This window comes from Aeromonas sobria (assembly GCF_006243315.1).
In the GTDB taxonomy this organism is placed as follows: Bacteria; Pseudomonadota; Gammaproteobacteria; order Enterobacterales; family Aeromonadaceae; genus Aeromonas; species Aeromonas sobria_A.
Map to the genome: position 1 here is coordinate 1 of NZ_NKWE01000032.1, position 42184 is coordinate 42184.

The 42184-nt window shown below is 59.0% G+C and carries 42 protein-coding genes and 1 pseudogene; 24 read left to right on the forward strand and 19 right to left on the reverse strand.

What is annotated here, in order from left to right; all coding sequences use genetic code 11:
- The coding region (locus tag CF137_RS10895; protein WP_139719007.1) for an IS1595 family transposase at window positions 1–540 on the reverse strand (540 nt) is incomplete at its 3' end.
- A 171-nt stretch (window positions 541–711) separates the two neighbouring features.
- Here CF137_RS10895 and CF137_RS10900 point away from each other — a divergent pair.
- Window positions 712–1206: a hypothetical protein gene (locus CF137_RS10900; RefSeq protein WP_139719008.1), complete on the forward strand. Its 495-nt coding sequence runs from the start codon at window positions 712–714 to the stop codon at window positions 1204–1206.
- Here CF137_RS10900 and CF137_RS10905 read toward each other — a convergent pair.
- On the reverse strand, window positions 1169–2809 hold the full coding sequence (locus CF137_RS10905; protein WP_139719009.1) for an EAL domain-containing protein: 1641 nt from the start codon (window positions 2807–2809) through the stop codon (window positions 1169–1171). The genes CF137_RS10900 and CF137_RS10905 overlap by 38 nt on opposite strands.
- 189 nt (window positions 2810–2998) lie before the next feature.
- Here CF137_RS10905 and glgC point away from each other — a divergent pair, with 189 nt between their 5' ends.
- Window positions 2999–4273, forward strand: a complete 1275-nt coding sequence (gene glgC, locus CF137_RS10910; protein WP_042023956.1) for a glucose-1-phosphate adenylyltransferase — start codon at window positions 2999–3001, stop codon at window positions 4271–4273.
- Window positions 4274–4357: 84 nt separating this feature from the next.
- Here glgC and CF137_RS10915 read toward each other — a convergent pair whose 3' ends face one another.
- Together CF137_RS10915 and CF137_RS10920 are read right to left on the reverse strand one after the other, a co-directional pair.
- Window positions 4358–6355: a hypothetical protein gene (locus tag CF137_RS10915; protein ID WP_139719010.1), complete on the reverse strand. Its 1998-nt coding sequence runs from the start codon at window positions 6353–6355 to the stop codon at window positions 4358–4360.
- 195 nt (window positions 6356–6550) lie between these two features.
- Window positions 6551–7102, reverse strand: coding sequence for a lipoprotein (locus CF137_RS10920; RefSeq protein WP_139719011.1), 552 nt, complete (start codon window positions 7100–7102; stop codon window positions 6551–6553).
- A 274-nt stretch (window positions 7103–7376) separates the two neighbouring features.
- On the opposite strand from CF137_RS10920, the gene CF137_RS10925 reads away from it, so the two are divergent.
- On the forward strand, window positions 7377–8096 hold the full coding sequence (locus CF137_RS10925) for a hypothetical protein (protein WP_414731101.1): 720 nt from the start codon (window positions 7377–7379) through the stop codon (window positions 8094–8096).
- A 13-nt stretch (window positions 8097–8109) separates the two neighbouring features.
- Here CF137_RS10925 and CF137_RS10930 read toward each other — a convergent pair whose 3' ends face one another.
- The 5 genes from CF137_RS10930 to CF137_RS10950 all read right to left on the reverse strand — a co-directional run bounded on the left by CF137_RS10930 (window position 8110) and on the right by CF137_RS10950 (window position 11836).
- On the reverse strand, window positions 8110–8571 hold the full coding sequence (locus CF137_RS10930; RefSeq protein ID WP_139719013.1) for a DUF2919 domain-containing protein: 462 nt from the start codon (window positions 8569–8571) through the stop codon (window positions 8110–8112).
- Between the two features lie 148 nt (window positions 8572–8719).
- Window positions 8720–9667, reverse strand: a complete 948-nt coding sequence (gene corA / locus CF137_RS10935; RefSeq protein WP_042023944.1) for a magnesium/cobalt transporter CorA — start codon at window positions 9665–9667, stop codon at window positions 8720–8722.
- Window positions 9668–9958: 291 nt separating this feature from the next.
- Window positions 9959–10054 carry a 4Fe-4S dicluster domain-containing protein gene (locus tag CF137_RS22465; protein WP_101324662.1) on the reverse strand — a complete coding sequence of 32 codons (96 nt, stop codon included), beginning with the start codon at window positions 10052–10054 and terminating at the stop codon, window positions 9959–9961.
- 12 nt (window positions 10055–10066) lie between these two features.
- A complete protein-coding gene (locus CF137_RS22470; protein ID WP_139719030.1) occupies window positions 10067–10162 on the reverse strand; it encodes a 4Fe-4S dicluster domain-containing protein in 96 nt (31 codons plus the stop codon).
- A gap of 12 nt (window positions 10163–10174) precedes the next feature.
- A complete protein-coding gene (locus CF137_RS10950; RefSeq protein WP_139719014.1) occupies window positions 10175–11836 on the reverse strand; it encodes an electron transfer flavoprotein-ubiquinone oxidoreductase in 1662 nt (553 codons plus the stop codon).
- Between the two features lie 169 nt (window positions 11837–12005).
- Between CF137_RS10950 and CF137_RS10955 the strand changes: the two genes are divergently transcribed.
- The 6 genes from CF137_RS10955 (at window position 12006) to CF137_RS10980 (ending at window position 18465) form a co-directional block, all read left to right on the forward strand.
- A complete protein-coding gene (locus tag CF137_RS10955; RefSeq protein WP_139719015.1) occupies window positions 12006–12758 on the forward strand; it encodes an electron transfer flavoprotein subunit beta/FixA family protein in 753 nt (250 codons plus the stop codon).
- Window positions 12759–12867: 109 nt separating this feature from the next.
- Window positions 12868–13794: an electron transfer flavoprotein subunit alpha/FixB family protein gene (locus CF137_RS10960; protein WP_139719016.1), complete on the forward strand. Its 927-nt coding sequence runs from the start codon at window positions 12868–12870 to the stop codon at window positions 13792–13794.
- A gap of 225 nt (window positions 13795–14019) precedes the next feature.
- Window positions 14020–15108, forward strand: coding sequence for a 3-phosphoserine/phosphohydroxythreonine transaminase (serC, locus tag CF137_RS10965; protein ID WP_139719017.1), 1089 nt, complete (start codon window positions 14020–14022; stop codon window positions 15106–15108).
- A gap of 227 nt (window positions 15109–15335) precedes the next feature.
- Window positions 15336–16619: a 3-phosphoshikimate 1-carboxyvinyltransferase gene (gene aroA, locus CF137_RS10970; RefSeq protein ID WP_042023927.1), complete on the forward strand. Its 1284-nt coding sequence runs from the start codon at window positions 15336–15338 to the stop codon at window positions 16617–16619.
- Between the two features lie 220 nt (window positions 16620–16839).
- Window positions 16840–17895, forward strand: a complete 1056-nt coding sequence (aroG, locus tag CF137_RS10975) for a 3-deoxy-7-phosphoheptulonate synthase AroG (protein WP_139693587.1) — start codon at window positions 16840–16842, stop codon at window positions 17893–17895.
- A 96-nt stretch (window positions 17896–17991) separates the two neighbouring features.
- Entirely contained in the window at window positions 17992–18465 is a 474-nt protein-coding gene (locus CF137_RS10980; RefSeq protein WP_162515645.1) for a DUF4442 domain-containing protein, read from the forward strand.
- 34 nt (window positions 18466–18499) lie between these two features.
- Here the strand turns inward: CF137_RS10980 and ybcJ are convergent, their stop codons facing one another.
- Window positions 18500–18733, reverse strand: a complete 234-nt coding sequence (gene ybcJ / locus CF137_RS10985; RefSeq protein ID WP_139719018.1) for a ribosome-associated protein YbcJ — start codon at window positions 18731–18733, stop codon at window positions 18500–18502.
- A gap of 277 nt (window positions 18734–19010) precedes the next feature.
- Between ybcJ and CF137_RS10990 the strand changes: the two genes are divergently transcribed.
- The 3 genes from CF137_RS10990 to pdxY all read left to right on the forward strand — a co-directional run bounded on the left by CF137_RS10990 (window position 19011) and on the right by pdxY (window position 21467).
- A complete protein-coding gene (locus CF137_RS10990) occupies window positions 19011–19574 on the forward strand; it encodes a VC2662 family protein (protein ID WP_139719031.1) in 564 nt (187 codons plus the stop codon).
- A gap of 83 nt (window positions 19575–19657) precedes the next feature.
- Window positions 19658–20404, forward strand: a complete 747-nt coding sequence (locus CF137_RS10995) for a DUF429 domain-containing protein (RefSeq protein ID WP_139719019.1) — start codon at window positions 19658–19660, stop codon at window positions 20402–20404.
- 199 nt (window positions 20405–20603) lie between these two features.
- Entirely contained in the window at window positions 20604–21467 is an 864-nt protein-coding gene (gene pdxY / locus CF137_RS11000; protein ID WP_139719020.1) for a pyridoxal kinase PdxY, read from the forward strand.
- Window positions 21468–21575: 108 nt separating this feature from the next.
- Here the strand turns inward: pdxY and CF137_RS11005 are convergent, their stop codons facing one another.
- The 3 genes from CF137_RS11005 to CF137_RS11015 form a co-directional block, all read right to left on the reverse strand.
- A complete protein-coding gene (locus CF137_RS11005; protein ID WP_139719021.1) occupies window positions 21576–22694 on the reverse strand; it encodes a glycerol dehydrogenase in 1119 nt (372 codons plus the stop codon).
- 311 nt (window positions 22695–23005) lie between these two features.
- The gene (locus tag CF137_RS11010; RefSeq protein WP_139719022.1) at window positions 23006–23512 is read right to left on the reverse strand and encodes a GNAT family N-acetyltransferase; all 507 of its coding nucleotides are present in this window, start codon (window positions 23510–23512) and stop codon (window positions 23006–23008) included.
- 113 nt (window positions 23513–23625) lie between these two features.
- Window positions 23626–24018: an NUDIX hydrolase gene (locus CF137_RS11015; RefSeq protein ID WP_139719023.1), complete on the reverse strand. Its 393-nt coding sequence runs from the start codon at window positions 24016–24018 to the stop codon at window positions 23626–23628.
- 327 nt (window positions 24019–24345) lie between these two features.
- Between CF137_RS11015 and CF137_RS11020 the strand changes: the two genes are divergently transcribed.
- The 3 genes from CF137_RS11020 to CF137_RS11030 all read left to right on the forward strand — a co-directional run bounded on the left by CF137_RS11020 (window position 24346) and on the right by CF137_RS11030 (window position 26167).
- Window positions 24346–25191: a DUF5718 family protein gene (locus CF137_RS11020; protein ID WP_101316121.1), complete on the forward strand. Its 846-nt coding sequence runs from the start codon at window positions 24346–24348 to the stop codon at window positions 25189–25191.
- A gap of 150 nt (window positions 25192–25341) precedes the next feature.
- Window positions 25342–25674, forward strand: a complete 333-nt coding sequence (locus tag CF137_RS11025) for a YnfA family protein (RefSeq protein WP_101347059.1) — start codon at window positions 25342–25344, stop codon at window positions 25672–25674.
- A 52-nt stretch (window positions 25675–25726) separates the two neighbouring features.
- Window positions 25727–26167: an acetyltransferase gene (locus CF137_RS11030; RefSeq protein ID WP_139719024.1), complete on the forward strand. Its 441-nt coding sequence runs from the start codon at window positions 25727–25729 to the stop codon at window positions 26165–26167.
- Between the two features lie 77 nt (window positions 26168–26244).
- On the opposite strand, the gene CF137_RS11035 is transcribed toward CF137_RS11030, so the two are convergent.
- From CF137_RS11035 to CF137_RS11045, 3 genes are all read right to left on the reverse strand, one after another.
- A complete protein-coding gene (locus CF137_RS11035) occupies window positions 26245–26565 on the reverse strand; it encodes a DUF4377 domain-containing protein (protein ID WP_101347060.1) in 321 nt (106 codons plus the stop codon).
- A 95-nt stretch (window positions 26566–26660) separates the two neighbouring features.
- Complete coding sequence (locus CF137_RS11040) at window positions 26661–27947, reverse strand: citrate synthase (protein WP_068978418.1); 1287 nt, start codon at window positions 27945–27947, stop codon at window positions 26661–26663.
- A 177-nt stretch (window positions 27948–28124) separates the two neighbouring features.
- Complete coding sequence (locus tag CF137_RS11045) at window positions 28125–28325, reverse strand: hypothetical protein (RefSeq protein WP_139244989.1); 201 nt, start codon at window positions 28323–28325, stop codon at window positions 28125–28127.
- Window positions 28326–28389: 64 nt separating this feature from the next.
- On the opposite strand from CF137_RS11045, the gene sdhC reads away from it, so the two are divergent.
- The 8 genes from sdhC to sucD all read left to right on the forward strand — a co-directional run bounded on the left by sdhC (window position 28390) and on the right by sucD (window position 38012).
- A complete protein-coding gene (sdhC, locus tag CF137_RS11050; protein ID WP_021231296.1) occupies window positions 28390–28767 on the forward strand; it encodes a succinate dehydrogenase cytochrome b556 subunit in 378 nt (125 codons plus the stop codon).
- Entirely contained in the window at window positions 28761–29105 is a 345-nt protein-coding gene (gene sdhD, locus CF137_RS11055) for a succinate dehydrogenase, hydrophobic membrane anchor protein (RefSeq protein WP_005333558.1), read from the forward strand. The genes sdhC and sdhD overlap by 7 nt, the downstream gene beginning before the upstream one ends.
- Before the next feature lies 1 nt (window position 29106).
- Window positions 29107–30873 (forward strand): succinate dehydrogenase flavoprotein subunit, encoded by a 1767-nt coding sequence (gene sdhA, locus CF137_RS11060; protein ID WP_042023903.1) that lies wholly within the window; start codon window positions 29107–29109, stop codon window positions 30871–30873.
- Between the two features lie 130 nt (window positions 30874–31003).
- A complete protein-coding gene (locus CF137_RS11065; protein ID WP_042023901.1) occupies window positions 31004–31720 on the forward strand; it encodes a succinate dehydrogenase iron-sulfur subunit in 717 nt (238 codons plus the stop codon).
- 104 nt (window positions 31721–31824) lie between these two features.
- Window positions 31825–34632, forward strand: a complete 2808-nt coding sequence (sucA, locus tag CF137_RS11070) for a 2-oxoglutarate dehydrogenase E1 component (RefSeq protein ID WP_139719025.1) — start codon at window positions 31825–31827, stop codon at window positions 34630–34632.
- Between the two features lie 34 nt (window positions 34633–34666).
- A complete protein-coding gene (gene odhB / locus CF137_RS11075; protein WP_139719026.1) occupies window positions 34667–35857 on the forward strand; it encodes a 2-oxoglutarate dehydrogenase complex dihydrolipoyllysine-residue succinyltransferase in 1191 nt (396 codons plus the stop codon).
- A 116-nt stretch (window positions 35858–35973) separates the two neighbouring features.
- Window positions 35974–37140, forward strand: coding sequence for an ADP-forming succinate--CoA ligase subunit beta (gene sucC, locus CF137_RS11080; protein ID WP_068978415.1), 1167 nt, complete (start codon window positions 35974–35976; stop codon window positions 37138–37140).
- Window positions 37140–38012: a succinate--CoA ligase subunit alpha gene (gene sucD / locus CF137_RS11085; RefSeq protein ID WP_033116130.1), complete on the forward strand. Its 873-nt coding sequence runs from the start codon at window positions 37140–37142 to the stop codon at window positions 38010–38012. The genes sucC and sucD overlap by 1 nt, the downstream gene beginning before the upstream one ends.
- Before the next feature lie 69 nt (window positions 38013–38081).
- On the opposite strand, the gene CF137_RS11090 is transcribed toward sucD, so the two are convergent.
- Complete coding sequence (locus CF137_RS11090; RefSeq protein WP_139719027.1) at window positions 38082–38822, reverse strand: NYN domain-containing protein; 741 nt, start codon at window positions 38820–38822, stop codon at window positions 38082–38084.
- Window positions 38823–39126: 304 nt separating this feature from the next.
- Between CF137_RS11090 and CF137_RS11095 the strand changes: the two are divergent.
- Window positions 39127–39341: pseudogene (locus CF137_RS11095) on the forward strand (formate dehydrogenase accessory sulfurtransferase FdhD); the annotation flags it as partial.
- Window positions 39342–39461: 120 nt separating this feature from the next.
- On the opposite strand, the gene asd reads toward CF137_RS11095, so the two are convergent.
- Window positions 39462–40574, reverse strand: coding sequence for an aspartate-semialdehyde dehydrogenase (gene asd / locus CF137_RS11100; RefSeq protein WP_139719028.1), 1113 nt, complete (start codon window positions 40572–40574; stop codon window positions 39462–39464).
- Window positions 40575–40937: 363 nt separating this feature from the next.
- Window positions 40938–42184 (reverse strand): D-amino acid dehydrogenase (locus CF137_RS11105; protein WP_139719029.1); only part of this gene is annotated, 1247 nt, incomplete at its 5' end.

Here is a 42184-nt window from a genome sequence, read left to right on the forward strand (position 1 = left end):
CGGCCCGGTTCCCCGGGTTCGCCCTTTACCACCGCGATGCCGTGCCGGACGCGGCAGTCCCCGTTGCCCCTTGAACGACTCGAGGAAGAAGGTCTCATCGACCTCAACGATGCCCTCTTCCCGTGTGGCTTGATGGGCGGCCATGGCACGCAAGAAGCGGTGGCGCCAGAGGAAGGCAGTGTTCTTGCTGACCCCGCAACGCAGAGCTGCCCGGCGGACAGTCAGTCCTTCAATGAGGGCTTGCGCGTAGTCTTCCCAGCACTGAGCTTTACGTAATCTGGCCAAGGGGGTCCTGGTCAGCACGGTGCTGGTGCGCAGACACCGTTTGCAACGGTAGCGGCGTAGTCCCCGACTCCATCCCCAGGGAGCCAACTGATTGGCATCGGCCTGACAATGTGGGCAACCACTGCATGCAGGTAGCTGGGTATTGAGTGAGGTAATGGTGTGGGGAGCAGAGATCTCCTGCTGAGCAACACGGCGTTGGCGCAGGGTAAGCTGTGGAAAGAGAGACAACAGGTGTTGAAAGGCTGGGGTATCCATGATGGTAGACCTCAAGGTGATGGCCTACTTCAAGCTTAGCCTTTCAACACATAATTGGGACAGAGCCTTTTTTATGGTCGATTGGGCCCAATGATGCGTTAAACGACGATTTGCCTTTGCACCTGCCTGGGGGATGGTCCATCATCAACCTTTTGCCAAAGGGGGCGCGCCATGTTTGTATTCGACGTAACAGGAGTGGCGGGAGGACGAGCCGAGATCCGGCTGCAGGCGCTTGACTGGGCGCAAGCTGGGCCTGTGACCTTCCAGTGTGACGACGATGAATTGGCGGTGACACTCTTGAGCGGCTGCCGTTGCGATGCGGTGGGATTTTTCAGTCTGCTGGCGGGCTGCAAGCCGGTGTATCTTGAGCAGTGGCTGAGCTATTTGCAGGAGAGCGGTCGTATCGGCAAGTGGAGCCACCAGACCGAGAGCCCGGCCGATAGCCAATATCTGGCCCGAGCAGGTCTGGCGCATGATGAGCTCAATACCCTGTTGGGGCAGGTCTATCAGGTGGCGGGGTTCAACCGGTTGCAGATCAACCGTTACCTCAAAAATCGCCATAACCCCACCACGCTGGCGACCCGCTACGATCAGAAGGAGCTGGAACGTTACCGCCAGCTCAACGACATCATTCTGACCCTGTTGAAGTTGAAACATCCTCAGTAAACAGTCCGATCTGGCTGATATCCGGTCGCAACGGTTGCGGCCGGGCGATCAGATAGCCTTGCAAGCCATCCACATACATCCCCTGCAGCAGCTGTTTCTGGCCAAGCTGCTCTACTCCTTCTGCAATCACCTGGCATCCCATCCGGTGTGACACATCAACGATCATCCGCACGAACTGCTGATTGGTCTGATCCTGCTCCAGCCCGGTGATCAGGGCCGGATCCAGCTTGATATAGTCAGGTTTGAGTTCGCGAAACAGGGTGAAGGAGCCGATCCCCTTGCCGAAGTTGGCGATGGCCGAGCGACTGCCGTTGCGGCGCAGTAGCTCAAACACCCGCTTGGCGCCGGTCAGGTTGCGCTCAAGGTTTTCTTCATCCAGTTCGAATACCAGATTGGCACTGGTGTTGGGATCCTTGATCAACTGGCGGTCGAGCCAGATCAAAAAGGCACTGTTTTGCAGCAGGTTAGGGGAGAGGTTGATCCCCCAGCGGCTCTGATTCGCACCAAAAGCCCGGTATTGACGCATGATATGGGTAATGACCAGTTGTTCCAGTCGCATCACCAGATCGAGTCGCTGAGCCATGGCAAACAGGGTGTCAGTGGGCAGGGCAGTACCATCGTTGCCGCTGAAGCGGGTGTATATCTCGTTGTAGGCCAGCATGCTGCGATGCAGTGGCTGGATCGGCTGATAGGTAAAGCTGAGGCGCTCCTGTGCCAGCACCTCGGTCAGCACTTCGCGCCAGTGATGCTGTCCCTGCAGGTCAGAGACGTTGTCATCTTGTTGAATAGCCCAACCATTGATGGTTTCGGTCTGGGCGCGGGCCAGCGCCAAGTCTGCTCTGGCCAGTACCGCTTCGATTTTCTGGCCGCTGTTGAGTTTGGTCAGCCCCGAGTAGGCAGTGCTCTCCAGTTCATGTTGATCCTGATAGTGATCGAAGGCCATCTTCAAATCCTGCCCCAGCAAGTGGGGCGGGATATTGGCCACCGGTTGCACCAGTACTGCGAAATCGGCTCCCGAGATGCGATAGACCTGATTGCCCGGGAAGCGGCTCACGACTCGTTTGATCAGGGTTGCCATGTCCTTGATATAGGCATCACCGGACTGGAAGCCGCGCTGGGCATTGATCTTGCCAAGCTCGGTAGCACGGATCAGCACCAGGGTGGCGGTCTGGGTATCCTGATCCCGCTGCAGCAGCTCGGTCATGTCACGGCGAAACGCGTGACGGTTGAGTAGCTGGGTGAGTTCGTCGGTGGTAGCCAGATTGTTCAGTTCGGTCAGTTGGCGATGGGCACTCTGTTCGGCACTGTCAAACTGCTCCAGCAGCTGTTGCAGCACCTCTTGCGAGGAGGGTTCACCGAGCTGTGACGGGTCCCGTGCTCTGATCGCTTTGACCCAGCTCAGCTCCTGATGTTGGGTCAAGACGTGTAGGGTGCGGATGGCCATAACCAGCAACAGGATCATGCCGATCAGGGTGGTGCTCACAATGATGGCAAGGGTCAATGGGGTACTTTGAATAGCCAACCAGGCTGCTTGCAGTAGCAGCAGGGATATGCTCACTATGATAGCGATCAGAAAGAGGGGGCGTCCGAGCTTGTGAACCATCTTATCATCCTTGAAGTGGCTGCTTTATGGGGGAATTTTAACCAAGCTTGCAGATCAAATCATGCTATTCCTCGCAACTTGGCGAAAAGGGCCAATTGAGATCGGTTAAATGTGAGTGAAACCACTTTCAGCGTCCTCTAAACCAGCGAAGATAGGTTGAAAATAGATCAAACAGGGCAGAGGTAAATCATGTTGCTAGAGCCAGAAAATAGTGCCAAAGCACGACAATTGTTAAATCAGAGTATGGCACTGGTGCTGGCGGGGGGACGTGGCAGTCGCTTGCAACAGTTGACCGCTAACCGAGCCAAGCCTGCCGTCCATTTCGGTGGCCAATTCCGGATCATTGATTTTGTGCTCTCCAACTGCATCAACTCGGGGATCCGCCGGGTGGGTGTAGTGACACAATACAAATCTCACAGCCTGCTGCGTCACCTGCAATCGGGCTGGTCCTTCCTGCGTTACCAGATGAACGAATTCATCGACCTGCTCCCTGCCCAGCAACGGGTGGACGAGGTGCACTGGTATCGCGGCACCGCCGATGCCATCTATCAGAACGTCGATATCATTCGTGACTACGGTCCCAAATACATAGTGGTGCTGGCGGGGGATCACATCTACAAGATGGACTACGCCGCCATGCTGCTCGACCATGTGCGCCTTGGCGCCAAAGTGACGGTGGCCTGTATCGAGGTGCCACGGGCCGAGGCGTCTGCCTTCGGGGTCATGGACATTGACGAGCAGCGCAAGATCCGCGCTTTTGTCGAGAAACCGGCCAATCCGCCCGCCATGCCGGGTCGGGATGATCGCTCCCTCGCCTCCATGGGGATCTATATCTTCGAGGCGGAGTACCTCTATCAACTGCTGGAGGAAGACATTCTCAATCAGGACTCCAAACATGATTTCGGGATGGACTTGATCCCCCGTATCGTTGAGGAAGGCAAGGCCTATGCCCATCCCTTCAATATGTCTTGTGTCGGCGCCCGTGAGGGGCAAGCGCCTTACTGGCGTGATGTAGGGACCCTGGACTCATTCTGGGAGGCGAACATGGATCTCGCCTCTGTGGTGCCCGAACTCGATATCTATGATGAAAACTGGCCGATCTGGACCAGCCAGACCCTGACGCCACCGGCCAAGTTTGTGCAGGACCGCAACGGTCAGCACGGCATGACCATCAACTCGATGTTTGCTGGCGGCGCCATCGTCAGTGGCTCCTTCGTGCTCAATTCGGTGATCTTTACCAATGTCCGGGTTCACTCTTTTTGTACCCTGGATCAGGCGATCATTTTCCCGGGGGTTGAAGTGGGGGCAGGTTGCCGTCTGCGCCGGGTGGTGGTGGATAAAGGATGTGTGCTGCCCGATGGGCTGGTGGTGGGCGAGAATGCCGATGAGGATATTCGTCGTTTCTACCGCTCCGAGCAGGGGATCGTGCTGGTGACCAAGGAGATGCTGGACAAGCTGGTTTGAGGAAAGACCTTGAAACTGTGTCAGACGCTGTAATGCAAAGGGAGCCATTTTGGCTCCCTTTTTCATCCGGGTGAATGGCGATGATTACTCGCTGACCACCGCTTTGGCGGCCATCACCATGGCGGTACCGTGCTTGCCGCCGGCGGCGGTTACTTGCGGTACCCCATCTTCATCGGTGTCGCTGCCGGCACCTTCGATGATGTTCTCACCAGAGTCACCGATCCACTCGGCCATCTGCATGCCGCCGTTGACGGTGCCACGGAACCAGCTGACGTACTGACCGGTCAGCTTGGCCAGCTCCAGCTCGGGCGCCTGCTCTGCCCCTTCGTTGCGCAGGTTCAGCATGGCAGAGCGCAGGGCGCCGGAGATGGCAGCCTGGGTCCAGGGGGTGTATTCACCCTGTTTGCCAGCCAACCAGGTGCCCGCCTTGGCATTGAAGTAGGCCTTGTCAGCCGCGATGAACAGCTCGCGGGCGGCAGTGCGGTACTTGGCATCAGAGGTGGCGAAGAACGCAGCGGTCAGGCCACGGATGGCCGCGAACTGCGCATCGATGGAGTGGCCTGCATCGAGCTTGCCACCCAGGGTGACGCCGTCATGCACCAGACCATTCTTGCCCTTGAGGTTGGCAAGGATGAAATCGGCCTGTTTGCGGATAAGCTCAAGCGCCTGCTGCCCCTGCTTGGTCTTGAGGTTCAGCTCGCCATTGTCACCGGCGGCGTAACCGACCGGCAGCGCATCCTGAGCGCGCTGGAAGATCTGCAGGGCGACCAGAGCGTACGCGGCGTCAAAGGTGGTGACGTGCTTGCCCTGTTTGCCTGCCTGCCAGCTGTCGACCAGGGTGCCAGCCTTGGCATCAAAGTGCAGGGCCGCCAGGTTCTTGAAAGTGAGGTTGGAGAGATTGATCGCCAGCGAGAAGGCATCGCTGCCCGCGACGGCCTTGGCCAAGTCATTGGCCTGGTTGGCAGCCGGTGCGGCGGCAAACGGCGCGCCGTCAAACACGGCGTGGAAGGCCGGGTTCTGGTTGGTATTGGCGCTGCGCTGATCGCTGAAGGCATAGAACTCGGAGAGTGGCCACAGCATCATCCAGGCATCGCGCAGTTGGGCGGAGCCATCCACCACCTCCAGCTTGCCGATGGCTCCGGCATCGTTATTGCTGGTTTCGGTCACTTTCACCTGATGGGGGAAGTAGATCACACCCTTGGCCGGATCGTACTGCGGAGTGATCTTGGCACCCAGTTGCTTGCCATCGAAGCCGAGCTGGTTTTGCATGATGGCCAGCTTGTCGATGGATTGCTCGGTCAGCATCATGCCGTTGAAGCCGTCGGCGGCAGAGACGCCCAGCTTGTGCTTGCCATCCTGATCCATGGTGGCGGAGGCGGCTTCTACCTCTTCATCGGTCTCGGCCACGTGCATGCCGCCGAGGAAGTCCTGCGACCACATCACCTCTTTGAGCAGGATGCCGCCCACGGCTGCGGGCACCAGCAGGTTGTCACTGCCGCTCCAGCGCAGGGTGCTGTAGTCGCGGAAGTAAGCCGGCACCTGGGTCTTGACGGTTTTCTCGGTGCCTTTGGCGGTCTTGATGGTGATCTGGTCGCCATTGACCGGGGTGGCGTTGACGGCCTGGGCAAACTCCGGATTGGCGGAGGCGTAGGGCAGGGAGAGGGGATACATGCCTTGGGGCACTTCATCAGCCGGGAAGCCAACGGCGTCAGCCATGGCCATCACCCGTTTGCCGAGATCGGCCATGGTGCCACCACGGGCCAGGTTTTGCGGCCCGTTCACCAGATGAGGGCCCATGCCGGATTGGTAGTTGAGGGCGTACATCGCCTCTTCGGAGTATTCGTAGGATTCGATGCCAGCGGCGAAGTCGAACGGGGTCGGCTCATCGGCACGGTTGGCATCCAGCACATCCAGATCCAGCCCCAGCGCTTCGGCCAGCGGCTCACCGGAGAGCTCGAATTCGGTATAGGCCAGCATGTTGGCGGCGGTATTGAATGTCTTGTCTTCGACCTTGACGGCTGCGTGTGCGGCGCCGCTGATCAATGCGCAGGCAATCGCCTGAACCAGTACGGTTTTTCTCATGTCCCTTCTCACCATTGGTTTTATTATTGACGCTTCTCATGACGAATCTAAATGAGAATGGTCTGCATTATGCTGTGTCGGAGGGGACTTGAGAAGTAAAAAACCGCCCCGATCGATAGCACGTTAAAGCGGATGTGCGTTGTCGAAGAGGACGGTTATCTGTTTATTGCGATGAAACTGCCAGTGCGGCGGGGATCAGAGCACCTTGAACGGGATCACCAGACGGCCCGGCTCTACCTTGAGGGCTTCGACCTTGTCTTTGATCCTAGCTTCGTTCTTGCGGCTGCTGTCGAGGCGATAGACCGGCGTCTGCGACAGGAACAGGGAGAGCGATTGATTGAAGGTGGGCAGCAGCGGGGTGAGGGCGGCCCCGATATCGGCTGGCTCGGTCTTGACCGAGAGCAGCTCAAGGTCGCGCAGATAGATGGCGCCCTGGTCGGCCACATAGTCCGGGCGGGCACTCAGGATAAAGCGGATCTTCATCTGCTGGCTGCCGAGCGGGCTGCTCACCTGCAGGTCGCCAGCGGCGTCCAGCTCGATGCGATCCGGTTGCTTGCGGCCGATACGGCTCTGCATCTCGTCCAGGCGGATCTTGCTCGACATGATGCCGGGGATCCCCAGCTGTTTTTCAAAAGAGACCTGATCTTTGAGGTACTGGTTGATTTCGGCCTCGCTGACGTTGTACTGGGTCAAGGAGCAGGCCCCCAGCAGCATGGCGAGGGGGAGTAACAACAGCTGTTTCAACATGATGGATTCCGCGTGGGCAAATATGAGGGCGCTATCTTACGCGATAATGGGCGTGGAATGAGAGCCTCATACCGTGGCAAATCACGAGGTTGCTGCATTCCCGGTTGTTTTTTGGCAACCGCCGGGTTCATCATCAACGGGTGAACCGAGTAGGGCAGAACAGTTGGCTGCGGGCGTGGGTCTACGCCTGAGCAGAGAGAAAACAGAGAGCGAGGAGAACACAATGGATCGGATGGGCAAGGTTGGCCGCAGGGTGCTGCTGTGGCTTGGCTGCATGATGGGGCTCTGGAGCCCGTCGCTGTGGGCCGAGGTGAAAGTGATCCCGGTCTTCGAGGCGCAGGCGGCGGTGCAGACCCTCAAGGAGATCTACCCCCAGCTTGGGGTGAGCGCCATGGGTAACCAGCTGGTGCTGAGTGGAACACCAGCCCAGCTGCAAGAGGCCGAAGCCACGTTGGCCCAGATCAACCAGCCGCCGCAAAGCCTGCTTATCGAGTGGCGGGTGGATGGTGCCGCCAGTGGTCAGCAACTGGGGGGTTCAATCAGTCGTGACGAGGCCAAACGGCAGTGGCTGCTCGATGGCAACGCCCAGCAGTACCAACGCAGCCAGAACGACAGCTGGCAGGTGCGTGGGCTTTCAGGCCGTCCCGTGCTGCTGCAGATGGGCTCCTATCAGCCGGTCACCTTCTACCAGTGGAACGGGGGGGGCGTGGTGGGGATGATGCCGCTTGTCAACGGCCTTTATGCCACGGCCACCTTGATTGGCGATGGGGTGCAGATTGCGCTGAGCAGTGAACAGGCGAGGCTGGATCAGGGCACCATCAATCGTGGGCAGAGTGCCACTGAGGTCAGCGGGGCTCCTGGCCAGTGGCTGACGGTGGGGGAGCTCTCGACCAGTTCTGCGGATCAGGGGAGCAGCCTTGGCACCCGGCTACAGGGAGGGCGAGGCAGCCAGAACGAGCGCCAGACTCTGCAGATCCGGGTCACTCGCCAATAGGATGTCAGCCCCGTTAGTGGGGCTGGTCGGCGGCATATTCCCGCAACTGGCGGCTGCGCAGCAGATACCAGAGGGACCAGAGGCTGGCGACCAGCACCAGCGCGGTGGGCCAGCTGAACGACCACTTCTGCAGATTGAGGCTGTGCAGCTGCATCAGCAGGCCGCTCACGGCAGAGCAGAGCAACAGGGTCGGGCTGTGGCGCCTGAGTCTGGCGCGGATGCTTTGGGTCTGTTGATAGGTGCCCCCGCAGGCGAGCAGCGCCAGCATGGCGGGTACGTCGGTCAACAAACTGATGTAGAGGGTGATCTTGTCCGGATAGAAGAGGGTCAGGATCTCGCTGCCGCTCTCGCGGGTGACGCCCGCCATCAGAAACAGCCAGACCGAGCGGGTCAGCAGCAGGGCGATAGGCCAGAACCAGAGCGGCGGGCGCAACTGGCCGTGATCGTCATATCGGTGTTCGGGGTAGAGGGTCATGGTTGCCCGTTATCCACGTGAATGGAGTGATTGAGAGGATATGGGGCGATGGAGAGCCCTTTGCAAGGCGTTGGAAGCTGCGCGAATTAATCGGGGGGCCATGCCCCCCAATTCGTTTCTGCAGATATCGCAGCGCGCGTCAGCGGCGTTACAGCCAGCCTTTGCGCTTGAAGAAGAGGCCGGTGCCGAGCGATGACATCACCATCAGCACCAGCGACATGGGATAACCATACTCCCAGGCGAGCTCCGGCATGCGGCCGAAGTTCATGCCGTAGATACTGGCGATCAGGGTCGGCGGCAGGAAGATCACGGCTGCTACCGAGAAGATCTTGATCACCTTGTTCTGCTCCAGATTGGTGACCCCCATGGAGGCCTCCAGCTGGAAGTTGATCTTGTCGAACAGGAACTGGGTGTGGGGCAACAGCGATTCCACGTCGTGCAGCATCTCGTCGATCCACTTGTTCTGCTCCAGGCTCATGCGCTGGCGCAGGCTGCGCTTGAGGAAGCGCAGGGCGCGGCGGGTATCGTGCAGGGAGAGACGGATCTGGCCGTTGGCCTCTTCCTGTGCCATCAACTCCTTGAGCATTGAATTGATTTGGTCAGGCTCGAAGATTTGATCGGCGGTATTTTCCAGAGTCTTGTAACCATCTTCGATCAGGTCAGAGAGGTACTCCACCTTGAGATTTTGCACCTCGAGCAACACATCGAGGGCATCTTCCACCTCCAGCCGATCCTGGCGCATATAGTGGCGCAGCAGGCGCACCAGCCCGATATCATCTTCACGAATGCTGATCAGCAGGTTATTGCGCAGGGTAAAGGAGACGTGGACACCTTTGGTGTCACGGCCGATCCGCTGGGGAAACAGAGAGTGAATGTGCAGACCATCGGTATCCCAGTAAAAACGGGCAGATGCTTCGATGTCGTCGAGCTCTTCCTTGTCGGGAACCTCTTCCAGAAACAGGCCCGTCAACCATTCTCGCTCTGCCGTGTCTGGTTTGTAGGCATCCAGCCAGATCGTGTTGTCAGGCACTATGTCGTCAGGCCCGAGCGTGACTATGTCCAGCACCTTGTTATTGAGAATGTAGGCGGTGATCATCTGTCCCCCCTTAAAAAGTCATGGGTCATCAGGGATGGTTGCACAGGTCATGCGGCCTAGATCGCACAGAAAGCGATCCCGTGGATAAGCAAAACGGGCCGATGGAAAACCTGAATGCGGCGAACTATACAGGGGCGGGCCGCGCTTGTCAGGGCCAATTCATAGGGGGTCTGGCGTGTTTGTTTAAAAAAGCAGCGAGGTCGGATCAGCTGAGCGGCCGTGTGGGGTCGAACCTGTGCCTGACAGGGGGGAAGGATGGCTGGGGCAATCTTTTGCTATCGCCCCGCTGCATCACATATTGGGATAGTTGGGCCCGGATCCCCCCTGTGGCGGCGTCCATGTGATGTTTTGGGGCTGAGTATCCTTGATGTCACCGCATCTTGGTATCGCTGTACGTCATCACATATTGGGATAATTGGGGCCGGATCCCCCCTGTGGCGGTGTCCATGTGATGTTTTGGGGCTGAGTATCTTTGATGTCACCGCATATTGGTATCGCTGGACTTCATCACATATTGGGATAGTTAGGGCCGGATCCCCCCTGTGGCGGTGTCCAGACGATGTTTTGACTGGGATCCTTGATGTCGCAGGTTTTGCAGTGAATGCAGTTGGCGGCGTTGATCTGCAGTGTTGCCGCGCCTTCCGTTTCCAGCACTTCAAATACCCCGGCCGGGCAGTAGCGCTGGGCGGGTTCAGCCCAGGTGGGCAGATTGACCTCTACCGGAATGCGTTCGTCCTGCAGTTTGAGGTGGCAGGGCTGATCCTCGTCGTGACTGGTGTTGGCGAGATACACAGACGAGAGCTTGTCAAAGCTCAGCTTGCCATCAGGTTTGGGGTAATGGATGGGTTCGCAGCGGCTGGCCATGCGCAGCTGGCGATAATCAGGCTCCCTATCTAATAAGGTAAAAGAGCCGGGCAGTTTGAAGGGCAAGTTCGCGCCAAACAGCTGCTGCTCCAGCCAGTTGAAGGCGCCGCCCAACCAGGGACCATAGCGATGGAGGGCCGCGCCAAAGTTGCGCGCCGCCTTGAGCTCGCGGGCCAGCCAGCTCAGCTGCAGCTCGTCGCCATACTGGGCCAGATCCCGTCCCCCCTCATCGCCCCCCCGCAGTGCCATCGCGACGGTTTTTGCCGCCAGCATCCCCGATTTCATGGCGGTGTGGATCCCCTTGATACGGGAGAAGTCGAGGGTGCCCGCATCACAACCGATCAGCAGGCCGCCCGGGAAGTGCATGCGGGGCAGGGCGTGCCAGCCCCCTTTGGTGATGGCGCGGGCGCCGTAGCTGATGCGCTCCCCCCCTTGCAGCAGGTCGGCGATAAGCGGGTGATGTTTGAGGCGCTGGAATTCGTCGAACGGGCTGAGCCAGGGATTCTGGTAGTTGAGATCGACAATCAGCCCGACCGCCACCTGATCCCCCTCCATTTGATAGAGATAGAAACCACCGTGACTATCGCCGCCGCCCTGCTTGCCGAGGGGCCAGCCACTACCGTGCAGCACCTGTCCCGCCTTGCCTTGACCTGCCGGCAGCTGCCACAGCTCTTTGAAGCCGATGGCATAGTGTTGGGGCTGGGCAGGGCTTGCCAGATTGAAGTCGGCGATCAGCTGCTTGCCAAGATGGCCGCGTGCCCCTTCGGCAAAGAGGGTGTAGCGGCCGAGCAGCGCCATGCCGGGCACATGATCAGCTTTCGGGTTGCCCGCGCGATCCAGTCCCAGATCGCCGGTGATAACCCCCTTGACCCGGCCCGCTTCCATGATAAGTTCGCTGGCGGTAAACCCCGGGTATATTTCGACTCCCAGTTTTTCCGCCTGCTGGCCGAGCCAGCGGCAGAGATTGCCGAGGCTGACGATGTGACAGCCGTCATTGTGCATCCGTGGCGGCACCGCCCAGGCGGGCAGTTGCAGGGATCGGAGCTCGCTTTGCAGCAGATGTACCTGATCGTCGCTGACCGGTACGCCGAGCGGCGCTTGCTGCCAGCAATCCGGCAGCAGCTCTTGCAAGGCGACGGGATCAAACAGGGCGCCGGAGAGCAGGTGGGCGCCAATTTCGGCCCCCTTCTCCAGCAGACAGACCGAAAGAGTGGCATCCTGCTGCTTCAGGGCTATGGCTGCAGTGAGCCCCGCCGGACCGCCGCCGACGATGACGACATCAAATTCCATTGCTTCCCGTTCCATCTTGCCTCTGCGCTCTGGTTGGCCTAGGGTAATGCTGGTAGTTTACGTAAACGTAAAGCAGTTGTAAGCAAAACTGAGCAACAAAAAGCAAAAAATCAGGCAAAGGCGTACTGCAACAAGCGCAGAGGCAATCTAATGAATTCAATCCAAACAGACGAGGCATGACCCCATGAAGCTGCTGGTCGCGATCAAACGGGTAGTCGACTACAACGTCAAGATCCGGGTGAAGGGAGACGGCTCCGACGTGGAGCTCGCCAATGTGAAGATGGGGATCAACCCCTTTTGTGAAATTGCGGTGGAGGAGGGGGTCAGGCTGCGGGAAGCCGGGGTCGCCAGCGAGCTGGTGGTGGTGACCTTTGGCCCGGACGCTGCCGCCGAGCAGCTGCGCCATGCGCTGGCGCTGGGGGCGGATCGGGCGCGCCACTATGTGACTGACGAGACGCTCGCCCCGCTGACCGTCGCCCGCGCCTTGCACAAGGTGTGTGAGCAGGAGCAACCGGATCTGGTGCTGCTCGGCAAGCAGTCCATCGATTCGGACAACAATCAGGTGGCCCAGATGCTGGCAGCCCTCAATGAGTGGCCGCTGGCGACCTGCGCGTCCGTCCTCAAGGTGGAAGCGGGGGAGCTGCTGGTGACCCGCGAAATCGACGGCGGACTGGAGACCCTGGGAATGCCGCTGCCTGCGGTGGTGAGCGCCGATCTGCGTTTGAATGAACCGCGTTTTGCCTCGTTGCCCAACATCATGAAGGCCAAGCGCAAGCCGCTTGATAGCGCCCCGTTCTCGACACTCGCCGTTGAGGTGGCCAACCAGACCCGTTTGCTCGGAGTGATGGCGCCGCCAACCCGCAGCGCCGGGATCAAGGTGGGCTCGGTGGACGAGCTGGTGGACAAACTCAAACACGAAGCGAAGGTGCTGCCATGAATGCCCTGGTGATAGCTGAACATCGTCAGGTGCGACTCGTCGTCGAGCTTGGGTCTAGTGCGCTGATGCAGGGGATGGAACGATTGACTAATGACGCTAAGGAGCTGCCATGAGCGTGCTGATCATTGCCGAACATCATCAGGGCCATCTGGCCGACAACGTGGCACAACTGGTCACCGCCGCCGCATCCATCGGCGGTCAGATCGATCTGCTGTTGCTGGGTCAGGGGCTGACCGAGGCGGGTGAAGAGGCGGCAGGTATCGGCGGTGTCGACAAGGTGCTGCTTGCCGAACATCCCCGGCTGGCTGACAGGCTGCTTGATGGGGTCGACAAGCTGTTGGCCAGCTGGTGTCAGGGGTACAGCCACTGCCTGATGGCGGCGAGTGCCATGGGCAAGGCGCTGCTGCCACAGGTGGCGGCCCGGCTCGGGGTGGAGATGCTCTCCGAGGTGATCGGCATCGAGAGCAGCGACACCTTCCTGCGCCCCATCTATGCGGGTAATGCCATCGCCAGAGTGGCAAGCTCTGCATCGGTCAAGGTGATGACGGTGCGGGCCACCGCTTTTGCCAAGGCGGCGACGGGCGGGCAGGCTCTCATCGAACGCTTGGTCGTGCCCGAATTCGCTGGTCGTACCCGGTTGGTCGAGCGTCGTGCGGTGCGCTCCAGCAGACCAGATTTGACCGCCGCCCGGGTGGTGGTCTCAGGTGGGCGAGCCCTTGGCTCCAAGGCGCAGTTTGCTTTGATAGAAGCGCTGGCCGACAAGCTGGGGGGGGCGGTGGGTGCGTCGCGGGCCGCCGTTGATGCGGGGTATGTCGCCAACGATCTGCAAGTGGGGCAGACCGGTAAGGTGGTGGCGCCTGAGCTCTATATCGCGGTCGGTATCTCGGGGGCCATCCAGCATCTGGCGGGGATGAAGGAGTCGAAGGTGATCGTGGCCATCAACAAGGACAGCGAGGCGCCCATTTTTCAGGTGGCGGACTACGGGCTGGTGGGGGATCTCTTCACCCTGCTGCCGGAGCTCACCGCCAAACTGTAAATTTGTCAGAAACGGCGCAGCTGTGGTCGTTTATGCGCTCTGCCCGCCATTTCTGTGCATGTTCCCTGCAAGCCCTGACCCGTTCAGGGCTTTTTCTGCTGCATGGGGGATGCAGCGTGACGGTAAAAGGTTGAGCCAGCTCCCAAAAAGCCTTTGATCCGGTGGCGGCTCTTGTGTAAAACCTGACAAGTCATCGATTCCTCTCATCCACTCACGGAAAGCGTCATGAGCAAACAGATTTACAACTTCTGCGCCGGCCCCGCCATGCTGCCGGTTGAAGTCATGGAGCGCGCCCAGCGCGAATTTTGTAATTTTCAGGGGCTGGGAGCCTCGGTCATGGAGCTTTCCCATCGCGGCAAGCCCTACATGGCGGTCGCCGAGAAGGCCGAAGCAGATCTGCGATCCCTGCTGGCGGTGCCGGACAACTACAAGGTGCTGTTCATGCACGGCGGTGGTCGCGGCCAGTTCTCTGCCGTGCCCATGAACCTGCTGGGCGGCGCCAACAAGAAAGCTGACTTCCTGCTGACCGGTGTCTGGTCCCAGAGTGCGGTGGATGAAGCCAAAAAGTATGGCGATATCCAGACCTTCCAAGGTGTTGCCAAGAACGGGCAGGGGGTTTCCCACCTGCTGCCGACCCCGGCGTTTCGCGCCGATGCGGCCTATGTTCACTACTGCCCGAACGAAACCATCGACGGCATCGAGATGTTTGACATCCCGGCTACCGGCGAGGTGCCGCTGGTGGCGGATCTCTCCTCCACCATTCTCTCCCGTCCCATGGATGTGAGCCGCTTTGGCATCATCTATGCCGGTGCCCAGAAAAATATCGGGCCGTCCGGGCTGGCTATTGCCATTGTGCGCGATGACCTGCTGGATCAGGCGAGAGCCGATGTGCCCTCGATTTTCGACTACAAGCTCACCGCCAAGAACGACTCCATGTTCAACACGCCGCCCACCTACGCTTGGTATCTGGCCGGTCTGGTGTTCGAGTGGCTCAAGGAACAGGGTGGCCTCGAGGCGATGGAAGCGCGCAACAAGGAGAAGGCGGACTTCCTGTACGACTATCTCGATCAGTCGAGCTTCTACGGCAATCAGGTGGATGTCAGCTGCCGTTCGCGGATGAACATCCCGTTCCAGCTGAAAAATGCCGAGCTGGACAAGCAGTTCCTGACTGAATCGGAAGCCGCAGGCCTGCTGGCCCTCAAAGGGCACCGCATCGTCGGTGGCATGCGTGCCAGCCTCTATAACGCCATGCCGCTGGATGGGGTAAAAGCGCTGGTGAGCTTTATGGATGGCTTTGCCAAGCGCCACGGCTGAGAAGAAACCACTCACCTGCTTGCAGGCGGCCTCTCGTGATAGCCCATGAGCCGCTTCCAGCTTTTTGCAGTGATTCAAGACGCAGGGGAGACTCCGGCGTCTTTTTTTCAACAGAACCAGCGCGCTGGCGTTCGCCGTGGGATTTCCCCTGAAAGTGCCCTTGCCGAGCGGGACGCAGGCTGTTAACGTCCGGACAGGCGTTTATTTTGAGATAGCACAGGAAGTCTATGAATTCGTTGCGTTTGGAACCCATTTCTCGTGTGGCCGGTGAGGTCAATCTGCCCGGCTCCAAAAGTGTCTCTAACCGTGCGCTGCTGCTGGCGGCGCTGGCCCGTGGCACCACCCGTCTGACCAACCTGCTCGACAGCGATGACATTCGTCATATGCTGGCTGCGCTGACCCAGCTCGGGGTCAAGTACAAGCTCTCCGCCGACAAGACCGAGTGCACCGTGCACGGTCTGGGCCGCAGCTTTGCGGTGAAAGAGCCGGTTAATCTGTTCCTCGGCAACGCCGGTACCGCCATGCGTCCGCTCTGCGCCGCGCTGTGCCTCGGCTCCGGTGAATATACCCTGGGCGGTGAGCCGCGCATGGAAGAGCGCCCCATTGGCCATCTGGTGGATGCCCTGCGTGAAGCGGGTGCCCATATCCAGTACCTGAAAAAAGATGGCTATCCGCCGCTGGTGGTGGACGCCAAGGGGCTGTGGGGCGGCGATGTCCATGTCGATGGCTCAGTCTCTAGCCAGTTCCTGACCGCGTTTTTGATGGCGGCGCCGATGGCGGCCGGTGATACCCGGATCCACATCAAGGGGGAGCTGGTCTCCAAGCCCTACATCGACATCACCCTGCACATCATGAAGCAGTTCGGGGTGGTCATCGAACATGACAACTACAAGCTGTTCTACATCAAGGGCAACCAGACCTACATCAGCCCGGGTGACTTTCTGGTGGAAGGGGATGCCTCCAGCGCCTCCTACTTCCTCGCGGCGGGCGCCATCAAGGGTAAGGTGCGGGTAACCGGCATCGGCAAGCACAGCATTCAGGGCGATATCCACTTCGCCGACGTGCTGGAGAAGATGGGTGCACGCATCACCTGGGGCGATGACTTCATCGAGGCTGAGCAGGCGCCGCTGCACGGGGTGGATATGGACATGAACCATATTCCCGATGCGGCCATGACCATCGCCGTTGCCGCGCTGTTTGCCGAGGGGCCGACCTCCATTCGCAATATCTACAACTGGCGGGTGAAGGAGACCGATCGTCTGCACGCCATGGCGACCGAACTGCGCAAGCTGGGTGTCGAGGTCGATGAGGGGCGGGACTTCATCACCGTGACCCCGCCGACCCAGCTCAAGCACGCCGAGATCGATACCTACAACGATCACCGTATCGCCATGTGCTTCTCGCTGGTTGCGCTGTCGGATACCCCGGTCACCATCAATGATCCCAAGTGCACCTCGAAGACCTTCCCGGATTACTTCGACAAGCTGGCCAGTATCAGCCAGCGTGGCTGATCACTGACAAACCCGTCATCATCGACGCTTCGGGCCCGCGCTGAGCGGGCCTTTTTGCCTTTCTTATCCGCCTCGCCAGTTCGCATATCATCATTTCAATAACTTGCAAGATTGACCCATAAAATAGTTTTGCGATTGCTGTAATTTCCTATTTACACATGCGCTGTCGCGGGCTATGTTGAGATTTCTTAATCGCAGTCATCTAGCAGGAAGCCTTGTCATGCAGCATCAAACCGACGACGTTCGTATCAGTGAAATCAAAGAGTTATTACCCCCGGTTGCGGTGCTTGAGAAGTTTCCGGCTACCGAGACCGCATCAAATACGGTCTTCGAATCCCGTCAGGCCATTCATCGGATCCTGACCGGTGAAGATGAGCGTCTGCTGGTGGTGATTGGCCCTTGCTCCATCCACGATCCGGTGGCCGCGCTGGAATATGGCAAGCGCCTCAAGGCGTTGCGCGATGAGCTGAAAGGTCAGCTGGAGATCGTGATGCGGGTCTATTTCGAAAAACCGCGTACCACAGTGGGTTGGAAGGGGCTGATCAACGACCCGTACCTCGACAACAGCTGCAAGATCAACGACGGTCTGCGCATTGGTCGCAAGCTGCTGCTGGATCTCAACGACATGGGGCTGCCGACCGCCTCCGAATTCCTCGACATGATCACTCCGCAATATGTGGCGGATCTGATGAGCTGGGGCGCGATCGGTGCCCGAACCACTGAATCCCAGGTGCACCGCGAGCTGGCCTCCGGTCTCTCCTGCCCGGTGGGCTTCAAGAATGGCACTGACGGCACCATCAAGGTCGCCATCGATGCGATCGGGGCTGCCAGTGCGCCGCACCACTTCCTCTCGGTTACCAAATATGGCCACTCCGCCATCGTGGCGACTCGCGGCAACCCGGATTGTCACATCATCCTGCGCGGTGGCCGTGAACCGAACTACAGCGCGGCCCATGTCAGCGAGGTGGTGAAGGGGCTGGAGAAGGCCGGTCTGCCGCAAAAGGTGATGATCGACTTTAGCCACGCCAACAGCAGCAAGCAGTTCAAGAACCAGATGGTGGTGGCCGAGGATGTGGCTGGCCAGCTGCGTGCCGGTAGCAAGGCGGTGTTTGGGGTGATGGTGGAGAGCCATCTGGTGGAAGGTCGTCAGGATCTGGTGGAAGGGTGTGAACTCACCGTCGGCCAGAGCATCACCGATGCCTGCATCGGCTGGGCCGACACCGAAGTGCTGCTGCGCAATCTGGCGGATGGTGTTGCCACCCGCAATGCCGTTTAACTGAGTTACAGGCTTCCTGCGTCATCGGAAGCCTTGTAGAACAGCTGCCATGCTGGCAACATGCTGTTTACACAAACTCATCGGATCAGTTCGCATATGGATTTGCAACGCTTCAAAGCCAATCTGGCGCTTCGGCTGTTTGCCTGGCGCTACATTCCCGTCATCGGATTTTGCGCCCCTGTTATCGAACAGATGAACGCCAGGGCGCTGCGTATTCGCATTCCCCTTGGCTGGCGTACCCGCAACCATCTGGGCAGCATGTACTTTGGTGCACTGGCGACCGGCGCCGATCTGGTGGGCGGTCTGCTGGTGATGGAGAAGGGGCGGCAGCGGCGCAAGAAGGTGCACTTCGCCTTCAAGGATGTGCAGGGGGAATTTCTGAAACGCCCGGAAGGGGATGTGCAGTTTGACTGCGCAGCGGGGGAGGAGATCGATGCCATGATCGACGAGTCGCTGGCGACCGGTCAGCGCATCAACCGCCCCATCCAGGTGGTGGCCACCTGTCCGTCATTGAACGGGGATGAGGCGATGGCGCGCTTTGTACTGACCTTGTCGATCAAGGCCAGCTAGCGGGTTGTCAGAGGCAGCCCCCTGACTCGGGGCGTTAGCCAATCTCCGGGCTGATGCCCTCTTTGACCACCACTTTCATGCCGTTGAAGTTGACGACTTGATCCGCCACGATTTTGCAGCGTTTGCGGGTTTCGATCTGGCCGTCTACTTCTACCAGACCTTCGGCGATCAGCGCCTTGGATGAGCCACCACAGTCGGCCCAACCCTGATGTTTGATAAGGTCACACAAGGCAACGAAGGGGTGGCCTTCGAGCAAAAACGTCTCCATGGAAAATCCTCTAGATGGATGAATGCCGATTACAGCAGGGCGGCTATTTTAGGCAGTTAAGTGAGGCAATGAAAGGAAAGGCCGGTATGTCAGGCGAAAAAGTGCCAGATAGTGCTGATCCGTGTGCCAATCCGCCAAAAATCGCGGGATACCGCCGCTGGCGGCCGTGACGTATCGTGACGCAGCCCGTCCCCGCTGGTGTGCCCACACTCTCCCCTGACTGTTAGGATCGGGTCACTCTCAATGGCCCAAGGAAATCCCCATGACACTTTCACGATTGCAACTGGCCCGCCTGCTAGTGGCGTGCAGCGCCCTTACCCTGTGCGGTGTCGCGCAGGCCAGTACTCCGGTGCAGATTTCGCTGCCCGGGGTCAATTTGCCCGCCTCCCATCAGGTAGAGGGGGCCCGCGCCTCGCTGCTCTATGGGCGCACCGGTCAGGTGAAGGGCATTGATTTGCCGATCTTCGCGCTGTCTGATGTGGATCAGTTCAGCGGTCTGCAACTCGGGATCTTCCTCGGCGCAGGGCGGGTGCGCCACCAGTTTAACGGGGTCGCCATCAACGCCATCAACTGGCACGAAGGGCAGGATACTGGCGTCAATCTGGGGCTGGTCAACCTGGCCAACAATGTGCAGGGGCTCAACTGGGGGGCGGTCAACATCGCCAAGGGCAACGCGCTGGCCAACGTCGGTCTGGTCAACTATGCCGAGCGCACCACCTTCCAGATTGGTTTTATCAATGCCACCCAGCATCTCGATGGCTTGCAGATCGGGTTGGCCAACTACGCCGCCAACGGCGTTTTCCCCATTTTGCCGCTGGTGAACTTCCAGAAATCGTTCTGACCAGGCGGTTCGCTTTGCGTTAAGGGCATCTGCTGATTACCCTGTGCCCCTTGCAACGTGTGACAGGTAAAAAGAGGTAATTGATGACGGCAGGGCAGATGAGTGCAATCGGGATCGGCTGGGATGTGCGTGGCTGGCAGGGCAGCGCCCAGGCGGTGGCCGTGGTGGGCTGGCAGGCTGATGCAAACAGCCTGCACTGGCTCGGGGTGTCGCCGCTGTTTCGCCTGAGCTCGCGGGTGGCACCGGATCTGGCCGCTCTGCTGCGTCCGGCCCTGCAAAATGAGACCGCGTTGGTGCAGGTCGAGGCCTGCCCGCAACTGGCGCTCGGTATCGATGCGCCGCTCGCCTTTCCCCGCGCTTTGCGGGGTCTGCTCAACGGCCAGCCACACAGCTGCGCCGCCCCCGAGCGGGAGATAGACAACCCCTACGCCTATCGCGACTGCGAGCGCTGGCTGTATCAGCAGTACGGCAAGAAGCCCCTCTCGGCCACCTTCGACCGGCTCGGCAACAACGCTACCCTGGCGCTCTCCATGCTGCCCAATCTTGCGGATCTGCAACTGGTGCCCAAGGTGCAGGCCAGCCGCGCCGTGCTGGAGGTCTATCCGGCACTGGCCAAAGTCGGCGGCAAGGCATCTCCGGCACGGCCCGAGCTGGCTTCGCTGCTGCCTGATGATGTGGTACCGGATACGGATCGCTACGATGCGGCGCTCTGCGCCCTGATGGCGTTGCAATATGCCGCTGGTGGCAAAGTGGCTGCGCTGCCCGCACTGGTGCAACCGCCAAGTGACATGCCTCGTGATGAGGGTTGGGTCTATCACTTTGCTCGCTAGTGTGGTGTTGAGCGCAATGGATATGACGGACGTGGGGCGGCGCATAATGGCGCCGCTCACTGTTCCGAATTTGGCTAAATGGTGCAAAAAACCTGTCTTTAGTCAGGAAATTGCCTGTTCATCCCGCACCAAGGTGGCGCATCGTTATCTTCATCCGATATATTGCCCACCTTGCTGATCCTTTGCTGTGGTATTCCAGATGAAATCCGTTCTCTCTATTCAGTCCCACGTGGTCTTTGGCTGTGCCGGTAACAGCGCGGCCGTCTTCCCCATGCGCCGCCTTGGTATGGATGTATGGCCCATCAACACGGTGCAGTTTTCCAACCATACCCAATATGCCCAGGGGTGGCAGGGGATGGCGATGCCAGCTGGCCATATCAGCGCACTGGTTGAGGGATTGGGTAATATCGAGGTGCTCGGTGGCTGTGACGCCGTGCTGAGCGGCTATCTCGGCTCCGCCGAGCAGGGAGACGAGATCCTGACTGTGGTCAAGGCCGTCAAGGCGGCCAACCCCGCTGCCATCTATTTCTGTGACCCCGTGATGGGCCATCCGGAGAAGGGGTGTATCGTCGCCCCCGGCGTCACCCGTTTTCTGACCGAGCAGGCGCTGCCGGTTGCCGACATGATGGCCCCCAACCTGCTGGAGCTGGAGACCCTCTGCGATACCCTGCTCGCGGATCTGGACCAGACCCGCGCCGCCGCCCATCAGCTGCTGGCCCGTGGCGTCAAGCTGGTGTTGGTCAAGCATCTCGGTCGTGCGGCGCAGGACTCCAGCCGCTTCGAGATGCTGCTGGCAACCCCGCAAGGGGATTACCTGATTGCCCGTCCGCTCTACGACTTTGCCCGCCAGCCGGTGGGTGTTGGCGATCTCATCAGCGCCCTGATGCTGGCCAACCTGCTGGCAGGTCACGATGCGGTCAGTGCGTTCGAGCGCACCAATGCCTCGGTGGATGCGGTGCTGCAAGAGACCTGGCGCCAGCAGGCGTACGAGCTGCAACTGATCGCCGCGCAAGATGCCTTTGCCCTGCCAGAGGTTGAAGTGCGAGCGGTGAAACTGCCCTGAGTCAACGCGGACTTTCGTCTATCCCGACAAGGGATGGGCTGCAGATTAAAAAGGCTTGCCAATGGGCAAGCCTTTTTGCTGTTTGCCGCGTTGATTGCGGCAAATCAATCAGGCGCGGGGATGGCGGAGGCGATAACGCTCTGCCATGGCATTGGCCGCTACCATGGCAGCGTAGACATCCTGTTCACTCACGGTCATCGGCATGTTGCCCATGGTATCGAGGGGATCGCAAGCCAGCTGCGCCACCTTGCGCCACTCGCTTTCATGGAAGTGGGTGAGCCCAAGCTCTTGCAGCGTCATCGGCAGGCCAGCACAGTCGATGATACGAAACACCTCATCAAGTTCATGTTGTGGGGCGCGTTCAAGCACGAGCTGGGTCAGCAGGCCAAAGACCACCTTCTCGCCATGCTGGGCACGATGGAGATCCGCGATCAGTGATATGCCATTGTTGACAGCATGAGCGGCGGCCAGCCCACCGGCTTCCGCGCCGACCCCGCTGAGGTAGATGGTGGCCTCGATGACCTGCTCCAGCGCCGGAGTCGATACATGGTGGCGTATCGCATCCATGGCCAGCTCGATGTTTTCCCCCAACAGCTCGTAACAGAGCTTTGCAAGGCCAAGCCCGGTACGTGAAGGACGCTTGCCGACCAGATTGAGCCCGTCCGCCCGATAGCAGGCGCGTGCCTCGAAATAGGTGGCCAGGGCATCGCCGACGCCCGCAGAAAAGAAGCGGGGCGGGGCGGCGGCAATGATGGCCGTGTCAGCCAGCACCACGTCCGGATTTTGCGGCAGGAACAGATAGCGCTCAAATTCTCCCGCCTGGTTGTAGATCACTGCCAATGCCGTACAGGGGGCATCCGTGGAGGCGATCGTCGGGAACAGCACAACCGGACGGCGCAGATAGAAGGCTACGGCCTTGGCGACATCCAGCGTCTTGCCACCGCCGATCCCGACAATCACGTTCGCGCCATATTGCTCTGCAAGGTGGGTCAGGCGGTGGATCTCCTGTTCGGTGCATTCGTAGCGAAACTTGTCGACTACTCCCCTGAGGCCTGCCTGCAGGATCCCCGCCAGGGCCTCTTCCCGCACCCGCTCAAGAATGAACTCATCGCTGATGAGCAGCGCATTGTCACCAAAATCTTTAACGTGTTCATGGAGTTGCGGGAGAAGGTGTTGACCGATGATGAACTTTTTGGGGGAGGTAACTGTACGGGGCAAAGTGGGCATCCATTATTCCTCAAGGCAGTGAACAACATAGATTTGATTATCAAATGGGTCTCTCACGATACGCCTGATGAGTCAATAGATGAAGAAGAAAAGGGGGGTGTTTTAATCATTAATTAATCTTTCTATTTGTTTGGTTGTATTTTGGGGCGAGCGATTGGCGGTTTTGAGGCATACAGGAGCAATGGCTGTATCGTGGCAATCTGTCGCAAGCCATATCGCTGCAACAAACAGTAGTGTTGCAAACAGTTGGGCCGTTTAGTGCGGCCCTACTGTTTTTGGATAAGGGATAAGGGATAAGGGGTAGAGGATGGTCAGAGCGGTTTGTAGAAGATGACTGTTGCCGCGAGTTCGCCATCGGCGCCGAGCGCAAAGCCCGGGATCTGGCCCGCTTCCTGATAGCCGAGCTGGCGATATAGGTGGGAAGCCACGTCACCGGCACGGGTATCCAGCACCAGCAAGGAGCGGCCAGCCTCACGGGCGCCTTGCTCCATCGCCAGCATCAGCGCACGGCCAACGCCTTGACCTCTCGCTGCTTGCAGCACCATCAGTTTTTCCACTTCACCCCGGTGGTGGCCGTTGGCCTTGCCGCAGAGCGCGATCTGAACGGCCCCCACGATCTGTTGCTGCTCAAGGGCAAGCCACAGCTTTCGGCGGCCTGCCGCCAGATCCGACTCCACCCCTTGCCAGTAGCTGACACCTTCTTCCATGGACAGCGGGGGTAAAAAACCGACCGAGGCGCCGCTATCGACACAATCTTGCAGTAGGGCGATGAGCGCGCTTTGGTTGGTCGCTGTGCGATTAACTTCCAGAATTTCCATCTGACATCCTTGTCGTTATGTTTCGGACGGGCCGCAAACGTGTGGGGAACCGTCGTTTGCTTAATGGGGCTCTGCTTGTGCTGCCAGTCAGTGGTTGGCGTGAGAGCGATGTATCAACGGATCAGCCCCTGCTCAACCAGCCAGGTAAACAGCAGGCGGGAGACGGGGGAGAGTTCATCGAGATGAGTGCTGTCGAGCCAGCGCAGCTCGGCAATTTCGGCCGAAGCGAGCGGGGTGCCGCTGGCTTCGCCGGTGTAGCAGCGCAGTCGCACCTCGACCCCAGCCGGTTTGCCATCGGCTTGGGCGCTGAACTCGCAGGCAAAGCGCAGGGTGTCGGGTTGCAGGGTGACAGCCAGCTCCTCTTCAATCTCGCGGATAAGTGCTGCCTCATCGCTTTCGCCCGGTTCCCGCTTGCCGCCCGGGATGTAGTAAATGGCCTTGCCGTGGGAGCGGGCGCAGAGCAGCTGCTGATCCTTGAAGGTGAGCCAGGCCAGTTTGTCGATCATCCGTTTTCTCTCCGATGGGGTTGCCGTGATGGGCCGGGGCGCAGTCAAGCGCGCCGCTGTTTTGCATGCTGGCAGCCTAACAAATATAAAGTTGAGTCCCAAGGGGAAAGAGGGGAGAGGCCGGAAACGCACTGTTTCCAGCACGGTGACTGCGTTGATGAAATGGTGCGCAAGTGCAGGCTCGCCGCTGCTAAAAAAGCGGGTTGGCGCACACCAGCACGGGCCCGGACTGGGCGAACGCAGGGGCCTTGTGGTTTAATCTTGCCACTTTAGCGGTAGTGGGCGATGGGCCTGCTACCTGACGTGGGCAAGATGCAGGTGAGCAAGATGCAGATAGCAGCAGAGAGCAAGTTTATCGGACTCGGGGTAGCGGGCAATTTCGCCGGTCATCTGGAGCAAGCAGGCGAAGCGTCAGACTTCGTAGCGGTGGTGGTGCGTGATACCACGGCGCCCAAGGCGCTGTTCCCCTTCTTCGTGCCGGGTCACCCGGGCCAGCTTGGGGTGTTCCCCTTAAGCGACAAGGCGGTGTTCCTGCCGGAGGCGGCGGTCAGCGGTGACGAGAAGGTGCAGATCGAGCCGGAAGTGGCCCTCTGGTGCGAGCTGGAGTATGCCGACAAGCAGGTGGTGGCGATCCATCCCCGCGCCTTTGGTGCCTACAACGACTGCTCCATCCGCCGTCCCAACGCCAAGAAGATCAGCGAGAAGAAGAACTGGGGCGAAGAGAGCAAGGGGCTGGCGGCCAAGCTGCTGCCACTTTCCAGTTTTGCCGCCGGTTGCGAACTCGATGACTATCGCATCGCCTGCTATCTGGAGCGGGACGGTGAGCTGCACACTTACGGGGTAGACAGCGCCGCCATCGATTACAGCTACTTCCACGGTCAGCTGCTCGACTGGGCCATCGACAAGTTCAACCATCAGCAGGACCAGGGCCCGGCAGAGCACATTCAGGGGCTGCTGGCGCAGGCGGGACACCCTCCCCACGCCCTGATCAGCATCGGTGCCACCCGCTATACCCCGTTTGGCGAGACCCACTTCCTCAAACCGGGCGATACCGCCTGCGTGGTGGTGTATCCGGGCAGCCGTTATAGCGAAGCGGATATCCGCGAGGCGATCCGCACCCGCAGCTTTGGCGCCGATGTGTCGGTATTGCTGCAGGCGGTGCAGGCGCGCTAATCAACCACAGTCTGCCCTGCACCAGCAGGGCAGACTGCTCAGGTTTGTTGCTGGAGGCTTGTTTGAATGGATGGTCAAATAGAGCGCTCGACTTACTTTATCCAGTGGCTTGCCTTAGAATTCCCCATTTTTCAGGGGCGCTGGCCGTTCATGCTTGAGCTCAAAACGATAGCCTTGTTTCTGGTTACGGCTTTTTTCGAGATCCTTGGTTGTTATTTGCCATATCTCTGGCTGACCCAAGGTCGCAGCATCTGGTTACTGCTACCCGCAGCATTGAGTCTCATGCTGTTTGCCTGGTTGTTGTCGTTGCATCCGACCGCGGCTGGACGCGTCTATGCGGCCTATGGTGGTGTGTACATCTTCGTGGCTATTTGCTGGCTCTGGCTAGTGGATGGTATTCGGCCCAGTATGTGGGATCTTGTCGGCTCTTTCGTTGCCTTAATAGGGATGGCTATCATCATGTTCGCCCCTCGTCATGGATAAGATGATGGGGAAAACGCTGAGGGCTAGCCTCGCTCTCAACAGAGAAATCATCATGCAGATTGGATACGCGAACGCGGAAGATCATCACCCCCTTATCGAGCTGTGGGAGGCCTCGGTGCGGGCCACCCACCACTTCCTGCCAGAGGCCGAGATCCTGGCCCTCAAACCCCTTATTCTCGAACACTACTTCGATGCGGTGGCACTGCACTGTGCCCGCACAGAAGAGGGGAACATTGCGGGCTTTAGCGGATTGCACGAGGGCAAGCTGGAGATGCTGTTTGTGGCCCCCGAGGCGCGCGGCGGTGGTGTGGGTCGTCTGCTGGTGGAACATGCCATCGGTCAGGGTGGTGTGACGCAGGTTGACGTCAACGAGCAGAACGAACAGGCGGTGGGCTTCTATCTGAAGATGGGGTTCACCGTGACGGGCCGCTCAGCGCTGGATGGTCAGGGCAAGCCCTATCCGCTGCTGCATATGGCGCTGGCGATGCGCTAGTCGCTCCTGATGAGGAGTGGTACCCATAAACGAACGGGGGATGGCGTGTGCCATCCCCCGTTTTTTGATCCCGCCTGTTACTTGCTGGCGACTTTGCTCACCACCTTGATCAGCTGATAGCGCAGAGAGGACGCATCGGCCGGTACATCGGTGAGCTGCTCCTTGCTGACGCTGAGCTGGTACTGGTAGCCCGGCTCGAACTGGAAGCCCTCGATCTGCTGATAGAAGAAGGTCCAGGGTTGCTGTTCGTCACTGCGCACTTGCATGCATTGCATCGGGCCAACCCCGACGCAATCGACCAGCTGGCTGTTGATATAGAGGGTCTCCCCCTGTGATGGGGCGGGTGCGCTCTGGCAGGCGGTCAGCAGCAGGGCGGCGCTGATAAACAGTGGTTTCATGATGGGCTCCTTCAAAGGGAAAGGGGGGCATTAGAGCGGCAAACAAAAAGGCGGTCAATGACCGCCTTTGTAACAAATTATGTTGATTCAGCCTGTTAGCGCTGCTCGAGCGGAACGAATTCCCGCTGTGGCTGGCCGATATAGAGCTGACGGGGACGACCGATCTTCTGGTCAGGATCCGAGTGCATTTCGTTCCAGTGGGCAATCCAGCCAATGGTCCGAGAGATGGCGAAGATCACGGTGAACATGCTCATCGGGATCCCGATCGCCTTCATGATGATGCCGGAGTAGAAGTCCACGTTGGGGTAGAGCTTCTTCTCGACGAAGTAGGGGTCGGAGAGCGCAATGCGCTCCAGCTCCATGGCGACATCCAGCAGCGGATCTTTGATCTGCAATTCGGTCAGCACTTCGTGACAGGTTTGACGCATCACCTGGGCACGAGGGTCGTGGTTCTTGTAGACCCGGTGGCCGAAGCCCATCAGACGGAACGGATCGTTCTTGTCTTTGGCTTTGGCGATGAACTCGGGAATGCGATCCACCGAGCCGATCTCTTCCAGCATGCGCAGGCAGGCTTCGTTGGCACCGCCGTGAGCCGGGCCCCACAGGGAGGCGATCCCCGCAGCGATACAGGCGAACGGGTTGGCACCGGAGGAGCCAGCCAGACGGACGGTAGAGGTGGAGGCATTCTGCTCGTGATCAGCATGGAGGGTAAAAATACGATCCATGGCCCGTTCGACGGTGGGGTTGACCTTGTACTCTTCGGTCGGCACGCCAAACATCATGTGCAGGAAGTTGCCCGCATAGGAGAGGGCGTTACGGGGCTGCATAAACGGCTGACCGATGGAGTATTTGTAACACATGGCGGCCAGGGTCGGCATCTTGGAGAGCAGACGGAAGGCGCAGATCTCGCGGTGCTGCTCGTTGTTGATATCGAGGGCATCGTGGTAGAAGGCGGAGAGGGCGCTGACTACACCACACATGATGGCCATGGGGTGGGAGTCACGACGAAAGCCGCGGAAGAAGAAGGCGATCTGCTCGTGCACCATGGTGTGACGGGTCACCAGTCGGTGGAACTCGGCATATTGTGCCTTGGTCGGTGCTTCTCCGTAGAGCAGGATGTAGCAGACTTCGAGGTAGCTCGATTGCATCGCCAGTTGGGCGATGGGGAAACCACGGTGCAGCAAGACACCCTGATCGCCGTCGATGTAGGTAATAGCGGATTTGCAAGAACCGGTGGCCATAAAACCGGGGTCGAAGGTGAAATACCCTTGGGCGCCCAATTTTCTGACATCGATGACATCCGGTCCGATCGTACCAGAGAGAATAGGCAGTTCGACCGGATCTTTTCCGGGTAGGTGTAGGGTGGCTATTTTATCAGCCATAGCACGTCTCCTTTGCTCTTTATAATTTGGTTCCAGTCCTACTCTATTACGACTTTCATGACGCTGGCAAAGGTTGTTACCCATACCGAGGCGGCTGGAGCGCCTTATTTGAAACAGAGTTCCTTATCAATGTCAATTTTGCTGGGACCCCATTAACGACATTAATTAAATGTTAAATTAAATATGCGATCCAGTTTGCGGTTTTGTGTTTTCTTTGTAGCTGTTTGATTGTCTTCGGTTAAAGCCGCCGATATACTGCGCCACGTGGGTCATGGCTGTGGGCGTTTGAAACGCGTTGGCAAAGCCTGATGTGAAACCGAAAACTGGATTTTTGGCTTTTTCAGCGTGTTTTGGTAACAAATAACCAACAATCACCATCCCGTGCCCTCAAGTGTGAGTTAAAACAATAACTAACGTGCTCAATGGAGCTGAGTGGGCAAGCGTGAAAAACAAACAGAGACCGGTCAACCTCGACCTACAGACGATCAGCTTTCCTGTCACTGCCATTGCATCCATCTTGCACCGTGTTTCAGGGGTTATCACCTTTGTGGCACTGGGCATCTTGCTGTGGATGCTTGGTACTTCACTCGCCTCTCCCGAAGGGTTTGCCACCGTAGTTGCCATCATGGACAACTTCCTGGTCAAACTCGTGCTGTGGGGGATCCTGACTGCGCTGGCATACCACATTGTGGGCGGCTTGCGTCATCTGGTCATGGATATGGGCTATTGGGAAGAGCTGGAATCCGGTAATCAGAGTGCCCGTGTGGCCTTTGTGATCACCGCGATCCTGGCGGTACTGGCGGGAGTGCTTGTATGGTAACCAATTCTGCAACCTTCGGGCGCAGCGGCGTTCATGATTACATCCTGATCCGCGCCACCGCCCTCATCATGACCTGTTACGTGCTCTATCTGGTGGGCTTTGTCGCGTTTAACGACATTACCTACGAGGTGTGGGCAGGCTTTTTCGCCAAAACATTCACCAAAGTATTCACCCTGTTGACCCTGCTCTGCGTACTGATCCACGCCTGGATTGGTCTGTGGCAGGTGCTGACTGACTATATCAAGCCGGTAGGGCTGCGCGGGGCGCTGCAATTTGCTCTGGTCGTGGTGCTGTTTGTCTATCTGATGACGGGTTTCGTCGTGCTGTGGGGTGTGTAAGGTGACTATTCCAACTCGTGAATTTGATGCTGTGGTGATTGGTGCCGGTGGTGCCGGTATGCGCGCCGCGCTCTCGATTGCCCAGTCTGGCAAGAGCTGCGCTCTGTTATCCAAGGTCTTTCCGACCCGTTCTCACACGGTTTCCGCTCAGGGCGGGATCACGGTTGCGCTGGGCAATGCCCACGACGACAACTGGCAGTGGCACATGTATGACACGGTAAAAGGTTCCGATTACATCGGTGATCAGGAAGCCATCGAGTACATGTGCAAGACGGGCCCCGAGGCCATCTACGAGCTGGAGAACATGGGCCTGCCCTTCTCCCGCTTTGAAAACGGTTCTGTCTACCAGCGTCCGTTTGGTGGTCAGTCCAAGAATTTTGGTGGCGAGCAGGCTGCTCGCACCGCGGCGGCCGCTGACCGTACCGGTCACGCCCTGCTGCACACCCTTTATCAGCAGAACGTCAAGAGCAAGACCACTGTCTTCTCCGAGTGGTATGCGCTGGATCTGGTGAAAAACCAGGACGGTCACATCGTTGGCTGTACCGCCATCGATATGGAGAGCGGCGAAGTGGTCTACTTCAAGGCCAAGGCCACCGTGCTGGCCACCGGCGGCGCCGGTCGTATCTACCAGTCCACCACCAATGCCCACATCAACACTGGCGACGGTGTCGGCATGGCGCTGCGCGCCGGGGTCGGGGTGCAGGACATGGAGTTCTGGCAGTTCCACCCGACCGGCATCGCTGGGGCCGGGGTGCTGGTGACCGAAGGGTGCCGTGGTGAAGGCGGTTATCTGCTGAACAAAGATGGCGAGCGCTTCATGGAGCGTTACGCCCCCAATGCCAAGGACTTGGCTGGCCGCGACGTGGTGGCCCGCTCCATCATGATCGAGATCCGCGAAGGCCGTGGTTGCGACGGCCCCTGGGGCCCGCACATCAAGCTCAAGCTGGATCACCTCGGCAAAGAGGTGTTGGAATCCCGTCTGCCGGGTATCTGCGAGCTGTCGCGCACCTTCGCCCACGTGGATCCGGTCAAAGAGCCTATTCCGATCATCCCGACCTGCCACTACATGATGGGCGGCGTGCCGACCAACGTGAATGGCCAGTGTCTGGCGCAAGACAAAGATGGCAATGACGTGCCGGTAGTCGGCCTGTTTGCAGTGGGCGAGATTGCCTGCGTTTCTGTGCACGGTGCCAACCGTCTGGGGGGCAACTCCTTGCTGGATCTGGTGGTGTTCGGTCGTGCCGCTGGCATGTATCTGGTCAACACCCTGGGCGAGATGGAGCATGGCCGCGAAGCGTCAGAGTCTGATATCGACGCCGCCATGGCCCGCTTCAACCGCTGGGAAAATTGCCGTGACGGGGAAGACCCGGTGCAGATCCGCAAAGATTTGCAGACCTGCATGCAGAATAACTTCTCGGTGTTCCGTGAAGGTGATGCCATGGCAGAAGGGCTGGCCGAGCTGAAACTCATTCGCGAGCGCCTCAAGCGTGCCCGGCTGGATGACACCTCCAAGGAGTTCAACACCCAGCGCATCGAGTGCCTGGAGCTGGACAACCTGATGGAGACGGCGTTTGCCACCGCGGTGGCGGCCAACTTCCGTACCGAGAGTCGCGGTGCTCATAGCCGCTTTGACTTCCCGGATCGGGACGACGAGAGCTGGTTGTGCCACAGCCTCTATCATCCGGACTCCGAGTCCATGACCCGTCGCGCGGTCAACATGTCTCCGAAAACCCGTGAAGCGTTCCCACCCAAGGTGCGGACTTACTGATTACGGAGACAAGCACAATGAAGGTCACATTCTCGGTATGTCGCGACATCTGCCGGTCTGTGAACAGAGGGGAGGAACACCCCTCCCTCTTATCCAACGTGCGGTATTACTGATTGCGGAGCCAAGCCCTATGAACGTCACATTCTCTGTCTACAGATACAATCCGGATGTTGATAACGTCCCCCATATGAAGGAATATCGTCTTGATATTCCTGAAGGTTCCGACATGATGGTGCTCGATGCACTGATCCAGTTGAAAGAGCTGGATCCCACCCTTTCCTTCCGCCGCTCTTGCCGCGAAGGGGTCTGTGGATCTGACGGTCTCAACATGAATGGCAAGAACGGTCTTGCCTGTATCACCCCGCTCTCTGATCTGCTGAAGAAGGGCAATAACGTGGTACTGCGTCCCTTGCCCGGGCTGCCGGTGATCCGTGATCTGGTGATCGACATGACCCAGTTCTACACCCAGTGGGAGAAGGTCAAACCCTTCCTCATCAACGATGACAAGTTGCCGCCGGTGCGTGAGCACCTGCAATCCCCCGAAGAGCGCGCCAAGCTTGACGGCCTGTACGAGTGCATTCTCTGTGCCTGCTGCTCCACTTCGTGCCCCTCCTTCTGGTGGAACCCCGACAAGTTCATCGGTCCGGCCGGGTTGCTCGCAGCCTACCGCTGGCTGGCAGACAGCCGCGACACCGCGACCACCGAACGATTGGGTAATCTGGACGACGCCTTTAGCGTGTTCCGCTGCCACGGCATCATGAACTGCGTGAACGTCTGTCCGAAAGGCTTGAACCCGACCAAGGCGATTGGCCAGATCAAGTCGATGTTGCTCAATCGGGCCGTTTAGTTTTTGGGCTAGCCCAACGTCTGGAGAGCCATCCCACCCGTGGCAGGATGGCTTTTTGAACCCTACAAGCTGCGCAGCAGTAACAAGATGTACAAGGGATAGAAATGCATAACGGCGTGATGAAGGCCTGGTTGGAGTCATCTCACCTGGCTGGTGCGAATGCTAGCTATATCGAGGATCTTTACGAATCCTTTCTGGAAAATCCTGACTCCGTGTCCGACGAGTGGCGCAGCCTGTTTAGCGAGCTGCCCCAGGTCAATGGCCACGTGGTTGAACAACCTCACTCCCAGGTCCGCGATTATTTCCGTCGTCTGGCCAAGGATCCTTCCCGTTACAGCGCCCCTGTTACCGATCCCCAAGTGGATGCCAAGCAGGTACGGGTGCTGCAGCTGATCAATGCCTTCCGTTTTCGTGGTCACCAGAATGCCAATCTGGACCCGCTGGGCCTGTGGCAGCGTGAAACCGTTGCCGAGCTGGACCCCGCATTCCACAACCTGCAGGGCGCAGACATGCAGGCCACCTTCAATGTGGGCTCCTACGCCATCGGTCGCGAGACCATGGTACTCGGTGATCTCTACGCCTCCCTGAAAAAGACCTACTGCAGTAGCATAGGTGCCGATTATATGCACCTCACCTCCACCGAGGAGAAGCGCTGGCTGCAGGACAAGCTCGAATCCATTGAAGGGAAGGGGAGCTACACCCTCGAAGAGAAGACCCGCTTCCTCGAGAGCCTGACCGCCGCCGAAGGGTTGGAGAAATATCTGGGCGCCAAGTTCCCGGGGGCCAAGCGCTTCTCGCTGGAAGGGGGCGATGCCATGATCCCCATGCTCAAGGAGCTGATCCGTCGCGCCGGTGAGCAGGGCTGCAAAGAGGCCGTCATCGGCATGGCCCACCGCGGCCGCCTCAACGTGCTGATCAACGTGCTCGGCAAACGCGCACAAGATCTGTTCGATGAGTTCGCTGGCAAGCATGGGGAATCCTGGGGTACCGGTGACGTGAAGTACCACATGGGCTTCTCCTCTGACTTCGCGACCCCGGGTGGCAACGTGCATCTGGCGCTGGCGTTCAACCCGTCCCACCTCGAGATCGTCAACCCTGTGGTCATCGGTTCGGTGCGTGCGCGGATGGATCGCCATGGCGACAAGGATGGCTCCAGCGTGCTGCCCATCACTATTCACGGTGACTCAGCCATGTCCGGTCAGGGCGTGGTGGCCGAAACCTTCAACATGTCCCAGACCCGTGCTTATGGCGTGGGCGGGACGGTGCGGATCGTCATCAACAACCAGGTCGGTTTCACCACCTCTTACCATCGTGATCTGCGCTCCACCGAATATTGCACCGACATCGCCAAGGCGGTGCAGGCGCCAGTCTTGCACGTCAACGGCGATGATCCGGAAGCCGTGGTGCTGGTGACCCAGATTGCACTGGATTACCGCAACACCTTCAAGCGCGACGTGGTGATCGAGCTGGTCTGCTACCGTCGTCACGGCCACAACGAAGCGGACGAGCCGAGCGCGACCCAGCCATTGATGTACCAGCAGATCAAACAGCACCCGACCCCGCGCAAGATCTACGCCGATCAGCTGGTGGCCGAGGGCGCGGTCAGTCAGGAGCTGGCCACCACCCTGGTCAACGACTATCGCGATACCCTGGATCGCGGTGAGCGGGTGAGCAAAGAGTGGCGGCCGATGGAGTTGCACTCCGTCGACTGGACCCCCTATCTGGGTCACGACTGGGCGATGCACTATGACAGCACCTTGCCGCTGGATTACCTCAAATCCCTCGGCGATCGGGTGAGCCAGTATCCGGCGACCCATGTGCTGCAGCGTCAGGTTGAAAAAATTTACGAAGACCGTCGTCTGATGGCGGCGGGCGAGAAGCTGCTGGATTGGGGCTTTGCCGAGACTCTGGCTTACGCCACCCTGGTGGACAAGGGATCCCGCATCCGTTTCACCGGTGAGGACTCCGGCCGTGGCACCTTCTTCCACCGCCACGCCGTGATCCACAATCAGACCGATGCCAGCACCTACACCCCGCTGTGCAACCTGCACGACGAGCAGGGGCCGTTCGAGATTTACGACTCGGTGCTGACCGAGAACGCGGTACTGGCCTTTGAATATGGCTACGCCAGCGCCGAGCCGGCTGGCCTCACCATCTGGGAAGCCCAGTTCGGTGACTTCGCCAACTGTGCCCAGGTGGTGGTGGATCAGTTCCTCTCCTCCGGTGAGCAGAAGTGGGGCCGGATGTGTGGCTTGACCATGCTGCTGCCGCACGGTTACGAGGGGCAGGGCCCGGAGCACTCCTCCGCCCGTCTCGAGCGTTTCTTGCAGATGTGTGCCCAGCACAACATGCAGGTGTGCGTGCCCTCTACCCCGGCGCAGGTATTCCACATGCTGCGTCGTCAGGTAGTGCGCCCGATGCGCCGTCCGCTGATCGTGATGACGCCCAAATCCCTGCTGCGTCATCCGCTGGCGGTGAGCAAGCTCGAAGAGCTGGCGGAAGGCACCTTCCAGAATGCCATCGGCGAGATCGACGCGCTGGATCCGCAAGCGGTCAAGCGGGTGGTGTTCTGCTCCGGCAAGGTCTACTACGACCTGCTCGATGCCCGTCGCAAGGCCGAGCAGCAGGATGTGGCACTGGTGCGAATTGAGCAGCTCTACCCCTTCCCGGAAGAGGAAGTGCGCGCCATTTTGGCCCACTACAGCCATGTCACCGATTTTGTCTGGTGTCAGGAAGAGCCACAGAACCAGGGCGCCTGGTACTGCACCCGCCACCACTACGATGGGGTGCTGCCGGTCGGTGCCACCCTGCGTTATGCCGGTCGCCCCGCGTCAGCCTCGCCGGCCGTTGGTTATATGTCTGTCCACACCAAGCAGCAAAAAGCCTTGGTGGAAGATGCCCTTACCCTGTAAAGCCTCTGGCATAGAAGTAAAAGGAACTGATTAGATGACTATCGAGATCAAGGTACCGGACCTGCCGGAATCAGTGGCCGATGCCACTATCGCCACCTGGCACAAGAAGCCCGGTGATCTGGTCGCCCGTGACGAAGTGCTGGTCGACATCGAAACTGACAAGGTGGTGCTGGAAGTGCCGGCACCGCAAGCCGGTGTGCTGGGGGAGATCCTGCAAGGGGAAGGGGCGACCGTGTTGTCCCGTCAGCTGATTGCCATCCTCACCGCCGCCCCGGTGGCGGGTGAAGAGACCAAAGCGAAACCGGCTGAAGCGGTGGCCGATGACGGCGCCGATGGCTTGAGCCCCTCGGTGCGCCGCCTGATTGGCGAGCATGACATCGATGTGAGCAAGGTAACCGGCACCGGCAAGGGCGGTCGCATCAGCAAGGAAGATGTGGAAGCCTACATCAAGGCGAAGAGCCAGCCTGCTGCTGCCGCACCGGTCACCGCCGCGGCGCCTGCTGCCAAAGTGGCGCCGCTCAGCGGTCGCAGCGACAAGCGGGTGCCGATGACCCGTCTGCGCAAGCGCATTGCCGAGCGTCTGCTGGAAGCGAAAAACACCACCGCCATGCTGACCACCTTCAACGAGGTCAACATGAAGCCGATCATGGATCTGCGCAAGCAGTACGGCGAGATCTTCGAGAAGAAGCACGGCATCAAGCTCGGCTTCATGTCCTTCTACGTGAAAGCGGTGGTCGAATCCCTCAAGCGCTATCCGGAGGTGAATGCCGCACTGGATGGCGATGAAGTGGTTTACCACAACTACTTCGACGTCAGCATCGCCGTCTCCACCCCGCGTGGGCTGGTGACCCCGGTGCTGCGTGACTGCGACAACATGAGCCTGTCGGACATCGAGAAGGCCATCAAGGATCTGGCGGGCAAGGGCCGTGACGGCAAGCTGACCGTGGATGAACTGACTGGCGGCAACTTCACCATCACCAACGGTGGCGTGTTTGGCTCCCTGATGTCCACCCCGATCATCAACCCGCCCCAGAGCGCCATTCTGGGGATGCACAAGATCCAGGATCGCCCGATGGCGGTCAACGGCAAGGTCGAGATCCTGCCGATGATGTACCTGGCGCTCTCCTACGATCACCGTCTCATCGACGGACGCGAATCGGTCGGCTTCCTGGTCTCCGTCAAGGAGCTGCTGGAAGATCCAACCCGTCTGTTGCTGGACGTCTGAGTACTGTAATACCCGAGCGAACGAAAGATAACGAGGGGCCGCCCAGGCCCCCATTCATAGGGGATTGAGAAACACCAACCCCGGACGGAAATACCTACAACACGGATAGAGCATCTATGAATCTGCATGAATATCAGGCAAAAAAGCTGTTTGCCGAGTATGGCCTGCCGGTCTCCGAAGGTTATGCCTGTGCTACCCCACAAGAAGCGGCCGAAGCGGCTGACAAGATTGGCGGCAATATCTGGGTCGTCAAATGCCAGGTGCACGCCGGTGGTCGCGGTAAAGCGGGCGGCGTGAAAGTGGCCAAGAGCAAGGATGAGATCCGTGCCTTCGCCCAGAACTGGCTTGGCAAAAATCTGGTGACCTACCAGACAGATGCGGGCGGCCAGCCGGTCACCAAGATCCTGGTTGAATCTTGCACCGACATCGCCAAAGAGCTCTACCTGGGTGCCGTGGTTGACCGTGGCTCACGCCGCGTGGTCTTCATGGCCTCTACCGAAGGTGGCGTGGATATCGAGAAGATTGCCCACGAAACCCCCCATTTGATCCACAAGGCGGCCATCGATCCGCTGGTGGGTCCGCAGGCCTATCAGGCCCGCGAACTGGCCTTCAAGCTGGGTCTGGTCGGCGATCAGATCAAGCAGTTCACCAAGATCTTCTTAGGCTTGGGCCAGATGTTCCTGGATTGCGATTTCGCGCTGCTGGAAATCAACCCGCTGGTGATCACCAAGCAGGGCAACCTGCATTGCCTCGATGGCAAGATCAACATCGACGCCAACGCCCTCTATCGTCAGCCCAAGCTGCGTGAGATGCACGACCCGTCACAGGATGACCCCCGCGAAGCGCACGCCGCCCAGTGGGAGCTCAACTATGTGGCCCTCGATGGCAACATCGGCTGCATGGTCAACGGCGCCGGTCTGGCCATGGGCACCATGGACATCGTCAACCTGCACGGCGGCAAGCCCGCCAACTTCCTTGACGTCGGCGGTGGCGCCACCAAGGAGCGGGTGACCGAAGCGTTCAAGATCATCCTCTCCGACAGCAACGTCAAAGCGGTGCTGGTCAATATCTTCGGCGGCATCGTGCGCTGCGACATGATTGCAGAAGGCATCATAGGTGCGGTCAAGGAAGTGGGGGTCAAGGTGCCCGTGGTTGTGCGTCTGGAAGGCAACAATGCCGAGCTGGGTGGTATCAAGCTGGCCGAAAGCGGCCTCAACATCATTGCGGCCAAGAGTCTGACCGATGCCGCGCAGCAAGTCGTCAAAGCAGCGGAGGCCAACTGATGAGCGTACTGATTAACAAGGAAACCCGAGTCATCTGCCAGGGCTTTACCGGCGGTCAGGGTACTTTCCACTCCGAGCAGGCGCTCTCTTACGGCACCCAGCTGGTCGGCGGCGTATCGCCAGGCAAGGGTGGCACCACCCATCTGGGCCTGCCGGTGTTCAATACCGTCCGTGACGCAGTCGAAGCGACCGGCGCCACTGCCTCCGTCATCTATGTTCCGGCTCCGTTCTGCAAGGACGCGATCCTGGAAGCGATCGACGCGGGTATCAAGCTCATCGTCACCATCACCGAAGGTATCCCGACGCTGGATATGCTGGATGTGAAAGTGAAGCTGCAAGAGACCGGCGTGCGGATGATCGGCCCCAACTGCCCGGGCGTGATCACCCCGGGTGAGTGCAAGATCGGCATCATGCCGGGCCACATTCACAAGCCGGGCAAGGTGGGCATCGTCTCCCGCTCCGGCACCCTGACCTACGAAGCGGTCAAGCAGACCACTGACGAGGGCTTTGGCCAGTCCACCTGTGTCGGTATCGGTGGCGACCCCATCCCGGGCTCCAACTTTATCGACATTCTGGAGATGTTCCAGAACGACCCGCAGACCGAAGCGATCGTGATGATCGGCGAGATCGGCGGCAACGCCGAGGAAGACGCGGCCGCCTATATCAAGGCCCACGTCACCAAGCCGGTGGTCTCCTATATCGCCGGTGTTACTGCACCTCCCGGCAAGCGGATGGGCCACGCTGGCGCCATTATCTCCGGTGGCAAGGGTACCGCCGCCGACAAGTTTGCTGCGCTGGAAGATGCCGGTGTGAAAACCGTCCGCTCTCTGGCCGATATCGGCAAGGCTCTGCGCGAAGTGACCGGCTGGTAATTCTATTTAGCCCGTTATCTCTAATAAAATGCCGCCCGATGGGCGGCATTTTTATACAGAATATTGGGTTTAGGCTGGTGTCGTTTGTTTTAATTTGTTTATGCTCTTCGCTCTCTTTTTATCTCTAACCCACATGACCGAACCATTTGTTTTTTTCATTTCAAAAAGGTCTATAGATTGAAATAGATCACTGAGTTTCCTAAATCCATAATTTCGTTGGTCAAATGATGCATGGTTAGATATGTGGTTTCCAATTTCACCAAGCGTAGCCCAGCCATCGTCTTCTTCAACCGCCTCTATTGCTTGTCGGAGCAGATTGATGAGCTTCGTGTCACCTTTTATATTCTTACTTTGCTTTTGAATTGGTTGTTCCAAAACTGGTTCTGCATCCAGATACAAAAATCGAGAGCAACTATTAACAAATGGTAATGGTGCTTTCCGCTCTCCAAATCCAATAACGAACTTGCCATCAGCAAGCGTTCTGGTAACTAAAGGTGTGAAATCACAATCCGATGACACAAGGCATATTACATCAATGTCTTTTGTGTATAAGACGTCCATTACATCAATGACTAATGCCATGTCTGTGGCATTCTTACCTTTTGTTAGATCGAATTGTTGCACGGGTTGTATAGCATAATCGTGTAGTACATCTTCCCAAGGTTTCAGGTTTGGATTTTTCCAGTTGCCATATGCTTTTCGAATGTTAACAACACCGTATCGAGCTAATTCTGATAAAACGATATCTATCTTACCTGCAGGCGCGTTATCTGCATCAATAAAAACTGCGATTTTTTCTTTATCTTTCACTAAAGCCTCCGTGCCATTTAATTACTTCATTAACAGTGATTCCATTACATAGTTAAGTCGTAGGTTCGAATAGCGATGCGTATTCTGACGAACGAGTTTTTAGTTTGCCATAGATGTTAGCCGCAATCTGTGATGGCTGGTCAATTGTATTGTTTGGTCTCATTAAAAGAGCGAAATCAACAGAAATCTGGTACACCACTGCAGACAAGAAATGGTTGGAGTCAGTGTTGGATATTTTGGCATGATTTGTGGTCAGGTTATTAAGTGTCCTAAAAGGTGGCTGTCCCACATTCCCTTTCCCTATGACGGCGCCATTCTGGTGACCAGCTGCGCCAGCTTCGAGATGGGGCAAAAGTGCGTCAGCGCAGGGGGGATATCTTGCTCGCCATCTCTGTCGTCACTGAACTGGCGGTCCAGCGGGCCGAGCGGGCCGAGCAGACCGGGCTGATTCTGGTGGGCTTTTGTCGTCCCGGGCGGGCCGAGATCAACAGTGGCTGCAAGCGCATTTTGTTTAAGTGACTGCAAGGCCACGACCACGGGCCTACTCCACGGGCAGAGAGGGCAGGCAAAAATGAGATAAAGAAAAAGGGCGGGGAGTGTGACTCCCCGCCCTTGTTGTTTCGGCCTCTGGCTGGCGGATTAACGGGCCAGCAGGATACGCAGCATGCGGCGCAGCGGCTCGGCGGCGCCCCACAGCAGCTGGTCACCCACGGTAAAGGCGGCCAGATACTCAGGGCCCATATTGAGTTTGCGCAGACGACCGACCGGAATGCTGAGGGTGCCGGTGACGGCCGCCGGAGTCAGCTCGCGGGCGGTGATGTCGCGATCGTTGGGGATCACTTTCACCCAGTCGTTGTGAGCAGCCAGCAGGGCTTCGATCTCGGCCAGCGGCACATCCTTTTTCAGCTTGATGGTGAACGCCTGGCTGTGGCAGCGCAGGGCGCCGATCCGCACACAGAGACCATCCACCGGAATAACGGCGTTTTCGATACCGAGGATCTTGTTGGTCTCGGCCTGACCCTTCCACTCTTCACGGCTTTGGCCGTTGTCGAGTTTGGTGTCGATCCAGGGGATGAGGCCACCGGCCAGCGGCACGCCGAAGTTGTCCACCGGCAGGGTGCCGGAGCGGGTTTTTTCGGTGATCTTGCGCTCGATGTCGAGGATGGCGGAGGCAGGGTCGGCCAGCTCGACCGCCACTTCGTCACGCAGCATACCCATCTGGGTGACCAGCTCGCGCATATGGCGGGCACCGCCACCGGAGGCCGCCTGATAGGTGGCCACGCTGATCCACTCCACCAGATCGGCCTTGAACAGGCCACCGAGGGCCAGCAGCATCAGGCTGACGGTGCAGTTGCCGCCAACGAAGGTCTTGATGCCATCGTTCAGGGCATGCTCAATCACGTCGCCGTTGACCGGATCCAGAATGATGACGGCGTCTTTCTCCATTCTCAGGGAGGAGGCGGCGTCAATCCAGTAACCCTGCCAGCCAGCGGCTTTCAGACGTGGATAGACATCCTTGGTGTAGTCGCCGCCTTGGGCGGTGATGATGATATCCTGCTTGGCCAGCGCCTCGATATCGAAGGCGTCTTGCAGAGTACCGGCATCGACGCCGAAGTTGGGAGCGGCCTCACCGGCCTGGGAGGTGGTGAAGAATGTGGGTTGAATATGGGCGAAATCCTGCTCTTCCTGCATCCGGCTCATCAGAACCGATCCCACCATGCCACGCCAACCGACCAAACCTACTTTTTTCATATTGTCCTACCCTGGATTGCTGCTAAAGAAACTCGCGGTGACACCCGTAACCCCTTGTCTGGCGACGCCTGTTTACAAGCGGTTTACAGGCCATTTAAAAAATATGCGCTGCGAAAAATGCGTCTGTCCACATTACGGATTGTGGCGGCTTGCGCAAGTCGAATTGCGCAATATTCTGTGCCGTTTGCTGCATTAACCGGCAGCCACAACTCCGCTGCGTCAGGTGGGCAGGGAGAAGGTCAACATCAGACGAAAAGGCCACCGTTTATGGCGGTGGCCTGTCAATAAAGCGGGTGGCGTCACTCGTCTCGTGCTTAACCGAGGGGCGCAGTTGGCAAGTGCAATAGCCCGACAGCGTGGCGCTTAGCCGTAACGGGCCAGGGTGAGCCCCTCGTCGCTGATGGCGGGATCGCTGCCGCTGATCAGATCGCACAACAGCTGACCCGAACCGGCCGCCATGGTCCAGCCCAATGTGCCGTGGCCGGTATTGAGCCAGAGGCCGGGAATGGGGCTCGGCCCCACCAGCGGGGTGCCATCCGGCGTCATGGGGCGCAGGCCGGTCCAGAACTCGGCCTTGCTGATATCGCCCCCTTCGGGGAAGAGATCGGCGACCACCATCGCCAGGGTGTCGTGGCGTCTCGGGTTGAGGGCGAGGTTGTAGCCCGACAGCTCCGCCATGCCGCCGACCCGGATCCGCTCGTCAAAACGGGTGATGGCCACCTTGTAGGTCTCGTCGAGCACAGTGCTGCGCGGCGCCGCGTCTGCGTTGATCATCGGCAGGGTGAGGGAGTAGCCTTTGACCGGATAGACCGGCAGCTCCAGCCCCAGTGGGCGCAGCAGCGGGCGCAGAAAACCGGTGGCATAGCTGCCGAGCGCACAGACGATGGCATCGGCGCGATAGCGCTGCTCGCCCGCCCGCACCGCCACGGCGCGGCCCCGGGCTTGCTCTATCTCGTCGATGTCGCAGTTGAAGACGAACTTGACCCCGAGCTTCTCGGCTTCAACGGCAAGGGCCTTGGTGAAGCGGAAGCAGTCGCCGGTCTCATCGCCGGGCAGGCGCAGGCCGCCGACGATTTTGCCGCGCACTCGTGCCAGCGCAGGCTCTGCCGCTTCGCAGCCGCTGGCATCCAGCGACTGGTAGGGGACGCCGTATTCCTCCAGCACCTCGATATCGCGCTGGCTGGCATCGAGCTGGGATTGGCTTCTAAACAGCTGCAGAGTGCCGAGCTGGCGCCCTTCGTAATCGATGCTCAGCTCGTCGCGCAGCACCTTCATGCAGTCGCGGCTGTATTCGGCGAGGCGCACCATGCGGCCCTTATTGGTGGCATAGGCGGTCGGGGTGCAGTTGGCGAGCATTCTGAGCATCCAGCGCAGCTGGAAGGGGTCGGCGGTGGGGCGTACCGTGAAGGGGGCATGCTTTTGCAGCATCCACTTGGCGGCCTTGAGGGGGATGCCGGGGGCGGCCCAGGGGGCCGCATAGCCGGGGGATATCTGCCCGGCGTTGGCGTGGCTGGTTTCAAGGGCAACGCCCCCCTGCCGCTCCAGCAGGGTGACTTGATGCCCCGCCTTGGCCAGATACCAGGCACTGGTTACTCCGATCACGCCGCCAC

Bases quoted from the DNA above. Each gene is read 5' to 3' on its own strand.
- CF137_RS10900 (WP_139719008.1), top strand. From the start codon at position 712: ATGTTTGTATTCGACGTAACAGGAGTGGCGGGAGGACGAGCCGAGATC.
- CF137_RS10905 (WP_139719009.1), bottom strand. From the start codon at position 2,809: ATGGTTCACAAGCTCGGACGCCCCCTCTTTCTGATCGCTATCATAGTG.
- glgC (WP_042023956.1), top strand. From the start codon at position 2,999: ATGTTGCTAGAGCCAGAAAATAGTGCCAAAGCACGACAATTGTTAAAT.
- CF137_RS10915 (WP_139719010.1), bottom strand. From the start codon at position 6,355: ATGAGAAAAACCGTACTGGTTCAGGCGATTGCCTGCGCATTGATCAGC.
- CF137_RS10920 (WP_139719011.1), bottom strand. From the start codon at position 7,102: ATGTTGAAACAGCTGTTGTTACTCCCCCTCGCCATGCTGCTGGGGGCC.
- CF137_RS10925 (WP_414731101.1), top strand. From the start codon at position 7,377: ATGATGGGGCTCTGGAGCCCGTCGCTGTGGGCCGAGGTGAAAGTGATC.
- CF137_RS10930 (WP_139719013.1), bottom strand. From the start codon at position 8,571: ATGACCCTCTACCCCGAACACCGATATGACGATCACGGCCAGTTGCGC.
- corA (WP_042023944.1), bottom strand. From the start codon at position 9,667: ATGATCACCGCCTACATTCTCAATAACAAGGTGCTGGACATAGTCACG.
- CF137_RS10950 (WP_139719014.1), bottom strand. From the start codon at position 11,836: ATGGAACGGGAAGCAATGGAATTTGATGTCGTCATCGTCGGCGGCGGT.
- CF137_RS10955 (WP_139719015.1), top strand. From the start codon at position 12,006: ATGAAGCTGCTGGTCGCGATCAAACGGGTAGTCGACTACAACGTCAAG.
- CF137_RS10960 (WP_139719016.1), top strand. From the start codon at position 12,868: ATGAGCGTGCTGATCATTGCCGAACATCATCAGGGCCATCTGGCCGAC.
- serC (WP_139719017.1), top strand. From the start codon at position 14,020: ATGAGCAAACAGATTTACAACTTCTGCGCCGGCCCCGCCATGCTGCCG.
- aroA (WP_042023927.1), top strand. From the start codon at position 15,336: ATGAATTCGTTGCGTTTGGAACCCATTTCTCGTGTGGCCGGTGAGGTC.
- aroG (WP_139693587.1), top strand. From the start codon at position 16,840: ATGCAGCATCAAACCGACGACGTTCGTATCAGTGAAATCAAAGAGTTA.
- CF137_RS10980 (WP_162515645.1), top strand. From the start codon at position 17,992: ATGGATTTGCAACGCTTCAAAGCCAATCTGGCGCTTCGGCTGTTTGCC.
- ybcJ (WP_139719018.1), bottom strand. From the start codon at position 18,733: ATGGAGACGTTTTTGCTCGAAGGCCACCCCTTCGTTGCCTTGTGTGAC.
- CF137_RS10995 (WP_139719019.1), top strand. From the start codon at position 19,658: ATGACGGCAGGGCAGATGAGTGCAATCGGGATCGGCTGGGATGTGCGT.
- pdxY (WP_139719020.1), top strand. From the start codon at position 20,604: ATGAAATCCGTTCTCTCTATTCAGTCCCACGTGGTCTTTGGCTGTGCC.
- CF137_RS11005 (WP_139719021.1), bottom strand. From the start codon at position 22,694: ATGCCCACTTTGCCCCGTACAGTTACCTCCCCCAAAAAGTTCATCATC.
- CF137_RS11010 (WP_139719022.1), bottom strand. From the start codon at position 23,512: ATGGAAATTCTGGAAGTTAATCGCACAGCGACCAACCAAAGCGCGCTC.
- CF137_RS11015 (WP_139719023.1), bottom strand. From the start codon at position 24,018: ATGATCGACAAACTGGCCTGGCTCACCTTCAAGGATCAGCAGCTGCTC.
- CF137_RS11020 (WP_101316121.1), top strand. From the start codon at position 24,346: ATGCAGATAGCAGCAGAGAGCAAGTTTATCGGACTCGGGGTAGCGGGC.
- CF137_RS11025 (WP_101347059.1), top strand. From the start codon at position 25,342: ATGCTTGAGCTCAAAACGATAGCCTTGTTTCTGGTTACGGCTTTTTTC.
- CF137_RS11030 (WP_139719024.1), top strand. From the start codon at position 25,727: ATGCAGATTGGATACGCGAACGCGGAAGATCATCACCCCCTTATCGAG.
- CF137_RS11035 (WP_101347060.1), bottom strand. From the start codon at position 26,565: ATGAAACCACTGTTTATCAGCGCCGCCCTGCTGCTGACCGCCTGCCAG.
- CF137_RS11040 (WP_068978418.1), bottom strand. From the start codon at position 27,947: ATGGCTGATAAAATAGCCACCCTACACCTACCCGGAAAAGATCCGGTC.
- CF137_RS11045 (WP_139244989.1), bottom strand. From the start codon at position 28,325: ATGGTGATTGTTGGTTATTTGTTACCAAAACACGCTGAAAAAGCCAAA.
- sdhD (WP_005333558.1), top strand. From the start codon at position 28,761: ATGGTAACCAATTCTGCAACCTTCGGGCGCAGCGGCGTTCATGATTAC.
- CF137_RS11065 (WP_042023901.1), top strand. From the start codon at position 31,004: ATGAACGTCACATTCTCTGTCTACAGATACAATCCGGATGTTGATAAC.
- sucA (WP_139719025.1), top strand. From the start codon at position 31,825: ATGCATAACGGCGTGATGAAGGCCTGGTTGGAGTCATCTCACCTGGCT.
- odhB (WP_139719026.1), top strand. From the start codon at position 34,667: ATGACTATCGAGATCAAGGTACCGGACCTGCCGGAATCAGTGGCCGAT.
- sucC (WP_068978415.1), top strand. From the start codon at position 35,974: ATGAATCTGCATGAATATCAGGCAAAAAAGCTGTTTGCCGAGTATGGC.
- sucD (WP_033116130.1), top strand. From the start codon at position 37,140: ATGAGCGTACTGATTAACAAGGAAACCCGAGTCATCTGCCAGGGCTTT.
- asd (WP_139719028.1), bottom strand. From the start codon at position 40,574: ATGAAAAAAGTAGGTTTGGTCGGTTGGCGTGGCATGGTGGGATCGGTT.